A 57,671-nucleotide genomic window follows, 5' to 3' on the forward strand; every position below is an offset into this window, starting at 1 on the left:
GACCCTTTTAGGGTTGCCGGAAAAGTAGTGCGGTTGGCGAACCTTTCAGTGCCCTTTGAAGGGCTGGCCAGTAACAGAGGCTTTCAGCCGCAGAGCAAACCACCCGTTTTCACGGGTGGTTTTGATTAATGGTTATTTATACTTAATTTAGGTTCAGGATAATTATTTTAATAAATATATTAATAAATAGTAGTCTTTGTGAATTTAAAAATCAGTGATGAGCATAAATTTTCGAATGAACTAAAGCATCTAAAATCTGATAATTGGCTTGTTCATTTTTATGAATAATAGATTGGTTCTTTGGATTAAAGGCATCCACGGGTGACACAGGCCATTCCCCGCAAATATCAATACCGGCGACATGTTTAAAAGCGGCGACTGAAGTGATGATTCGAATCAAATCCTTCAGAGTCATATGTCCTTGATCCCAGTTAGTTTCAGCATAGGCTGAATCGAGTACGTCTTTATCAATGCTGATATAAACAGTATCTGTTTGAATGAGTGAGAGAATGGTTTGCAGCTCGGTTAGCGGTAAATGTTCACTTGAAAAAATATGAATCTTATGCCGGAGTTGAGTTGGCAGATGACTGGGAAAGGAGGTATTTGGACCAATAATAATAGCTTTTTCCAGCAAGGGAAGGTTTAAAGCGGCATGATAGACCCATGAACCGCATGATAACAGCGAAGGTGCTGATCCCTCCATTAAGTCGGTGTGATGGTCAAGAAGTATTAACGTGAAAGGTTCCTGGATTTCTGATAGTAAGGCATAAGAGACATAATGGTAATTTCCGTTGCCTATCAGAGTAATCCCTTTTTCAGTGCGATCCTTTATGGCGTTTGTAATTTGATTTAATGAATCTGGTTCACAATAAAGGTTAGTATGTTTAATGTCATATAAGTCAATCCAGTTATGAGGAAAGTCTTGACACAACTGATTTTGAACAACATAACTGCCATCAAAATTTAAGAATGTAATGTCATGATGCAATAACCCCATAACACACTCACTTCCTTTCAAAAAAGTAGAATGCAAGGAATGCTTTATTAATACTATTTTAAATCTATTCACAAGAGATGCAAATATTTTGACTTATTAACATTATCCATGTTATCCACAAGTTCAAGGGGTCTGACCCCTTTACTTGAAAAGAGCGGGCTTATGTGTTACTTTTAATCTGAAAATAATTAAATATATGATAGCACTGGGGGAGCTGGATAAGGCCGGCTGAGAGTAAGACCTGCAAAGTCTTAGACCCTTGAAACCTGATCTGGATCATGCCAGCGTAGGGAAGTCGCGGTTCTTTGTATGTATATTAAAAGGCGCAAATCCTATTCTGGGAGTTGTGCCTTTTTTACATAGCTTCGGAATACACTTCGATCTTTTCACCTGATTAGTTCCTCTAGTGCGTTAAGAAGGAGGCAGTCGCCGGTGTCTGCTCGTAAATTAACGTTTTCAGCACTGTTTATTGCCATCGGAACATTGACAAGCAATATGATCTTTATTCCGATCGGCATGTCTAAAATAACGCCCATCCAACACATTATTAATGTCTTATCAGCGGTTGTTCTTGGTCCCGGTTATGCGGTTGTCAATGCCTTTATGATTTCTTTATTAAGAAATTTACTCGGAACGGGCTCATTGTTAGCCTTTCCTGGCAGTATGATCGGTGCGTGTCTGGCCGGTGTATTGTATGTCATAACAAAAAGGAAAATATTTGCTGTTTTTGGTGAAGTCTTAGGAACGGGTATCATTGGAGCAATAGCTTCTTTTCCAATAGCCAAGTTTCTTCTCGGGCAAAATGTGGCAGCTTTCTTTTTCGTCGTACCGTTTTTAATGAGCACTGTTTGCGGCAGCTTGATTGCCTGGGTTGTGCTCACCGCTTTAGAGAAAAATCGTTCAATATCAAAATACTTTCCAATGAGGTGAAAATGATGAAAACAGTTTTAACAATAGCAGGTTCGGATTCCAGCGGCGGCGCCGGCATCCAAGCTGATTTAAAAACTTTTTCAGCACACGGCGTTTATGGAATGAGCGTGATTGCCGCAGTAACAGCGCAAAATACACAGGGTGTGCTGGCTGTTGAAGATATTTCTCCAGATATGATAGGTAAACAAATTGATGCAATTTTTACCGATATCCCGGTCCATGCCGTGAAAATTGGCATGGTATCAGACAATGCATCTATTAAAATCATTGCCGATAAACTTAAAATCTATCAGCCGGAATATATCGTTCTTGATCCGGTCATGGTTTCTAAAAGCGGTTATGATTTATTGAAGCCGGAAGCAAAACAAGCGCTAATAGAAGAATTACTGCCTTTAGCGACAGTGATTACACCGAATTTAAAAGAAGCAGGTGTCCTGATAGATCAATCTATTACCGACCTGCAAGAAATGGAACAAGCAGCGGAAAAAATTTATAACTTTGGACCTAAGGCAGTCCTTATTAAAGGCGGACATTTAGAAGGCGAGCCGGTGGATGTTCTTTATGACGGGAACTCGTGGAAGCATTTTAACGGCAAAAGAATTAACAAAAATAATACTCACGGAACCGGATGCACGCTGTCTTCAGCCATCGCCGGCAACCTCGCAAACGGACATACACTGGAAGAGGCTGTTTTAAAAGCCAAGACTTATATAGAAGGCGCAATTGACCATGGATTAGCCATCGGCAAAGGCGTTGGACCGACGAATCATTTATATCAATGGTTTCCGGAGACAAGCGTTATTGACTAAAGAGAGGGGCTTCTGTTATGGATCAAATCTATGAACTTTTTAATAAAATAAAAGATAAACAACCGCTCGTCCACCATATTACTAATAGTGTAACAATTAATGACTGCGCAAATGCTACCTTGGCTTTAGGAGGGCGCCCGGTCATGGCGGACAGCTCGAACGAAGCGGCTGAGATGGCGGCGCAATCATCTTCTCTTGTCATAAATATAGGCACTTTGGCGGAAGAAACTGTCGAATCGATGTTAAAGGCAGGAAAGGCAGCTAATGAAAAAGGGATTCCTGTCATCTTTGACCCTGTTGGTGTTGGAGCAACCGCTTTTCGCAGCGACTCAGCGAAGAAAATTCTTGCTAATGTTGATTGCTCTATTATTTGCGGGAATATGTCTGAGATTAGAACGTTAGCCGGATTGCCTTCAAGCGGACAAGGGGTTGATTCAGGCGACAGCATGGAAGGGGCTGAAGCTTTAGCCAAGAAACTTGCCAGCGAGCTAAAAGCGACAATTGCTATTACAGGGGCGATTGATGTCGTATCAGACGGTGAGCATACTGTTCGTATTCAAAACGGCCATCCAATGCTTGCAAAGCTTACAGGAACCGGGTGTATGACGAATTCATTGATCGGGGTTTATGCAGGAACGGATAATAAACCGTTCGAAGCCGCTGCGGCAGGTATTTTAACCATGGGACTTGCCGGTGAAACGGCTCATCAAAACTTAAGAGCAAATGAAGGTACGGGGATGTTCAGAGTCCGTTTGTTTGATGCGTTCTCAACCTTGACTGTTGAAGATCTTAAGAAAGGGGCACGTATCAATGGCTAATCAAAATGTAGACTACCGTGTGTATTTAGTAACGGAAAACTATGATTCCGGGCACCACAATCAGTATATGAAAAAGATAAAAGAAGCCCTTGACGGCGGGATTAGCCTATTGCAGCTAAGGGCAAAGCATGAATCATCTAAAGTGTTTTACGAGCTCGCAAAAGAACTCAGGGACACGGCGGCTTCTTACCATGTTCCATTGATTATTAATGATCGTGTTGATATCGCTCTTGCTCTTGATGCTGACGGTATTCATGTGGGGCAGGATGATCTTCCGGCAAGTATTGTCAGGGAAATTATCGGACCGGATAAAATTTTAGGCGTTTCCTGTTCAACTGTTGAAGAAGCGGTAAAAGCAGAACAAGATGGTGCAGATTATCTTGGTGTCGGTTCAGTCTTTCGAACAAAAACAAAAGGCGATGCGACGCTGATTGAACTTGATGAACTCACTCGTATCAAAGAAAAAGTATCAATTCCGGTTGTCGCTATCGGCGGGATTACACAAGATAATGTAAAAGAACTCCTTGATCGCAATGTCGATGGTGTTGCTGTAGTTTCAGCCATTCTTTCGCAAACGGATGTTAAAAAAGCAGCAGAAAAATTGAATGATAAAATGAAAAAGGCAGGAAGTCTATTATGATGACTTCCTGCCTTTTTCTTATCTCAATTTTACTTCTTATTGATAGTTTACAACAGCTGGTGATGGATCCAGCCGTAAAACCTGTTTCGGAGAAAGAAGCGGCTGATCTTCATGATAGAAGAGCTTAAATCCTCCGTACTGGTTCGTTTGTTCTGTAACCAGCTGATGGTATTTATATTTCTTATCTTTGGCTCTCCCGAAACCATCTGAGTTCTGAACGACTTCAACATGTTTAGTCGGTTTTATAAGCGATTTATTTTTGATGATGCCTTTTTGAAATTCGTGTACCATGACAATCTTATCCGGCAAGTTATCCTTTTTTACAAGATTGTTTATGTATTTAATAGCTTTTTGTATGTTTGCGCCATTCACATGTCCGAGGTCCTCGCCCGGTACCTGCCCTTTTCCGACGTGAAATTCGGTATCTATGGCTAAATGGACATTCGGCATCTTAAGATAAGGTTCAAGTTCCTTGACTTCGTTCATAATCGAGTCTCGGCCAAGCTGAACGTCAAGGATTAATAATGCCTTGTTATCTTTAGCAAGTTTGGCGTAACGCTCAATGATTTCTTTTGAGGTATGAGAGATATAAAGTTTCTTTGGTCCTGGATCCCGCTGTGCAACTGAAGCGATCAGCTCAATTGTCGGAACAGCCGGCCGGGATGGATCAGCATTAGAATAGGCTTGAGCCTGTTTTTTAAGTTTCTTCATCATCTCTTCTGGAGAACTTTCACCTAGGACACCCATTTTATTAGAGATAGGCGTGCCATAAAAGGAAACAAGCCTGTATTTCTTAAGAGGGCCGTTGGATAAGTCCTTTTTACCTGCCATCAGCGTTTGTCCTAAAGGTACTTTTCTTTTGTGATTGGAATTTTGATCTTTTGATGATGCTTTTCCTTTCTTAGAGTCTGCAGAGAAATCCTTTAGAGGCTTTGCATCTTTTGACGGAGGAACAGGGGCATAAGGTGTTTCGGGTTCCTTATTCTCATTAAGTGCAGATGCTTCTTTGACTGTTTCTTTCTTTTTATTTCCGCCATTTGCACTGCCGTTTACATCCTCCGTTTGTCCACACCCTACCAATGCAAAAATTAATAAAGTGATTGGGATCAGCGAGACATATTTTTTCACAGCTCACACTCCCTTTCAGAAAAAATAGTCTTTAAGTCAATAAGGTAAGTGAAATGATTATTCCTTAACTAAGGCGGGTGAATAGTTATTGACTGTATGTCCATTATGTAAGAAAACATCAAATTCTGTCAATCATTGTAGAAAAAACTAAAGGTTTTCAAGTGAAAGAATAATTTATAATAAATGGTACGCCAATGCCGGCGGTTTACTCAAAAGAAGCATTGCCGCCTCTTGTCGCAGCTTGCAGCAGATCTAGAAGCAATGCTTGGCTCCTGCGCAAAGGTTTCCAAAAGGGCTCTAACAAAGTTTGTCATAAAGCTGGGAAGGGATGTAATCATGTTGTTGTTTTGTTGACATTTTAAATCGAAGATAAGAAACTATGCCTAAAGGGGATGATCGAATGACAGCTATTTCGGAAAAAATCCATGTTGTTCAAGGGGATATTACCAGGGTAACCGTCGATGCCATTGTCAATGCGGCAAATAATGGATTACTTGGCGGCGGGGGCGTCGATGGGGCGATACACCGGGCAGGAGGCAGTGAGATTCTGGAAGAATGCAAGAAGATTAGGGAAAAGCAAGGCGGCTGTCCAACGGGCGAAGCTGTTATTACAACAGCGGGACGTCTTAATGCAAAATATGTCATTCATACTGTCGGACCCGTTTGGCAAGGCGGAAAACACCAAGAGGCGCAGTTACTTAGAAACTGTTATCAAAATGTTTTGCAGCTTGCTGATCAATATCATGTTGAAACAATTGCATTCCCAAATATCAGTACAGGTGTTTATCATTTTCCGAAACCGTTAGCGGCAGATATTTCTGCAGAAGAAGTGTCATCCTACTTAAATGAACATAAGCAAAGCAAGATTAATAAGGTTCTTTTTGTTTGCTTTGATGAAGAAAATTATCGTTTGTTGCTTGAAAAAACTAATTAGTTGTTTAATAGTTGGCCGCCAAACTGCATGATTGAGTTATGGCGGCTAAATCTTATTCATTTAGCCGCATGATGAATCTCAAACGCAGTCCGGATGCCGGATTCTATTGCGCCTTCGATCCAATTAGGATCTGATGATGTTTGTTCGCCGGCAAAGTGAATTCTTCCTTCCGGTATTGTCATATAAGGCAGTAATTCTGTTTGTTGTTCCGGCTTGAAAAAAGTAAAACCGCCGCAAGAATTTTTATCCAGAAGCCAGCTCTTTGATATACCAGTGACAAATTCTTTATAGACGACATTCCCGTGAATAGAAGCTAAATTGTTTAAAGCGTGATAAACACGTTCTTCATTTGAAAATGCTATCCATGGTGATGCATCATCACCCCATGTATAACTGGCAATAATGACGGCTGGACCGGAACTTCCAATCCCGTTACTTGGATAATAGACAAAGCGTATTGGCAAATCAGTGACTGTCTTCCCGCCGTATAAGCCTTCTTTTTCCCAGAACCTGCTTTTAAATTCAATCGCAACCTTGGAAGCATTCATATAATGAAGTTCTCTTATAGCCCTTCGCTTTATATGTGATATAGAATGATAAGGTTGAATATCAATGAAGCGCAAAGCTGGAAAGGGAATCGTAACAATGCACCTGTCCCCTGTAAAGCTTTTATTTTCAGAACCTTGCTTTGAATTGACAGTAACACCGTCATGTTGCTGGGTAATGTTAACAACGCGATGATTAAATAAAACGTTGTCTTTTAACTCAGGGAGAAATGCCTTTGGAAGCAAATCATTGCCTCCGGTAATTTCAAAAAAGCGCTCTATTGGCAGAATCGTTTGATATAAACGCGATGAAGGACTTAAAAAAATCATCACATCTCTCATTGAATGGATAAAAGCTTGTTCGAGTAATCCTTCTAGGTCCAAAAGGACACCAATCATCTCTATAGCGCCTTGTGAAAAGCTTATTCCGGGAGGATGAGGCGCATATTTTAAAAAAGATTGCATCGAATATTTATCAAAATGCTTAAGAATAATAGGCCAATTTCGGTTAGGATTTTTGTTAATAAAATCTGTAATAGGTTTTAAGGCTTCGTATATCAATAAGTCAGCGGTTTTGCCCTTTTCATGAGGAGATACTGGATATTGAAGAATATCGGGATTTTGTTCATATTGTTTTACCCGTGTTTTTATACCGTTTACATAAATAAGATCTTCAGGTGTCGCATTAATAAATAAATTGGTTGGTAAATGAAACCTTTTAATATATTCTAAAACTAATACATGTGATTCCGGTATTCTTAAAGCGCCCATGTTGGGATAATGTCCGCGGCTGAATGGTGATCGATAAGTCATAACCCGCCCGCCGATTCGATCGGTGGATTCTAAGATTTTAACGCTGTGGCCGGCCTCTTTAAGTAAAGAAGCGGCTACCAGTCCCGATATACCGGCGCCGATAATGACGACTTTCTTCGGTGAAACTGTTTGATTTAAACCGTGTCGAATAATGGAAAGCATTTGCTCAAGGGACAGTTGAACTTGATGTTTGTGAACCATGCCTTACTCATTCCTTTCCATTCTAGATATTGGAGGTTGAAGCTTGAAGGCAGGGTGCGGAGACTTTATATTCTGATATTTAAGCATTTATGGCCAATCGAAAACATACGTTCAAGGGAACTAATGACATATTATTCTCCTCTAATGTGAACTATGCTTTTATAATGTGATCGATATATTGAAATAATAGGTTTTTGAAGGGTAAAAGGAGTGTGCTTATGTTAAAAATTATGATCGTTGAGGATGATGAAACGATTAGAGATATTGTTTATGAGAACATGAAGCGGTGGGGATTTGATGCTTTTTATGTTGAACAATTTGAAGACGTTTTGTCATTATTTATTGAAAATAAGCCGGAACTTGTCCTTTTGGATATCAACTTGCCTGCATTTGACGGTTTTCACTGGTGCCAGAAGATTAGAGAAGTGTCCAATGTGCCGATTATTTTCTTGTCATCCCGGGATACCGGTATGGATATAATTATGGCCATGAATATGGGCGGGGACGATTACATTCAAAAGCCTTTTGATATGGATGTTCTTATGGCCAAAATTAATGCAATTCTCAGAAGGACTTATTCTTATACAAATACAGATACTATGTTATTGAGCATGATGGTCTCGTTCTTAATCTTAAGGACAGTCATATTCTTTTTCAGGATAAAAAAGCTGAGCTTACGAAAAATGAGCAAAAAATTATTTATATATTGATGAAGAATCAAGGCAATGTTGTTTCAAGAGAAAAAATCATGAGGAGCCTTTGGGAAGATGAAAGTTTCGTTGACGATAATACATTAACCGTTAATGTTGTCAGGCTGAGAAAAAAATTAGCCGGACTCGGCAAAACGGATTTTATTAAAACAAAGAAAGGCCAAGGGTATATCATTACATGAGATTGATCGATTATATAAAAGACAAACGGTTTCTCATTTTGTTTTATATCATACTGATGGTATTTATTTCTGTATTCGTATTTTTAAGCAATACTCAAAGAATGTCTAAAGGTAATATTCTATATATTAACATTGTTGCTTTTATCTTTTTTGCTATTTATATAGCGGGGGATTATTTTGTTCGAAAAAAGTATTATGTTGAAGTAAAAGAGACAATTGAAGGCAGTGAACAAAATAATCTGGATATCGTTTTACCCGAACCGCAAACAAAAGAGCAAGAAATTTATTACCGGTTGATCAGTCATATCCAGAAAACACAGCTTAAGCGAATTGAAAAGCTTTATGATGAAAAACGGGAGAACCAGGATTTTATGATGTCTTGGGTTCATGAAATTAAAACCCCGATTGCCGCAAGCAAACTGACGATTCATAACAGTGAAAGCAAAACTAAGGAAGATATTCTTAACAAGCTTGAGGATGAATTGGTTAAGATTGATAATTTTGTTGAGCAGGCGCTTTATTATTCAAGAATTGATGCCTTTAATCAAGACTATTTTATTAAAGATGTTAAATTAAAATCCATTGTTGTGGATAGTATTAAAAAGCACTCCAAATGGTTTATTAATAAAAAAATCAGTGTGGAAATGGATAACCTTGACAAAGATGTTCTTAGCGATAAAAAGTGGCTGACATTTATGATAGATCAAATGTTATCCAATGCGATAAAATACACAGAAAGCAAGGGACGTATACGTTTTATTGGCGATGAAAGTGACACTGAAACAACCTTGATGATTGAGGATAACGGCATTGGCATTTCTTCAAGGGATATCGATAGAGTGTTTGAGAAAGGATTTACGGGGAAGACTGGACGCAAGAATACTAACGCAACAGGAATGGGGCTGTATCTTTCAAAAAAACTTGCTGAAAAGCTTGGCCATAAAATATCGATTCAGTCAAAGGAAGGGACAGGAACACAGGTTATCATTCACTTTCCTAAAGTTTTGGACTTTTATCAAGTTGCAAAAAAATAGATACAGGCCGGGGACCGAAGTTTATACACTGGTCCCCGGCCTTTGTTGTACATTGGGAATATAATGTCACCCGGCATCAGAGACTTATACAGGAGGTGTGTCCTCCTGCGGTGAAGACCAAGTGTTGCCGCGTCTCGCCCGCAAAGCTGCAAAGAAGGATTTCAGGCGAGGCTTTACTAACCCTACAAAAATGTAAGGTTACCGACCCTGATTGTAAGGAAAAGAAATGGTTCCAATGTATCCCTTGAATTAGAATAAATATCGTAGTGATTGACCGTTAAGATTTGAGAAACTGATTAGAAGATATTCAGCTGCGATAATCTTTTTAAATTAAAGGATTCAGGAGGAAGGAAAATAATGAAAGCTATGCTGGAAGCAGGAAACGTAAAAAAAGTTTACGGCCAAAAAGGAAATATCGTTACAGCGTTAAAAGATATAAATTTGCAAATTAAAGAAGGGGAATTTGTCGGAATAATGGGTCCGTCCGGATCTGGCAAAACAACTTTGTTAAATATTTTATCGACAATTGATCAGGCAACTTCGGGTGAGATTCTCATCGATGGCAACGATATTGTCAAAATGAAAGAGGAACAGTTAACATCCTTTAGAAGAGAAAAATTGGGTTTTATTTTTCAAGATTACAATTTACTAGATACATTGACAATAGAGGAAAATATTGTATTGCCCTTGGCGCTTTCAAAAGTCAAAGCCAAAGAAATAGATAAGCGGGTGAAAGAGATCGCCGCCAAGTTTGGTATTGAAGAAATTTTAAATAAATTTCCATACCAGGTGTCTGGAGGGCAAAAGCAAAGAGCGGCTGCTTCCCGGGCGATTATCGCAAATCCAAGCTTGATATTTGCCGATGAACCGACGGGAGCATTGGACTCAAAATCAGCTACCGCCTTATTGCAAAGCCTTGCACAGTTAAATGAAAAAGATAAAGCTACCATTATGATGGTTACTCACGATGCATTTGCCGCAAGCTTTTGCAGAAGGGTGTTATTTATTAAAGACGGCGTCATTTTTACAGAGCTCGTGAAAGGTGAGACTTCACGCAAAGACTACTTCCAAAAAATCTTGGATATTTTGTCCGCCTTGGGAGGTGGAAAAGGTGACCTTATTTAGCATTGCCAGGAAAAATATTAAAAGAAATTTTTATAACTACTTTCTATACTTTGTGTCTATGATCTTCAGTATTGTGATCTTTTTCACCTTTGTTTCTTTGCAATACAACGATCAAGTCGTCAAAGCAACAACGCTGAAAGTTGACGGAGCTTTTAAGGCTGCATCTGTCGCACTGATCATTTTTGTTGCTATTTTTATCTGGTATTCCAACGCCTTTTTTACACGAAAACGTAAAAAGGAAGTCGGGTTATACTCGCTGCTTGGTGTAAGAAAGAGACAGATTGGCTTAATGCTTTTTTATGAGAATTTCGTAATGGGTATTTTAGCGCTTATCATCGGAGTTGCACTCGGCGCGCTGCTTTCAAAGTTCTTTGTCATGCTGCTTATGAAGCTGATGGGGGCAACGATTGACGTTTACTTTATGATTTCTGGAAAGGCGATTATTGAGACGGTTATTGTCTTTGCCATTATTATTTTCATTACTTCCATGGAAGGTTATCGTTTAATATACCGATTTAAATTGATTGATCTTTTCCAGGCGGAGAAAAAAGGAGAGTCGGCGCCAAAAGCTTCGCTCATTGCAGCAGTGCTGGCGATTGTGTTGATCGGGTTTGGGTACTGGTTAGCTTTGCAGAGTATGACTTCGAGTTTTTGGAGTAACTTTTTTCTCGGTGTATTTCTCATTTTGATAACTGTCATTATTGGTACATTCTTATTTTTCCGTTCATTGACTATTTATTTGCTTAAATTATCAAAGAAAAATAAGAACCATTATTATAATGGGATTAATATTATCGGAACGTCCCAGCTTTTATATAGAATTAAAGGGAATGCCCGTGTACTAACAGTTATTGCGATTTTGAGTGCAATTACACTTTGCGCCTTTGGAACAAGCTACAGTACGTATTATGGTAATCAAAAAAGACTTAATACATTATATCCGTTTAGCTACGCTTATCTCTCACAAGGTGCTCATTTGGATCAAAAAGTTAACAATGTATTAGCTCAATCCAAGGATCATAAGGCAATTGATCGGGTTACGGTTCCTGTACTAAAGCTCAAAGCAGGTTTGCCTAAAATGAAAAATCCTCCTTCTCAATACTTTATGGATCAGGAGCGGCTGACATTAATATCGCAAACTGATTTTAATAAGCTGGCCGGTATGCTAGGAAAAGAAGACGGCATTCATCTAGTGAAAAATGAAGCTATTGCATTGGATAATCAATATAACCCAAGCTTATCACCTAAATATCAAGGTGAAAATGCCATCCTCAATTCAAAACCAAAAAAAGAGACGATAAGATTTATTGGATTTAAAAAGTATAATGTATTAAATTATGAGGTTGGGGGTTTAACCGTTGTTGTTAACGATCAATTGTTCAATCTGTTATCTAAAGCTAATCATGTAGAAAACATTAAAGAAATAAATGTCAGCGACGCAGCGCATGCAAGTCAATTGTCAAAGAAACTAGCAAGTATTTTACCTGAAAAAGCCATGTTTAGTGATTTTTATAAGCAATTTGAGATGACAATGTCCGCTTCGGGGATGATGATTTTCATGGGGGCATTCTTGGGGCTTGTATTCTTATTGGCAACCGGAAGCATTATCTATTTCAAACAATTGACCGAAGCAACGGCCGATAAAGAGCGTTACAATATCTTAAGGAAAATCGGCGTCTCTAATAAAGAAATAAAAGGCTCTATTGCAAAACAAATGTTATTTATTTTTGCATTGCCTTTAGTCATTGGCATACTCCACAGTGCTTTTGCATTAACGGCATTATCTAAATTGATGGGGCAAAATATTATAGTGCCGGTCATTGTAAGTATGGGTGTTTATACAGTCATTTACATCTTGTACTATTTTCTGACGGTTAATTCTTATTATAAAATCGTTAACGCTAAGAAAAGGGTTTAAAAATTATCCGCATGACTATTTAACAATAGGACATGCGGTTTTTAATTTGAAAAAGTAACTTTTGCAAATTTTGTGAACTCCCTTGGCAAAGTAAGCAATCTCTTAAAACGACGTCAATAAGAAAGGCGGCTTCAATGGACTATTAAAGGAGCCGATGGAGATATGTCTGAACCAGAAAGGTTAGAAAATTAATTTACTGATAAAATTAGTCTAATCAGTTAGAATGGTATTAATGAATGTATTTTCCTCACCTGATGTCTTTTTAAAGGTCCATGGGGAAATTGAAATACTTACTTTGGAGGAGAAATCTACAAATGACGAATACCCAGGCAGCATCGGGGAACGTTCGCGTCGCCCCGATTTTTAGTGTAATGATTGCCGGTGCATTCATAGCGTTTTTAAATCAGACGCTCGTTAATGTTGCACTTCCGCAAATGATGGATCATCTTCATATTTCAGCAACAACCGCGGACTGGATGACCACCATTTACATGTTGGTCAATGGCGTTGTGATTCCGATTACCGCATTTTTGATGGATCGGTTCACCACACGGCAACTTTATATTACATCAATGGGACTTTTCACAATAGGGACACTCATTTGCGGTATCGGGCCAAACTTTACCATCATTTTAATTGGGCGAGTGGTACAGGCTGCAGGTGCCGGTATTCTGATGCCTTTGGTGACCAATATCATTTTTACATTATTCCCCATCAATAAGCGAGGAATGGCGATGGGGATATTCGGAATTGCTCTAAACTTTGCTCCGGCTATCGGTCCCACCTTATCTGGATGGATTGTTCAAACATATTCTTGGAGAGTACTATTTTTCATTATCTTACCAATTGCGATTATCGATGTTATCGTTGCTATCTTCGTATTGAAAAATGTGACTAAAACCAAGCGTCCGAAACTGGACATGTTGGGTGTCATTCTTTCCACTGTAGGCTTTGGCGGCGTGTTATATGGATTTAGCATTGCGGGCTCCAAAGGATGGGGAAGCACTTACGTCATCTCTATGTTGACCATCGGAGGCATTTGTCTAGGATTGTTTGTTTGGCGGCAATTGGCTGTTCCGCATGCTATATTGGAATTTCGTATTTTCCGTTACCCAATGTTTACATTGACAACTATTATCAATGTCATCGTCACAATGGCTCTATACGCAGGCATGATTTTGACCCCAATCTTTATACAGAACATCCTAATGATTTCGCCATTTATGTCAGGATTAATGTATTTACCGGGCGGTATTCTAATGGCAATTATGTCGCCAATCACTGGTAAACTATTTGATAAAATTGGCGCACGATGGCTCTCTGTAGCCGGTTTGGCCATTATGGTTTTCACCACTTTTGAATTATCAAGGCTTCATACGGATACAAGTTATATGTACGTGTTGATAGTTTACACGGTTCGTTCTTTCGGTATGGCAATCATGATGATGCCGATCATGACCGCCGGTTTGAATGAGTTGCCAATGAGCCTAAATCGATACGGCACCGCAATGCTCAACACTTTCCGCATGATTGCGGGTGCTGTCGGCATGGCGCTTTTAGTAACGGTCATGTCAACAAGGACGGCAACCCACATGCATCAGATTGTAACAGACAAACACATTCTTCCGACTGCAAAGGTACAGATGGCCGCAGCGATGAAAAAGGCAACTGTCATGGGAATTAACGATGCTTTTCTGATTGCCGCTTTCTTGGCAGCCATTGCCTTAATTCTTTCCTTTTTCATTCGCAAAACAAGGCCATCAGAGGATACCGTGCAAGAGGTTGTTTTAGCACCGCAGACGGTAGACGGTAAGGAGATAACAAACGAACTGAATCAGCAACCGGCTTTTATTTTTAAAAATGACGCTTTGGTTTCACAGCAAATGAGCGAGCCTATAATGAGAGATGCAGATTACCGGCAGGCCCTCATCGAATTTCAAACAAAGCGTCAAGAGCATGACGATCATCAACTAATGAGAGACAAGGATTATCGACGGGCTCTTATAGAGTTTCAAAGGGAACACCAAAGGTTGGATAGAAATCAATCTATCAGTGATTCAGAAATTCACAGGGATCCTGCTGTAATACCTGATAGTCAAGATTCGGACCACGCGGAATTTCTAAATGCGTTTCGTACAATGATGAAGCAATCGGCGTTCTCCGATCAGAACAAAGGATTAGAGAAAGTTAAATAACTCTTTATTTAGCTTGTCTCTTATTTATAGTTTCCCGTTATATAAATTATGTTTCTTTATCAATTATTAATTTTTTTGAAGAATAGTTATAAGTCCAATAAATTAAACGCAGAACCGCCTTTTCATATGAATGATTATACTAATCTATGAAAAAGGTAACTCTGCGTTTTGTTATTGCCTAAGGTGATGAGTAAGACTTAATTGGCGGTGCGCTTTTTTGGTTAATATATGATGTAACCCTTATAATATAAATAATTTTAAGTCGAATACGGGTTATTTAAGTCTTTATCGACTTATTTTCTCTGGCTCTTACCTTTTAAATAAAGCATTTTCATCCTTTTAGATTTTGGCATGTGATTTGCATGTTTAAAAAGTGAACAACAAATGCTGTCGAAAGGGTGGTATAAATGAAGAAATTTGCTGATGTTAAAACTAATTTGCCTGGAGAAAAAGCAAAGGCATTACTTGATAAAAGAAAACGTTTTGTTCCTAAAGGGGTAAGCAACGGAGTGCCGACTTTTGCGGATACTGCGGAAGGCGCGCTGGTTAAAGATGTAGATGGGAATACATTTATAGATTTTGCCGGTGCTATCGGAACAATTAATGTCGGTCACTCTCATCCAAAGGTGACAAAAGCCTTAAAAGAACAAGTTGACCGCTTCATTCACACAGGATTCAATGTCATGATGTATGAAGGTTATATCAAACTAGCTGAAAAGTTAGCAAAACTTGCGCCTGGAGATCATGATAAGCAGGTTCTATTTTTAAACAGCGGTGCGGAAGCCGTTGAAAATGCAGTTAAGATTGCCAGAAAATACACAAAAAGACAAGCGATTGTCTCGTTTAAAAGAGGCTATCACGGCCGGACATTGATGACAATGACTATGACAAGTAAAGTAAAGCCTTATAAATATGAATTTGGACCGTTTGCGCCGGAAATTTATAAAGCGCCGTATCCATACTACTACCGCCGTCCAGAAGGTTTCTCAGAAGCTGATTATGATGAACAAGTTTTACAGGAATTTAAAGATTTCTTAGTTGGCGATGTGGCGCCGGAAACAATTGCCGCAGTCATTATGGAGCCTGTTCAAGGTGAAGGCGGCTTTATCGTTCCAAGCAAAAAGTTTGTTCAAGGCATTTATGAATTATGTAAGCAGCATGGGATTTTATTTGTCTCCGATGAAATCCAAACAGGCTTCACGAGAACAGGACGCTATTTTGCCATTGAACATTTTGACGTTGTCCCTGATTTAATCACCGTTTCCAAATCAATGGGGGCAGGCGTGCCGATTAGCGGTGTGATTGGCCGCAGTGAAATTATGGATAAATCAGAACCGGGCGAGTTAGGCGGCACTTACAGCGGCAGTCCTTTAGGATGCAGCGCAGCTTTGGCAGTCCTCGATGTGATTGAAGAAGAGAATCTTAATCAACGCGCTGAAAAAATCGGTGAAAGAGTATTAAACAAATTTAATGAGCTTGCTGAAAAATATGATTGTATCGGTGAAGCCAGAGGACTGGGCGCTATGTGCGCTATCGAAATGGTAACGGATAAGAATTCCAAAGAACCAAATAAAGCTTTGACAAACGCTATTATCCAAGAAGCAAGCAACCGCGGATTGCTGCTGTTAAGTGCCGGGATGTATGGCAATGTCATTAGAGTGTTAATGCCAATCGTTATTACAGATGAACAGCTTGAAGAAGGACTTGATATCCTTGAAGAGTCGATAAAAGCGGCTGTAAGTAAGCAATCTGAAGCTTCTTTAGTATAAAAGTTTCAATATAATTGTTATTTTCCATTTAATGTCTAACTTATTCTCGGCAGATTTCCAAAAATGTTTGATAAAATAGTATTAAGGAAATCAAACTTTTTGGGAGACATGAGCGATGGTAAAAAATCAACATGAGTCAGATCTCATTAACGCCGAGTTAAATGATATTTTCGAGGCTTCTTTTGATGAAATATTCGTCACTGATCAGCATGGTGTCGTCATTAGAGTTAATGCTATGTGTAAAAAGAATTACCGTTTGCCGGCTCATGAGATTGTCGGAAAGCATGTCCAAGAACTGGAGGCAAAAGGTGTCTTTTATCCATCGGCATCACTTGAGGTCATTAGGACGAAAAAGCCTTTAGAACTTTTTCAGAACACTGCCTATGGAAGATACTTGCATGTCCAGGCGCGTCCAGTATTTGATAGGAACGGGGATTTAAAGCGAGTTGTCAGTTATTCCCGGGATCTTACAGAACTCATTCAATTAAAGAAAAAAATAGAGGACATGGAAGAACGGCTGGAAAACTATAAAAAAGAAATAAATGATTCCGCGGAGTTTGAAGGGTTAATAGCTAAAAGCAGCAGTATGAAAAAAATCCTTGCTCTTGTTCAAAAAGTGGCTAAAGCAGACAGTACGGTTTTATTATTAGGGGAAACTGGCGTCGGAAAAGGCGAGATAGTGAAAAGAATTCATCATCACAGCAACCGGCGCCAGCAAACCTTATATGAAGTCAATTGCGCCGCTTTGCCTGAACATTTAGTGGAGGCCGAATTATTCGGATATGAACCCGGGTCATTTACCGGTGCTTTAAGAGAAGGCAAAAAAGGGTTATTCGAGTTAGCTAATAAGAGTACGCTTTTCTTAGATGAAGTCGCCGAGCTTCCCCTTCATATTCAAAGCAAACTGTTACAAGCACTCCAGGAAAAAAAGATCAGGCGAATTGGAGGGAAAGAGGCAATCCCTGTTGATGTTAGGGTAATAGCCGCTACAAACAGCGATCTTGAAGAAATGATTAAGAAAGGGACATTTAGAAAGGATCTTTATTATCGTTTAAATGTCATCCCTATTTATATTCCGCCGCTTAGGGAAAGAAAAGAAGATATTTTACCTCTTGTTTACCATTTTATTGAATATTTTAATTTTAAATACAATTGCAGCGTTCAGTTGTCCCCAAAAGCTTTGGAAGCGCTTCTAGATTATAAATGGGAAGGGAATATACGGGAACTGGAAAATATGGTTGAGCGGCTGGTCGTTACAGCCGATGGCATTGTAACCGTAAAGGATCTTCCGGCCCCTGTTAAAGCCAAAAGTGAGGATATGTCCGGCAAGACGCTTAATAATATCTTGGAAGAAGTTGAAAAGTCAATCATATTGGATGCCTATGATAAGTACGGATCGACTTATAAAGTTGCTCAAGAATTAGGGATCAGCCAATCTCAAGCTTCCCGTAAAGTAAAGAAATATCTAAATCAATAGCTGGACTGGAGGCATTTTATGGTAAAAATTTATTTGGCACAAATGCAGCCTATTCTATGTGAAAAGGATAAGAATATAGAGAAAATCATAGGTTTTATAAAAGAAGCTTCGATACAAAAAGCGGATCTTATTTTATTCCCTGAATTAGCTTTAACCGGATATTTTACAAGAAACAGAACGGAAGAAATGGCAGAAACATTAGAAGGACCGAGCATTAACAAGATTCGAATGGCCGCCGAAGAATATCGCATTAAAGTTATTTTAGGTTATCCTGAACGGCATGACCGTAAAATTTATAATTCTGCTTGTTTCATTAATCATGACGGGTCTATTATCGGAAACTATCAAAAAGTCCATTTATGGGATGAAGAAACGAAGTATTTCTCCCCTGGAAATGGCTTTAATGTTTGGGAAACAGATATCGGAAGGATTGGTATCATGATTTGTTATGATACAGAATTTCCGGAAACAGCAAGAACATTAGCTTTAAAAGGTGCGCAAATGATTCTGGCGCCGACTGCGAATATGCTCCCGTATGACAAAAGACAAACGATTCAAATACAAAGCAGGGCAGTGGACAATCAAGTGTTTGTTGCAACGACCAATCAGGTCGGCGTAGAAGAAGACACCTGCTTTTTTGGAGGAAGTGCTGCAGCTAATCCTTTTGGAGAATTGTTAGCATTATGCGGACAGTCTGAATCAGGGATTATTGTAAATCTAAATCTTGACGAAATCGGACAGTCAAGGAACGCTCAGTGTTATTTAAAAGATAGACAACCGGAATTATACAAAGACTTATGTAAATAGTCCGAATACGAGGGGGAGTAGATATGGGCAACCACGAAGTTTCACTAAAAAGAACACTTACTCTTTATCAAGTCGTCTTATTTGGACTGGCTTATATGGCGCCTATGATTGTTTTTGGCACCTTTGGCGTTATTGCTGTAAAAACTCATGGGATGATGGCGAGCGCTTACCTCGTCTCAATGATAGCGATGTTATTTACGGCATATAGTTACGGGCAGATGGTAAAGGCTTATCCGGTTTCCGGCTCCGCTTATACGTACACCCGGAAATCAATCAACTCACATTTAGGTTTTATGGTAGGATGGGCTGTTTTACTGGATTATTTCTTTATACCAATGGTTATTTGGCTGATCGGCAGTGTTTATTTAAGCTCAGCGTTTCCCGCAATACCTTCATGGGTATGGATTATAGCCTTTATTATCGTTACGACGTTTATTAATATCATTGGCATTAAAATGAGTACAAATGTTAACTTCATCATGATGGCTTTTCAATTTTTGGTTATTGCATTATTTATCATACTGTCGATTATCGATATTTTGAATGAAAAAGGATCAGGCAGCCTTTTGTCAATAACACCATTTATAAATCAGGGCGCGCCTTTTTCCGGAGTTCTATCAGGTGCAGCTATTGCCTGTTATTCATTTTTAGGTTTTGACGCGGTATCGACCCTTTCAGAGGAAACCATTCAACCCAAAAAGACGATTCCAAAAGCTATTTTTCTTATAATCATCATTGGCGGTATTCTCTTTGTTGGTTCAGCTTACTTTACACAATTAGTCACCGGGAATACACATTTTGTGAACTCTGATTCAGCAGGTCTTGAGATTGCCAAGCATATTGGCGGAAATCTGTTCAGTGCGTTTTTCTTGGCCGGTTTGATTGTCGCGCAGTTTGGGTCGGGACTCTCTGCACAAAACAGCGCGGCCAGACTTCTCTATGCGATGGGGCGCGACTCAGTGCTTCCGAAGAAACTTTTCGGATATCTTCATCCAAAATTAAAAACGCCTGTGTTTAATCTAATGCTTGTAGGTATTCTTGCACTCCTTGCACTGACATTAAGTGTTTCGACTTCAACCTCTTTTATAAATTTTGGCGCATTTGCGACTTTTACTTTAGTGAATATTTCGGTCATTGCTCATTACTATATTAAGGGCAAAAGGCGTTCTCCGAAGGACACCTTTTTATATCTTATTTTACCGGTGATAGGTGCATGCTTCGATATTTGGCTATGGGTTAACCTGGATAAAGATGCGTTAATTCTGGGATGTATTTGGGCGGTTATTGGATTTATTTATTTGATGTTTCTTACAAAGATGTTTAGAAAGCAGCCGCCTGAGATTGATTTTAATAGTGAAGAATCCTATGATTCAAATAATGAGAAGATGCATGCTTAACTAAATCTTTTTAAAAGAATATGTATGATATTTAATTACTATATTGTTATTAATCCGGGATTCACCAGTATGGTGTATCCCGGATTCTTTTGATTCTAAGGTGGATTATGGAACCTGCATCTTCCTTTATGTCATAGTGTACAGTGTTTTGCTTGAAATCTTTAAAACAGTTTCAAGCCCTTCAGCAGTAGCTTCTTCAATTGTACGGGGCGTTTACCGAATGTAAGTTTGAACGCTATTATCTTAACTAAGAATACGAACTAGATCATAATTGCGGTATTTTTCTCTTAGTGTGTCTATCAGTAAATAGGAGGCCTTTTTCTATTAAGTATTGCATTTTGTAGAAAAGTCAAAGCCTCATTTCCAAAATGAGGAAATGAGGCTTCATACACTTTTTAAAGTTTAAAAGCTATGCTCGTTTTTTACTCTTCATAATAAAGTAAGCAATCACTAAAATAGCAAACCATACCGGCGTAACAAATAGAGAAATTCTAGTCACAAAATCGAAGCCGAGAATAATGATAACGGCAACGAAAAAGACGAGTACAATCCAGTTCATTGCTGGCGTTAACGGCATTTTAAAGTGAATCTTACGGGCTTCATCAGGCAATTTGCGCCGGAACAGCAAGTGTGAAATAAGAATGATGCTCCACGCCCAAATAAAACAAATGGTGGCGACGCTTGTTACAATTGTAAAGACCATATCCGGCAATAAATAGTTTAATAAAACACCGACTAAAAGAGCGAGTGTCGATACAATTAATGCAATGGCCGGGACTTTACGATCGCTGAGTTTGCCAAAAGACTTAGGTGCCTGGCCGTTTTGCGCCAATGAATAAAGCATCCGGCTTGTACTGAAAAGACCGCTGTTACATGAAGATGCAGCAGATGTTAATACGACAAAATTAATGATTCCGGCTGCGGCAGGTATACCAATTTGCGCAAATACTGTAACAAACGGGCTGCTGTTAGGGCTGACTTTGTCCCAAGGGAAAATAGACATGATAATGAGCAAAGCGCCAATGTAAAAAATAAGAATCCGGATAAGAATATTATTAACGGCTTTCGGTATTGTCTTATTAGGATTTTCGGCTTCACCGGCAGTAACGCCGACGAGCTCAACGCCGACAAACGAGAATACAGCCATTTGGAAAGCTAGCAAGAAACCTGATATCCCATGCGGGAAGAAGCCGTGATGTTTATATAGATTTGAGAAGCCGGTTGCATGGCCGTGATTTCCAAACCCTGTAAAGATAATAATTAATCCTAAAATGATGAGTGCTACAATAGCTATAACTTTGATTATAGCAAACCAGAATTCCATTTCGCCGAAGGCTTTTACCGTAGCTACATTAATCAAGAATAAGACAATAACGCAGGCTAAGGCCGGAATCCATTGCGGAATGTCAGGGACCCAAAACTTAACATAAATCCCGACGGCAGTAATTTCAGCTATGCCGGTAGCAATCCATGTAAACCAATAAGTCCAGCCTGTAATAAAGCCTGCCCAGGGACCGATAAGTTCTTCAGCATAATCACTAAAGGAACCTGATGTAGGCTTATACAGGATCAGTTCGCCAAGCGCCCTCATGACAAAAAATAGCGCTACGCCAACAATCAAATAGGTCAGCATTAAGGAAGGGCCGGCGAGCTGAATAGACTTCCCGGCACCTAAAAAGAGACCAGTGCCAATTGCACCGCCAATTGCAATTAATTGGATATGCCGGTTTTTAAGCCCCCTTTGTAAATTTTCTTCATTACTGCGGGATTGGTTGATAGATTGATTACTCAATTGATTACACCACCTTAATGGTTGATTTAGTAGTATAATAAGTTGAAATATGATGTTGTTTTAAAATGTTTGGAAAATTTTGCGCAAACTGACAATGGTAATTAGGAACTATGTAATTTTCATTATAGCAGTTTTTCTACAAAAAAACATAAATTTTTTATATTGCAGATAAATTCAATCTCTTCGTTGGCTAATAGGTCAAACCAAGTTTTGCAACTTGGTTTGGCCTTCTATTTAACATGTACTCGTAACCCTTTAGGATAAAAGTTTTTTAAAGTTCCTTTGACTTCTTTCCCCCAACCAAGCGGGAAGCCATTAATAGTTACGATACACCATCCGCGGTCACCGCCGGTTGGCAGCGTTTCACCGCGAAGATACTTTTTCCAGCTATCATCAGTTAGACTTAGATCAACCTTATGTTTATAAGCATCGATTGGGAGACCGTGAGCCAGAGCATGATTTGGTTCAAAACGGTTTTTCTTCAGTTCTCCGAGATGCAGACCCGGGCGAACGGCTTTGATGCCTGTTAAGTCCGGACAGCTGTCCGGGAGAGCATAAAGTTGGTTGTTTTTAAGGTGTAACGTTTGTTGAATATTAATATCAAGGGTCTGCTTTTCGAATGTACGGTAATCATTTATGTTAGTTTTTTTGGAAGTATCTTTAGCTATATGGATTGGTCTTTCTATTGTTTCACCATTTTTTTGAAGCTTAGCTATAAAGTGCCCTTCGCCTTTTAAGAGGTGAGGCCATAGACGGGCTGTTAAGCTCAGGGTGTCTGAATTGGAACCGCTCCATTCAGACTTTCCGTTGCTGATGCCGTGCATCTTGGCAATTGGCAAAAGACTCATATCATTATGTTTTAGAATAAACTTTTCTATCGTTTGTTCATTCTCTTCTGGTGCAAATGTGCACGTAGAGTAGACGAGTATCCCGCCTGATTTTAACATTAAATAAGCAGATTCCAGGATGTCTTTTTGCAAAGAAGCACAATGGTTAACATGCTCTTGACTCCAATACTGTACGGCTTCCGGATCTTTCCGGAACATGCCTTCACCAGAGCAGGGCGCATCGACGACAATTTTGTCGAAATACCCTTGAAAATGTTTGGCGAGTTTATCCGGAGATTCATTCGTGACAATAGCATTGGAAACCCCAAGACGCTCGATATTTTCTGATAACGCTTTGACACGTTTTGGATGGATTTCATTCGTTACGAGCAGACCTTGGTTTTTCATTGCACCTGCGATTTGTGTCGATTTTCCGCCCGGTGCCGCACATAAATCAAGGATACGCTCCCCTGGTTCAGCATTCACGACTTCAGCGACAAACATCGCGCTTGGCTCTTGTATGTAATAGAGACCGGCCTGGTGATATGGATGTTTGCCTGGTTCGTCAGCTGGATTATAGTAGAAACCGGTTGAACAAAAAGGGATGTTCTCTATCGGAAATGGCGATATATTTTTGAAAGACTCAGCGCTTATTTTTAATGGGTTAATACGCAGTCCTGTTGCTTTGTCGTCTTGATATGCAGCAAAAAAAGCTTCAGCTTCGTCTTGAAGCATATTTTTCATACGGTTTATAAAATCCTCGGGTAACTGCACTTTTGCAACTCCTTTCACCATTTCATTATAAAAAAGCTTAATATAAAAGTAAAAGAGCACTAGATTTGAAATTTTCACAATGGACTATTTAAAATTTTACAAAAATTATTCTTTACAAATCTTATAAAACGGTTATAATTAAGAAAAAAAGAGGTGATATCCTTGTTTATGAAGGACGAACTTGTCATCTATCAAGGAGAACAATACACTATTTTGTGGGTATACGAAAATCAACAGTGCGAATTACAAAAGGTGGATGATTGTCACACGGTAGTATTGTCGCATCTCTCTGAAGTGGAATTTGTTGAACTGGCCGCAATATAAGACATTGGCATATAAATATATAGATATAGAATAGAAAAGTGGCGTACATACCTTGGCTTATGCCGGGTTTTTTTGTGCTTTTCATAGATGATTCCTTTGTTAAAAAAACAATATTCGACAAATTAACAAAACAATTAAATAAATTTATTAAAGAGACGGCAGGAAAATAAACAGTAAAGTTCGAATTTATAAAAAAGTACTAAGACTATTGGATGGGAGGTGTTAATGTTAAGATGAGGAGAAAAAGTATAACCGCTCTGCCCCCGCTTTACAGATATTTCAATTCTTATACCTAGAATGACCAAATTAAATCATTTATAAAAAAACATGCCGATTGGCAAGTATTGAAAGATGTATGACTTAACTTATAAAAAGTTCTTTTTAATAGCATCGTATTATTTTAAAAAAATGACTTCAAAGTGGATATAGGAGGACATATGAACTTATTTCGTAAAAAATCTATCGGACATAAGGATTCAGAAAGTTCACTTAAGAAAGTGTTAGGTGCATTTGATTTAACTATGCTCGGAGTTGGGGCAATTATTGGAACAGGAATTTTTGTTCTGACGGGAGTGGCTGCAGCAAAATATGCCGGTCCAGCCCTGATATTGTCTTTTATTATTGCTGGCATAGCCTGTGCATTTGCTGCGTTATGTTATTCAGAATTTGCATCTATGATGCCCGAATCTGGAAGCGCTTACACATACAGCTATGTTGCTTTTGGAGAATTAATTGCCTGGGTTTTAGGATGGGACCTGATACTGGAGTACGGTCTGGCTTCTTCAGCAGTAGCAAGTGGATGGTCAGGTTATTTTCAAGGATTATTATCAGGATTTGGGATTCACCTTCCAACCGCGCTAACGAGTGCGTTTGATCCCGCGAAGGGTACTGTCATTGATTTACCTGCTGTTATTATTGTTTTATTAATTGCTTTCCTTCTTTCCAGAGGGGTTAAGGAATCGGCTAAATTTAATGCCGTAATGGTATTTATTAAAATTGCGGTGGTTCTTCTCTTTATTGTAGTAGGTGTATGGTATGTTAAACCAGCAAACTGGGCGCCGTTTACGCCGTTTGGATTTTCAGGAATAACGACAGGTGCTGCAGTGGTTGTATTTGCATATTTTGGTTTTGATGCGGTTTCTACAGCTGCAGAAGAAGTGAAGAACCCGCAGCGTAATTTACCGATCGGAATTATTTCGGCATTAACGATTTGTACATTTTTATATATCATTGTTTCTTCGATTCTAACTGGGATTGTTCCATTTGATAAACTTGGGGTGAAAGACCCTGTAGCGTTTGCCCTACGATTTATTAATCAGGATTGGGCAGCAGGATTAATTTCAGTCGGAGCAATTGTAGGCATTACAACTGTTCTTATCGTTATGATGTTCGGACAAACACGTCTCTTCTACTCTATCAGCAGGGATGGACTGCTTCCAAAATCATTGTCTAAAGTCAATCAGAAAAGAAAAGTGCCATTGATCAGTACGTGGGTAACAGGTGTATTAGTTGCATTATTTGCCGGTCTCATTCCGCTTGATAAATTAGCTGAATTAACGAACATCGGAACACTATTTGCTTTTTCATCAGTTTCTCTTGGTGTGGCAGTGCTCAGGAAGACACGCCCGGATTTAAAGCGAGGATTCAAAACGCCGTGGGTACCGGTTATTCCGGGTTTAGCTGTTATAATCTGTGTCTATTTAATGTTTCAGCTTAAGGCATTTACCTGGAAGGGATTCTTGATATGGTTAGGACTTGGACTCATTATTTACTTTACGTACGGCTATAGACATAGCCGGTTAAATGAAACGAAACAAAAAGAAAATATGAGTTTGGAAAAGAAAAGTGGAATGCGTTAAATAAACCAATGCAAATTTTGAACCATTTACCATAACCGCTTAAGATTAGTCTAAAATAAGGCAGACCAAGTTCTATATTAGAACTTGGTCTGCTATTTGTTGTTTCATTTCTGTGTTAACAATCACATGTGATAACGACAAATTCACCAGGTGATAAAGTCCGGGTTTCTGCTGGGAACCTATCAACTTGTCTTCCGCAAGAAACATTAAGGGTGTTAAGACCGCAACGTATTCTGGCAAATTGGCCCCGCATGAGGTTAATATCTCTTAATCTTCTAGTAGGTCTTCCAATGATTGGTGTGCAAAAAATAACCGCAATTTCGCCTTCTCTTAATTGAACGGGTGTAGAAGCATTACTTGCCATTTGATCATTGCAATTTAAAACTTCCCCATTGCTATTTAAAATCATACAACCTTGATTTTGATTATTACGGTTGCTCATTAATTCTATCTCTCCTTTCTATTCTTATTAATTAGTAGATGAAAGGGAGAAAGAGATTGCTTGTATAAGTGTTCTTGTGAAAAAGTCCTTTTTTTATACTATCATAAAGTATATCTTGGCAACATTGATACAGGTTCGGCGTAGCTTCCAAGATAAGGTAGATAGTATAAGTGCAACTAGGCAGTTGCCTGCGCCAAAAGGCTTGGTACCAGCCAAGTTTTCTTTAAAGAAAGGCTCATTGTTGATTACCGCTCAATTGAACAACTCCCACCTAGCGGAGCTTGAGGTGGGAGATTCTAGTTAAAGAAACTTAGAATCCCCTCCGTTCAACAAGAGGGTTCAACCATACCTATTATCGGACGTATTCCTTGCGAACGACGCGAACGACCAACTTGAGTCTCCTGTCTAAGCAAGCACAAGAAGGTTCACCATCTTCAAATAAGCATAGAGGTTTAAATCAGCACTCATTATAATGCACCCAGCTCCTAGAATAGCCATCTGCTCCGGTGACTAGAGTAAAAGACTGGTACAATGGTGCTTTGATTGATTTAATCATAAGTTGATATTAAGCCAATGATTTAAATAACTTTTTTCGTTCATTTTCTGTGAGATGATGATCATGTAAGTTGATACTTTGATGAGGGGTATTGACATTGAAAAGTGTGTAAAAAANCCTTCCTATAGTGAATGCGGCGGCTTGATGAATAGATATACCAAATTTGCGCATGTATTTCAGTTTTCCGGCGACGGACGTATATTTCGGATTAACTTGAATCACATCGATGCCCATTTTTTCTGCGCGGCTCGTGACCGCAGTGATCATCTTTTTATAGGCAAATAGGCTCTTTAAACGGTTCGCTTTCTTATTGGCATATCTATTACCCGTTTTTGATAGCGTTGTATCCAGATTTTCGAGAACAATGGGCTTGTTTTTTTGAACCGCTTTATCGACTAAATCGATGGCTTGGGCTTCTATGATTTTTGTAATTTGACCGCTTGTTTTACCTTCGATAGAAAACTTTAATTTTCCGCTTTCTAGGTAATTGCCGTCATTTGTAAGGTCAGCCCAAGCAAAGTGGTCAACATTACAATCCACGCCAATAACGCCATCAGAGGTACTGAAATTAACATATGGGTTTGGCGTAACCTCTGCTAAACATTTGATAATATAGTATTCTCTGTGATCCTCAATTGACCAGGAGATCGGTTTGCCATCGGCTTTTTTGTTTTTACAGGTTTGTTGGGTTAAAATCACGTTGTTGACAATCTCTTGTCCATACGGGAACAAAACGAACGGGATAGTAAAAGCTTTACCTCTAATAGAGGTGAAGTGCAATGCCTGATTCTCTATATTGTACTGGAAAACAAAATTTCCGGATTTAGCATCCTTCCGGCCAGAAATCATCATTTGTTTCGTCCGTGCTTGATGATAGACTTCTTGCCATTTTTCGTGGTTGTGTTGATACTCTTCTTTAGTAAATTGTGACTTAAACAACTTTTTACCGCCAAATACGCAACTGGGTATATGAGTTTTATATGTTTGTTTCTTTTCTTCCAGACGGTAGAGACGAAAGACTAACCGTCCGATCTGCGACTTTGTATGCTTAATTTGAACATCAAGATACTGGTGTTCAAACAAATAATCATTTAACCAAATCCGGGTTTCATTTTTTAAAGGAAGGGCAATCAAGTTGTTTATCTTCAAAAAAGGGCTGTTTCTAGGCAGATGAAGTTTTCCTTTGATTAAACTGTCCTTGACTTTAAGAAGCTTTGTCAGTTTTGTACGTTCTTTTTTTAATTTTTTCTTTAGATCTTTTAATTTTTCATCCGTTTGTTTGATATATAATTTTTGTAACTCCGTTAAAGCCGAAAAGAGGGCTGCAGCCTCTTGCCGGGCACTGTTGGCATAGTAATCATTAAGGCCAAATTTTTTCTTTAACACTTGATGCAGACTTTCTTTATTTTGACAGCCCCAACGTTTTTCCCGAACCAAAGTATGGAACGCATAACGCTTGGCCAAGTTGAATGTTTGCAGGACACCATTTAATTCATGAATAAGGTAGCAAGACAGCTCGTTTTTATAGATTCTTTTCGAAAAATAAGCCTTTTTCATTTTTGTCTCCAAAGGGAACGTATGTTCTAAACCTTGACATTATTATAGATGATACAGAAAACAAAGGCAAGCTACGAAATGTTAAAAGCCCAAAAGCATCCGATTTATCCCCCACCTAGCAAAGCTTGAGGAGGGGGTCTTCTCGGTTAAATGATAAATTTTCACTTGATAAGTTTATTTGTCCAAAAACTAAAATAGTTAACAAAAAGCCTAATAAGGTTAATACAGTTTTTACGATGATTAAGCCGGTTGAAGTTTTATATCTTGTCAGATAGAAGTTATTAAAAGAAGCCTTTGCCCGGAAGTTAGAGCAAAGGCTTCTTATTAATTTTCAGTAAGGGATAAAAATTCATCAACGTCTTTAACACAATAATTTAAAGCGGAGCGCCAGAAATCAGGCTGTGTTAAATCAACATCTAAATGTTTTTTGGCAAGATCTTCGACTTTCATGCGGCCGGTATCTCTTAACAGAGCATCGTATTTATCGGCAAAGGCAGGGCCTTCTTCTAGTGCTTTAACGTAAATGCCTGTGCTGAAAAGATAACCGAAAGTGTACGGAAAGTTATAAAAAGGGACATCGGTAATGTAAAAGTGCAGCTTAGATTGCCAAAAAGCCGGGTGATAGACATCAAGCGCATCACAATAGGCTTCTTTTTGCGATTCAAGCATCAGTTCATTTAATCTTTCTGTACTGATCAGACCGTTTTTTCGTTCATTGTAAAATTTCGTTTCAAATAAAAAGCGTGCATGGATATTCATGAGCAGAGCAACACTGCGGGAAATCTTTTCATCTAAAAACGAAAGTTGTTCTTGCTTTGTTTGAGCTGATTGTTTGGCTGCGTCTGAGACAATCATTTCCGCAAAAGTTGATGCCGTTTCCGCAACATTCATCGCATATTGCCCTGCAAAATGCGGCAGATCGTTCATCACATGCTGGTGATATGCATGGCCAAGTTCATGAGCGATTGTTGAAACGTTATCAGCAGAACCGCTGTAGGTAAGGAATATCCGGGATTCCTTTGTGATCGGGAAGCTGGTGCAGAATCCCCCGGGTGCCTTTCCAGGGCGGTCTTCGGCCTCAATCCAACGATTTTCAATCGCCTGTTCCGCGAATTCAGCCATTTTTGGGTTGAATTTATGAAAATGTTTAACGATAAACTCGGCAGCGTCTTCATAACTGATTTTTTTGTCTGATGTAAAGAGCGGGGCTTCAACATCAAACCAGGATAGTTTTTCTAAACCAAGATATTGTGCTTTACGATTAAGAAATTTGGCGAAAACCGGTTTAACACTGTTTATGGCTTCCCACATCACCGTAAGCGTTTCAGCCGACATTCTATTGCAGTCCAGAGGTTCTTTTAAAACATCATGCCATCCGCGTTGTTCATATAAATTAAGACGGAAGCCGGCTAAATGGTTTAATGTATTGGCACTGAGATCTGCTTGCTCATCCCACGCCTTCTCCCATGCTTTAAAGGCCTCTTTCCGTATGTCCCGGTTTGGGTCTGACATTAAGTTGCTCATTTGTCCGACAGAAAGCTTTATGGAACCTTTTTCAGGATGATCAAAAGGAATTGCCATGTTGCCGACAATTGTGTCATACATTTCACTCCAGCCATGGTAACCGTCAATTGCCAAAGCGTTGACAAGCTGTTCCTCTTTACTTGAAAGTTTTTCCTTTGCGCTTTGTCTCCGCTCATTTAACAAGAAAGCAATCTCATTAAGTTCATCTTCTTTTAGTAAGTCATTCCAGACTTCATCAGGAATATCATTCATTTGGTTATCGATTAATGTATTGCATGATTCGAATTGGGCATATAACGATGTTACGGCACTATTTAATATTTTTGCCTGTTGGTCTTTAACATCTTGAGCCGTTAGACATTCAATAAAGGCACTGGATTCTATGATACGCTCTGAAATACTTTGTAAAATATAAAGATATTCTTTCCAATTTTTTGCTTGTTCAATGGTTTGCGGACCGGAGGTTTTATCTAACTGGGTTTTTAATGCATGTAAATCGCTTTTAAGTTCATCCATGAAATGATCCAAACGTTCGGAATGGCTGCCGCCTTGGAAAATGGCGTCTAAATCCCATGTTTGATTTAAGGTCTTTTCCACATCCAATCCCCCTATTTAAAATTTTCAAATTTCTCTTGTTGCAAGCGTTGAAGTTTGCGGAGTATTCCTTATCCCGCCGCAAAACTTCAAGAGGCTTAATATAGTCGTTGAGTTACCCTTTTATCATATCATTGATTGGGGATATTAGAAGAGAATGTTCAAAAAGTCCGGGAAAAATAGCTGTCGAGACTACGGGGTTGAGATTGGTGCTCCTGCGCCGCAGCATATTCACGGAAGTAACGCCAACTTCTCGTCGCAGCTCGTAGCAGTTCGTGAAGCTTTGCTCGGTGCTCCTCCGCTCCTCACGTATTAAAGGCATACACTCCGGTGCTCGGAGGCTGCGCTTCCTTGAACTTCTCGGCTCTTTTTGTCCTCCTTCTTGAACACGTATTAGAAGGAAAAATCTTAGTTCACTTTGAAGTTGATTCTGGTATTAGGCTGGTCTTCATTAGCTGTCAGCCAAAAAATAATTGTATATTGTCCCGGCTTTAAGTCGGATACTTCAGTCTTAAAATCCTTTGTTTCTGATTGTTTTAAGGTAAGCGTTCCTGTGACTTGACCAAAAAAGCGCCCTTCAGAAAAATGTTTAATAACTTTGCCGTCCTCATCTTTAATTTTGTAGTCAAACCTTTGTGTCGTCGGAAAATGATAGGTCACTTTATGATTCGTTTGGTTTTTGACTTGAAAATTAAAACTGACATCATTTCCTTTTTGTTCATAGGCGAGTCGGGCTTCAACCCTCCCACCGGAAGCATTGCCATTAACAGGGGTTTCACTTTCTTCATGTTGTTTGGCGTTTTGGCATCCTGCTGTTATGATAGAAAAGAGACATAATAATAGTAAAAAGACAAACTTTTTCATAATGAAAGCTCCTTTCAAATTTGTTCAATAAAATGAGGTGATATGATGTTTCAAACTTTCCAATTAAGAACGCATCATAGAGATGAAATGATTGATATTACAGATAACCTGGCGACTTATTTAAAAGATCAAGGTGTTGAGGATGGTGTCATGTTTGTCCAGTCTTTGCACACTACAGCTGGAATAACGGTTAATGAAAATGCCGACCCGGACGTTAAGCACGATATGTTAATGCGTTTGGATGAAGTGTATCCTTGGGAACATTCTAAATACCGCCATGGTGAAGGCAATTCAGCCTCGCATTTAAAAACAAGCACAGTCGGAACAACTCAAGCCATACTCATTCATCATGGTGAATTGGTTTTAGGAACTTGGCAAGGCGTGCATTTCTGTGAATTTGACGGCCCAAGAAACCGCAAGTACAGCGTGACAATTATTAAAAATGGATAATGAAAGATATTTATCCCGGTGCAACCGTCCGTAAAACCCCCACTGATGGAAGTTTCACTTTATAGGGTAACCATTTATTTAAAGAAAAATTTGGTTATTATAGAATTTTTATTTTACTTTTGAGTTTAGAGGGTCTTTGAATAAAATAAAAGATATATAAATAAAGTTAGTTCATTTGTCCTATCTTTAAAATTTAAATACAGACAGGAAGGAAAAGCAGATGATAAAAGTTTTATTTGTTTGTCTTGGAAACATATGCCGTTCTCCTATGGCGGAAGCAATTTTTAGGGATAAAGTAGAGAAAGCGGGTTTAACAGATAAAATTACTGTTGACTCAGCCGGGACAGGGGGATGGCATATTGGTGAGCCGCCGCATAAAGGTACAAGAAAAAAGCTTCAAGAATTAGGGATTTCATCTCAAGGACTTAAAGGACGCCAAATGACATCTCAAGATTTGGATCAGTTTGATTATATTATTGGTATGGATGAAAGTAATATCGAAAATATTAACAAACTTGCTGAACAGGCGCCTAAAGCAAATGTTAGACGATTAATGGACTATATTAATGATATGCCGGTCAGAGATATACCTGATCCGTTTTTTACCGGAAACTTTGATGAAGTTCATGAAATGATTGATAAGGGAACTGATTCTCTTCTGGAGGAAATTTGCAGAGAAAAAAATATCAATTAATTTTATAAGAGGTGAGCTGAGTGAAACTTCAAGGTATCGAACCAACACCGAGTCCCCATACAATGAAGCTTATTTTAGATGAAACACTGCCAAGCGGGAAAAGCCATAATTACAGGCAGGATAATAAAAACGATGCCCCGGAACTAATCCAGGAGCTGCTTGATATAGAAGGCGTTAAAGGTGTTTATCATGTTGCCGATTTTATGGCATTAGAACGCTTTCCTAAGGCTGATTGGGGAGAAATTTTATCAAAGGTAAGAACAGTCCTTGGTGAAGATGAAGGCTCATCCCATGAATCGTCAGAAAAGTCATCTGTGCAGCCAAAAGAAAACTTTGGGGAAATTCGTGTTTTCTATCAAATGTTCAGGCAAATCCCAATGCAAGTTAAGCTGGATATTGATGGGGAAGAGAAGCGTGTCGGTCTGCCAAAACGATTTATGGACGCTATTATGGAGGCACAAGGGTCTTCAGATAATATGATTATGGAAAGGCAATGGGTTGAGCAGTCACCTAGATACGGCGATCCTGAAGAGATTGAAAAGGATATTGTTGAAGAATTGTCGGCAGCTTATGACCATGAACGGTTGAACGAACTTGTTAAGCGGGCCTATTCTCAAGACAGCAATAACGAAAAACATGCGCCGTTTAAAAAGGTAACTTTAGAAATGCTTGATGACCCTGATTGGCATAAGCGCTATGCGGCGCTGGACCGGATGGATCCATCACTTGAAGACTTGCCGGTATTGGAAAAGGCATTGCACGATGAAAAGGTTTCTATCCGCAGATTAGCGGTTGTTTATTTAGGAATGCTTGAGGATTCTAAGGTACTGCCGTATCTATATGAAGGACTTCACGATAAAACAGTAACGGTACGCCGGACAGCCGGGGATTGCTTATCTGACATGGGGGACCCAAGTGCCATACCGGAAATGGCAAAAGCCCTTAAAGATCCAAGCCGGATAGTAAGATGGAGGGCAGCGATGTTTCTATATGAAGTTGGTGACGAATCAGCGCTACCGGCATTAAAAGAGGCGGCAGGTGATCCAGAGTTTGAAGTGGACATGCAAATCAAAATGGCAATCAGCCGTATTGAGGGCGGGGAAGATGCTAAAGGCTCTGTATGGCAGCAAATGACCCGAACCTTTTCGAAAAATAAAAAATAAAATCAACAAAGAACCCAAGCACCGTGTGCTTGGGTTCTTTGTTGCATTATTTCTCAATAATAACTTTTAATTGTTTTTTGCCGAAGTCTTGGGCATCCTTTAAATTGTTCATATAGATATCAAGTCTGCCTTCTTTAATCGCACCGCCGCGATCCTGGCATGTGTACGTATGATGTAAAGAAGGAATATATATTTTTGTTCCAAATGGGATAGACTTAGGACAAGCAACCGTTGTACCTTGTTGTACGTGAGAGCCGGATGCTGTTACGCCATACCCTGAATCTCCAGGATTTTTACCAGTGGATTCATTTCCAGAAGTATAAGCTGTTACAGTGAACGTTTCGCTTTTTCCTGCTGGTTCAGATGCAGTTGTTTGATTCTCACTTGGTTTTGCTGATAGATCCTCTATATTTGGTGTTGATTTTTGACTAGGTTTTGCTGATAGATCCTTTATATTTGATGTTGATTGTTTTTCACCAGGTTTTGTTGATGAAGTTTCTCCCGGCAGATTGATAGTTTGACCAATCAAGATTAGATTTTTATCTTTAATCAAAGGATTCGATTCAAGAACATTTTTTAAACTTACATTATTGGAACGGGCGATCTCGGAAAGAGTATCCCCTTTTTTCACAGTATAAGCGCTTTTGGCTGATGCCATATTAGCTGAAATAAATAGACCGACAATTAGTGCAGTTGCTAGAGTGAAATATTTGATAATAAAACCTCCCTATGAATGCTATGATCTTAATTTCACTGCTCACAGAATATCATAGAAAATAGGACTTTTTACATTAAAGCTATGTTACAAACTTTACAAGTTTTATAGTTCAAAAGTCATAGTTCGAGAGTGTTTTATACCAAATCGCTTGCCAGGCCTAGTGTTATCCCTGTAATAGCTCCATTGAAATGTTTGTAAAGAGTTGGGAATAACAAACCCCAAATCCACTTTTTACTAGCATAAATAATGTTATAAATCTAAAAATAATGTCACTTAATGTGAGTAATGGAAAGAATAAAAAACAAAAAACAGCCCAAGAACGGACTGTTATGTTTTATACCCGGCGGATTTTTTGCAATACCCATATGTTAAGAGTAAAAAATAACAGGCAAAATACGATAAGAGCTGCAATGTTTAAGAAAAATCCGGATAAAATATATCCATGAAGAAACATGGATGTTACACTGTCCACACTATAATTAACAGGAATAATGATAGAAATGACCGGAAGCCAGCCGGCCGTTTGCCCCCAATTAATGATTTGCAGAATAATGATTACAGTCATGTATAAGAAAATTTTAAGCGGGTTTTTTGCACATGCGGCAATAAACAGGCCGATTTCAATAGCTGTTATTGACTCAATTAACAGCAGAATGTACAACAATATGAAAGTCCAGGAAAAGGACCAATGAAAAATAAATATTGAAAAAAGTAAAAGGATTAAAGTTTGCGCAGCAAAAATAATCCCAATCCCGATTAAATATCCGAGGATCACTTGTCCTCTTGTCACAGGGGCCATAAGCGTCAGCTCTAAAGTCCCTAATTTTTTATCACGCAGCATGGCTATAGCTGCTGTTAAACATGGAAAAATAAAGGACAATACACATAAAAGCGAGCCGCTTTGAAAAAACCATTGAGCGGTATGGGGCTTTATATGATTTAAATAAAAAACGTTTGAAAAGAATATAACTAAGAGCGGTGCTATAATTAATAAAATTAATGTCCAAATATCATGTGTTATTTGTATAAGTTGTCTCTTCAGAATTGCTTTCGTTGCCATCTTCATTGCTCCCCAGAAAAATAAGTGATTCTTTAAGTGAATTCATACCTGTCATTTCTATAAAATCTGATTCAGTTCCCTGAATCATGACTTTTCCATTGTTTAAATATAATAATTGATCGCAATAACCGGCTTCCTCAAGTTCATTTGTTACAATGATCAATGAAGCGCCTATACTTGCTAATTTCCTGAATTCCTTCCAAATGATCTCTTTCAGTGAAATATCCAGTCCAGTTGTCGGATTATCTAAAATAGCCAACGACGGCGTATGGAATAAAGCAAGTATAAGTGACAGCCGCCTTTTCATGTCTTCTGAGTATGTATATACCGGTTGATGAATAACATCTGATAAATGAACCATTTCAAATAAATCATTTGTACGTTTAAGAAATTTATTTCGTGGTAATTTATATAAACCGGCAAAATATTTAATATGCTGGTCGGCGCTAAGATCCGGGAAAAGAGCAAAAGTTTGCGGCATATATCCGATTCTTTTAAGAACTTTTCTATTTGGAAGCGCTGTATCCTCAAGATCGATGGTTCCTTTTGTATAATGTTCGATGCCGGCAATAGCCTTTACTAACGTTGACTTTCCGGAACCGGAGGGACCTGTCAATCCATTAAGTGTCCCTTTTTCAATTGAAAATGAGACACTGTCAAGCAATAATTTATTTTTAACATATTTAGTGACCTGGTTAACATTCAAGTATGCCATTGCCTCACATCCTTTATGTTAAAGTTTTTACAAAAATTTTGAACATCCTTAATAGCATTTTAACACTATTTAGTAAAAGCGTGTATGACCAGTCTTAACATATTCACGTGTTTTCTGAACAAACTATGATTGTAATCCATGTGATTACAGACTGATCAAAGGAGGGCAACCACATGGGTTCTTACAGAAACAGCAAGCTGGGCAGGTTTGTTCTGATTGGCGGCATTGTCGGCGCCGGTATTTCTCTGTTGGACAGGGGAACCAGGCAATGCTTAAGGGATGATATTAGAACGGCTAAAGACAACAGCGTGAAATTTTTTAATACAGCTCGACAAAATCCCGAGCAAGTGACAAATTATTTTCAGCAAACGGCTAACAACATTAAAATGACAGCCCAAGAAGTCTCGCAGGATATTGAGGAGTTTGCCACCAAGGTTAAAAATGCAAAAGACAGTTCGTCGCAAGCTTATCGGTATGCTGTTGAAGCCGGTGATGAAATTTCACAAATCGCCCATAAAATCCGGAACACCGGCGAGAATGTTATGATGATTGATTCTTCATCAACAACTGTTATACCTGCAAGCACGCAAACTTCAGGAACAAATCAAAATCAATCTGCAAATATGTACCTGCACCAATCAAACCAGAACAAAACTGCAACAACAAATGTTAAAAAGTCGACAAAAATGGACACGAACAAATAAAGATAACCGGGGGGATTAATAATGGGGAAACGGAACCGGTGGGAAATCTTTAAGATTTTTACCAAACAGGTAATCAAACGATTCAATGATGATGGAGCGATAGATATAGCGGCAACCTTGGCTTATTTTTTCTTGTTGTCGCTATTTCCTCTCCTCATCTTTTTCTTTACAATTCTTCCTTATTTAGGGTTAAGCCAGGATCAGGTTTTGCCTTTCTTGGCGCAGTATGTACCTGATGATGCTATGAGAATTATTAAGGCTAATACCATTCATGTTTTTAATAAAAACGGCGGTTTATTATCGTTCAGTATTATTGCCACGATATGGTCAGCGTCAAATGCTGTAAATGCTATTATTCGGGCAATGAACAAAGCCTATGAAGTTGAGGAAAACCGTTCTTTTGTAGTTGCGCGGGGATTAGCTATTATCCTGACGATTGCGATGATTATTGTCATCGTTATGGCCTTAGCGATTAACGTATTTGGTCCAACTGTTACTAAATATATTTTTCATTATTTTGGTATATCCGACCCTTTTCTTAGAATTTGGAGTATGATCAGTTTTCTTATCAGTTTTGTTATTATTATTATGGTTTTTGCTTGTTTATATTACTTTGGACCCAATATGCGCCAAAAGTTTAGTGAAGTCATTCTTGGGGCTGTTATTTCAGCTGTCGGGTGGCAAGTTGCATCTTATGCTTTTTCTTTTTATGTTAATCGTTTCGGGCAATTTTCCGCTACATACGGAACACTTGGCGGAATTATCGTTCTGATGCTATGGTTTTATATTACAGCACTTATTATTATTTTAGGCGGAGAAATTAATGCTTCTTATGCTTACATCAGAAAAAATAAGAAATAACTGGTATTGTTTAAGATTATAAATTTGAGGTGCTTATGAATCGTTTGTTTTATCGTATAAAAAAATTAAAGCAAAAGTTAATTGACCGTCCGTTGCCAGAGGACACTTGGATATCTGACAGGTATCATATTAAACGGGTAATAGGCTTGGGGAGTTTTGGCATTACATATCTTTGCCGTGATCAGGAGACTAGGAAGCTTTGTGTTGTGAAGCAAGTGAAACCGAGCAGACGAAAAGACAAGGCAAGCATTGAAATGTACGAAAATGAAGTATCTATAATGAAAGTCTTAAATCACCCGGCTATTCCAAAGTTTATAAGCAGTTTTCAATATAAGGGACATCTATTTTTTGCAATGGATTATGTTAATGGGGAAAATATCGAGGATGCTATATTTGCAAAAGGTGATCGTTACAGAGAAAAAGAGGCTTTATTGTTTATGGAAGAACTTTTGGATATTGTTGAATACATCCACTCACAAGGAATCATTCACCGGGATATTCGGCTGCCTAATGTTATAAAGGCAGATGGAAATTTATTTTTAATCGATTTCGGCTTAGCACGTTTTTTACATGATCAAATTCATTCAGACTTTGAGAACTTAGAAAATTACCCTGTAGAAAAAAGGCTGCGCAGGCAAAACAATGTAAGCAGTGATTTTTATGCTTTGGGTCATTTTTTACTTTATTTACTCTATTCATCATTTGAATCAGACAGTAAGGATGAGCAGCCTTGGGAACAAGAACTGAATATCACTAACTTAACAAAACAAATGATTAAACGCATGCTGCAAAGTGAAGATGCCTATCATGATATACATGAATTACGCAATGATTTGAAGCATTCCCTGTCTAACATATCTAGCTGATCCCGTTCCATAATTAAGAGAGCCGATGATGTCGCCACCGGCTCTTTCGTCACGTTTAGAACTCTGCCTTTTACAAAGATTAATCTTTCCTTGGAGCGCCATTGTTTAATTTGAGAGGCAACGGCAGCATAGGTTACTCATTTAACTGCTGCTGCTTCCTCCTTTACGCTTATAGTAATGACTTCCGTAATGAGAGTGATGGCCATGATGTCTTCTATGACCGCCGCTGTCACTATAACGTCTGTGATGATGATCGCTGTCACTGTATCGCCTGTAGCGGTGATCACTGTCACTGTAGCTTTTATAGTAACGGTCGCTGTCACTATAACGTCTGTAATGCCTGTCACTGTGGTGTCTGAAATGACGGTCGCTGTCACTGTATCGTCTGTAATGTCTGTCACTGTGACTCGATTCTGAAATCGAACGTTTTATTTCCCTAAGGAATTTCTTAAACATTCAAGACCCTCCATTACATTATTAGTTATTAAATATACTATAGTACGTTCTCTTTTAAAAGAGGTTTCAATTTTAGGTTTGATTGTACAAATATAATAACAATAATGCATGAGTTTGATGCAAATAATAAATTGGATTTATATAAAATTGAAGAATACTATAAAGGCGTGAATGATTTATTTGTTGTTGTTTTAAAATTCGATTAGAGGTGAGTTTTTTGTTTGATTTTCACTAGTGAGGGGTATAGCTAATGATATATGGAAAAAAGAAAGGTAAGCAGGGTATTCCTGTTTTTTATCCTCAAGTATTAACCCTCTAGAACCGAAAGGAGCAGGCTAAATGCGAGCAGCAGATTTGTTAATAAGATGTTTAGAAAATGAAGGGGTTAAGTACATGTTTGGCGTTCCCGGGGAAGAGAATCTTGATGTAATGGACGCCCTACTGTCATCAAATATTGAATTTATTACAACAAGGCATGAAACAGGTGCTGCTTTTATGGCAGGAATTATGGGAAGGTTAACTGGCAAACCTGGCGTTTGTTTGTCTACCTTGGGCCCGGGTGCAACGAATATGCTGACAGGTGTTGCTGATGGAAATATGGACCGGACGCCTCTTGTCGCTATCACCGGTCAAGCTGGTTTGGACCGCTTGCATAAAGAATCTCACCAAGCTTATGATCTAATATCAATGTACCGGCCGGTGACAAAATGGAATGCGACGGTTTCAACACCAGACACGATTCCGGAAATTGTACGAAAGGCTTTTATGATTTCCGCGACCGCGAAACCGGGGGCAACGCACATTGATCTTCCCGAAGATGTGGCAGGAAAAGAAGTTGAAGGGTTAAGTCCTCTTAAAATTACGGAATTAAAAAATGGGGAAGCTTCTGAAACAAATCTTAATGAAGGCGCTGCAATTATAAATAAAGCAAAACGTCCATTAATATTAGTTGGAAATGGCGTTACCAGAACGAATTCTTCCGAAGAATTGGCGGCGTTTGCCGAAAAAATTCAAACACCTGTAACAGCAACATTTATGGGTAAAGGAGCCTTCCCTGCTTCTCATCCGCTTAGTATTGATTCGGTTGGGATTTCCGGAAAAGATTATATTAATTGTGCGTTAGAGAAAACTGACCTGATCATTGCAGTCGGTTATGATATGACAGAAATACCACCGACAAGATTTAATCCTGAAGGGAAAATTCCAGTTCTTCATATAGATACATTAAATGCTGAAGTTGATGCGCATTATCCGGTAGTTTGCAATATTGTCGGAGATATTGCTACGAATCTTAAAGCATTAATGGAGAAAATTGAAAAAAGAAATGAACCTGTTGAATTTACTGAAGAAATTCGCAAAGAAGTTTTAGAAGAATTTAATCAATTTGAATCTGATAATCATTTTCCATTAAAACCGCAAAAAATTATTTATGACCTTCGCAAAGTAATGGGCGAAGAAGATATTGTCATTTCTGATGTTGGCGCGCATAAAATGTGGATTGCAAGAATGTATCCGACTTATAAACCAAATACGTGTTTGATTTCTAATGGTCTGGCTTCAATGGGGATTTCTGTACCGGGAGCCATTGCAGCTAAGCTGGTGCACCCGGAAAGGAACGTTGTCGCGGTAATTGGCGATGGTGCGTTTCTTATGCAAGGCTGTGCGGAACTTGAAACTGCAGTTCGATTAAAATTGCCGATTGTTATCCTGCTTTGGAGAGATAATGGATACGGGTTAATTGAATGGAAACAAGAGAATCAATTTCATCGGCCGTCACATATTAAATTTGGCAATCCTGATTTTGTTCAGCTGGCTGAATCTTTTGGTGCCAAGGGCATGCGTGTTAATAAAGCCGAAGAGCTTGAAAGCACAATTGAAGAAGCTCTTAAACAGAACGTTCCGGTTGTTATTGACTGCCCAGTTGATTACAGTGAAAATGTGAAATTGACAGAGAGATTAAATAATTTAAAGTGTGATTGATTTTAAAAGAAAGACATGATTTGAATCAGAGGGGAGAAATCGGCAATGAGTACAGCATCTTGGTTGTTAGTTGTATTGTTGGTGATTGTTGTATTACTTATAGTAGTACCGTTAGCTATTTGCATTTATCTTTATATTTTTGATGAAAAACAGGATCAGCACGCTATTTTGCGTAATTTTCCTATATTAGGAAAAGTGCGCTACTTTTTTGAAATGATTGGTCCGGAAATGAGACAGTATTTGTTTGATCATGACAACAGCGGGAAACCATTTTCAAGAGAAGATTACAAGCACGTGATTTTGCCTGCAAAATATAAAAGCAGCACAATGAGCTTTGGATCAAAGAGAGATTTTGATGCTCAAGGTTATTATATCAGGAATGCAATGTTTCCGACGCAAAGGGATGATATCCGTGTCGATAACAGCGATCTTGTAGACACCAAAGTTTATAAAATCAAAGAGGAAAACCTTTTTTCAAGAAAAGAAAAAATACATGAAGATAAATCAAAACCATGGTTATTAGCCGATGAAGATGCCGTTGTCATTGGCGAAAATTGCAAACATCCTTTTAAAGTTAAAGGGCTTATCGGCATGTCGGCAATGAGTTACGGAGCTCTTGGCGACCATGCTATTGAAACATTGTCTACAGGATTGGCAATGGCCAAAGGAACCTGGATGAATACAGGTGAAGGCGGCTTATCACCTCATCATCTTAAGGGCGGTGCAGATATCATCCTGCAAATCGGCCCCGGGTTGTTTGGCGTCAGAACGAAGGACGGACATTTTGACTGGAACGAATTGAAAAGAAAATCTGAGCTGGATCAAATTAAGGCCATAGAATTAAAACTTGCACAAGGTGCAAAAGCCCGGGGCGGTCATCTGGAGGGCAGCAAAGTCACCCCTGAAATTGCTGAAATCAGAGGACTGGAACCATACAAAACCGTTGATAGTCCCAACCGTTTCAATGAATTTCATGATGTGCCTTCCTTGATAGATTTTGTAGAAAAAATCCGTAATCATACCGGTCTTCCAGTAGGAATCAAAATTGTTGTCGGCTCTGCAGAAGATGTGGAGAGCTTAGCTAAGTTTATGAAGGAAACTGGTAAAGGACCCGACTTCATTACCGTTGACGGCGGTGAAGGCGGTACGGGTGCGACATTCCAACCGCTGGCAGACGGCGTTGGCTTGCCGATTCGATCAGCCATCATGATTATTAATCAAACTTTTAAGCATTATGGTGTCAGGGATAGAGTTAAAATTATCGCTTCAGGAAAATTGTTTACCCCGGACAGGGTTGCAGTACTTCTTGGAATGGGTGCTGATCTTGTCAATATCGCCAGAGCTTTTATGATGACAGTCGGCTGTATTATGGCGCAAAGATGCCATACGAACACGTGCCCTGTTGGAGTCGCAACAACCGATCCTAAACTGCAAAAAGCCTTAGTTATTAATGAGAAGAAATACCGTGTGGCAAATTTTGTCCTATCAATGCGTGAGGAACTCTTCAACTTGGCGGCAGCGGCCGGACTTAAATCGCCAGCAGAATTTGAAGAAAAACATATCGCATTTAAAGATGATAAGGCACGAACATATAGTCTTGGAGAACTAACACGTGAACAGGTGAAACAAACGTCCTAAACAGAAGTTAAAAATTGAATGATAGAAGTGTTTTCTTCATAGAGGGAATAACTAAGAAGCAGGCTTATCATTTTGATAAGCCTGCTTTTTTAGGAGTATATTGGAAATCAACAAATGGATTTAAAGAATTGTTATTTACCCCTTCAATAATCTCAATCCATTTAAAATAACAAGTATAGTGCTGCCCTCATGTCCGATAACACCAATAGGCATGGATAAGATTTGAGAAAAGTTGCTGATAATCAAAACGATAATCATGGCAAGAGCAAATACAATGTTTTGTTTAATAATCCGGTCCATTTTTTTCGAAAGACGGACGATGTCAACGATACGCAGCAAGTCATTTTTCACTAATACAATATCTGATGTTTCTAATGCGACATCCGTACCGCCGCCCATAGCAATGCCGACAGAAGAGGCTGCCATTGCAGGCGTGTCATTAATACCATCGCCAACCATTGCAACATTTGTAAACCGTTTTTGTAACTGCTTTAATTCGTTTACTTTATTTTCCGGTAAACAGTTGGCAACGAATTGCGACACACCGGCTTCCTTTGCCAAGGCTTCAGCAGTTTCCTTGTTATCTCCGGTTAACATAATTGTTTCAATACCAAGTCGTTGAAGCTGCTTAATAGCTGATTGGCTTGTATTGCGTATTTTATCTTTTAAGAAGAACATACCTATAACTCTATCGTTATATTCCACGAATACATGGGTTTGCCCATTTAAGATATCGATCTGCTGGTCTTTAATAAATTCTTTTGCCGCCTTTTCGTTAACGTACCCGGACTTACCAATAATAAATTTTTTATTGTTAACAACGCCTTCAACCCCTAACCCTGGTTTTGTTTCAACGTTATTGGCTTCTGGTCTGGGATCTTGAGTTTTTTCGTTAACAAAACGGACAATTGCTTCACTCAGAGGATGCGTTGCTTCGTATTCGATAGCGGCAACAGCAAGTAAGAATTCATTATCTTCTAAAGAACTGCTATGGACAAAATTGATAACCTCCGGACGTCCATTTGTCAGTGTTCCGGTTTTATCAAAAGCGATCGCCTTAATCCGGCTCAACTGTTCTAAATGGACACCCCCTTTAATAAGAATCCCTTTCTTAGCTCCATATGCAATAGATGACAGCACCGCCGGCATTGTCGATGCGACAAGTGCACAAGGAGATGCGACAACAAGTAAAACCATTGCCCGGTATATCGTATTGCTCCAAGTCCAGTTGAATATAAAAGGGGGCAGGATAATCATTAAAGCAACACAAACTAAAACAATTTTGACATAATGCCGCTCAAATTTCTCTATAAATACTTGTGAGGGAGCTTTTTCACTTTGGGCATTTTGAACGAGCGATAAAATTTTATGGAACAGGGTTTCATCATTCTTTTTTGTTACTTTGACAGTGACAGCGCTGCTAAGATTTACAGTTCCAGCCATAACCTCGTCGTTTTCAGATTTAAAAAGCGGAATAGATTCACCAGTCATAGCAGATTCGTCAAGCGAAGTGCTGCCAATAATAATACTGCCATCAGCCGGTACCCGTTCACCGGGCTTGATTCGAATCATATCTCCGGGATTAAGGCGCTCTACGGGGACGATTTGCTCATTGCCGTGAGAAACCAGCCTTGCCGTTTCAGGCTGAAGCGACATAAGTGATGATAGAGCCTTAGAGCTTCGGTCCGTTGCGTAAGTTTCAAGGGCGCCGCTTAATGAAAAGATAAAGATCAATACAGCGCCTTCTAACCAATGGTTAATACAGGCAGCGCCGACAGCGGCTAAAATCATTAACAATTCTACATTTAACTCATGATTTCTAATTGTGTCGTAAAATCCTTCTTTTGCCTTGGCATAACCGCCGATGATATAGGCAATCAGGAATAAATACCAAGGTGTCGTATGAAAATAAAGGCTTGTCATCCAGCCAATTAAGATCAGAAGCCCTGAAAAAAGCGCCGCAATTAATTCCCAGTGTTTTTTCATTGTTTGGAAATAAGGTTGCTGAGCGGGAGTCTGCGGCTTGGAAGAAAGACTCAGTTGACTCATAATTGAAACACCCCTTTTTTAAATGAGAATGAAATTCAACGTCAATACCCTTAAAAACAGCGAATGCTGCCGCTTAATATGCGACAGCAAAACAAATTCAAATTTTAATTATAATAATTATTATATTGTATTAAATACATTATATCATGTGCAATAAAATTGTAAAGGAAAAAAGTAAAACTGGGATGGATTATAGTGACATGCATCAATTATAATGAAGATACAATTTTAAATATGAAGGTGTTCTATATGCCTGAAATTGTTCGCAAACGTGTTAAAAGGTTTTGTCTGCCTATATTTATCACTTACTTAACGATTCTCTTTTATGTAACACTCTTTACATTTAATTATTATACTTATGGAAAATCATTTAATTTGGAGCTTTTCGACAGTATTAAACTGATGTTTAACAGCGGCAATCCATGGTTGTTTGCAAAAAATGTATTAGGCAATGTCGGTTTATTTTTACCATTTGGTTTTTTTCTTCCATTAATTTATCGTAAGTTAAGAACCTTTAAGACGAATCTTTTCCTTTCATTTTTTATGAGTCTTATTATTGAAACGTGCCAATTTTTATTTGCAAAACGAATTTTTGATGTCGATGATATTTTTCTTAATACAATCGGAGCCGTTTTTGGATGGGTATTATTTAAATGTTTATACAGTATCGTTACATATATTTTCAAAAGAAGCTGGAAATAGAAAACTCCGCATCCTTTAAGGGTACGGAGTTTTTAAATACAATTTAACAGTCTATTTGTTTTTTCCGAGAACGCGGTCGACGCGTTTGGTGAGCATTTTCATACCGCCGCCGCCAGCTTGGAAGTGGCGAAGTTTTCCTTCTTCATCGAAAACGTAGTAGGCTGGAACGTATTCATTTTCAAATGCATCAGTTAATTTGTGTTCATTATCAACAAAGATTGGCTGGGTTATCCCGTGTTCAGCCGCTACTTCTTTGACTTGATCAATGTCCAAGTCCTTTTCAGATCTCGGCATGTGTACGGCTACGACATTCAGCTCATCTTTATATTCATCACGAAATTCATTAACCTTTGGCATGGCTTCTTTACAAAGATGGCAGCTGACAGACCAAAAATGAATGAGTGTTGGTTTATTTCCAATAAGGTCGCTTTTTGTAACTTCGCCGTTAAGCCAAGTTGTAGCACCTTCGAGTTCTGGCATTTCATCACGTAAACGCATCAATGTCACTCCTTAAATTATAATAATTATCATCTGATTAATATTATAATGGGCATGGCAGCATGAAGTCAATGATATTACATTTTAGAAGACTGCTGCTTTTCCCTTAAATAGCTGAAGTTATGAATCAAACAGGCAAGGAACACGATGAACATGACTCCTGCTATACCAAAAAAGAAACCGCCGCCCGGCGTTTTAATCAATGAGCCTCCGATCAAAGGGCCGAACATACTGCCAATCCCATAGGCAACGCTGGCTAAAATATTTCCAAGCGGAATCAGGACTTTCGGCAAAAGATCGCTAATAAAAGTCATTCCTAATGAAAATAATGAACCAATAAACATGCCGGTAATCGCAAAAATAACCATTAAACCTCCGAAGGAATGATAAATAAATCCGGCTGTCAGGAAAGAGAATGATCCGAAAAAGGAAATAATCAGGATGAGCCGTCCTCTGCCAAGTCGATCACCCAAACTGCCTAAAGGCATTTGTGTAATCAGGCCGCCTGCAACAAAACAAGGTAATAATGTTGATATATCTTCTATATTTAATCCATGTCTCAGTGCAAATACCGGAAAGTTACCGTTTAATGAAGACTCAAAAAAGCCAAAGCCAAATGTCGTGATAAGACCTGCCCATCCTAATAGGATAACCTTTTTATACCGTTTCATTACGCCAAAATCCTGCGGTTGATCATGGAAATGGGCATCAGGGTAATCATTTTTCAAAAATAACATTAAAATGAGAATAGCCAAGCATATTAAGCTTACAATGAAAAAAGGATAATAAATGCTGAATTTTAATAGACGCGGCATTAAAGGGCCAACCGCAAAGCCTAATCCAAATGAAAAGCCGTATATGGCGATGTCGCGGCCTTTTTTCTCAGGCTTACTCGTCTCCATGATCCATACTTGAGCTGCGAAGTGCAGCATATTGTCGCCAAAACCTATTATCAGCCTTAATAAAAACCAAAACCAAAAGTTTTGCCAGAATGGAAATAGAAAAATGGAGATCATATCTACCATAAGCCCTATAATAAGCATTGGTTTATAACCGAACCGGAATGTTGGCTTTTCCATAAATGGTGAAGCAATCAGGATGCCAATGTACAAAGCCGCAGCATTTAAACCATTAAGGGTGGATGACGTTCCGCTGTCTTCCAATAATATAGAAAGAAGGGGCATTAACATCCCTTGGGAAACGCCTGAAACAAATACTGTTGCGACTAAAAGGTAAAAGCGAAAGTTTGCATAAGTAATAATAACCACCCCCAAAGGCCATTATACTAGAGGAATTTCAAATTGTCTGAGAAAAATTTTAACCGTTTGAATGGAGATACAATCAAACTGACAAATTTTCACGAATTCGTTATGATGAAATTAAACATTTTGAAAGGATGACGGTTATGGAATTTAAAATGACAGAACATGGCATTCAAACGGATACCGGCTTCGGAGCATTGGATATATCGGCAGATGAGGAAAAGGGGTTTCGGCCTTACCAGCTCATGGTCGCTTCACTTGCCGGCTGCAGTGTATCTGTGATGAGAAAAATTTTAAAGAAAAAACGCTTGGAAGTTGAAGATATTCAAGTTACAGCTGAAGTTACACGCAACCCTGATAAAGCAGACCGTATTGAAAAAGTGCACCTTCACTTTAGAATTAAAGGCAAAGGGTTAGAAGATAAAATGGATAAAATTATGGAGCTTACAACGAAAAATTGTTCTATGGTTCAATCCGTAATCGGCAGTATCGAGGTCACAGAAACGTATGAATTAGTTTAAAAACTGCTGGAGCATCTTTTAAAGGTGCTTCTTTTTTACACTTTGAGAAATCGGCAGCACAGATTTAATTCGACGCAGGGACAATTTTAAGGTATAAAGTGTAAGTTCAATGAAGTGAGACTTGTGCTCTGGAGTACTAAAAGGCCTCAGGCTGCGCTTAACGGCTTGCCAATCGGCAAGTTTTCTTTATAAAAAACGTTGGCATCCGCGCCAAATTGGTCATAAACTTTCTTTCCTATTCTTCGTCTTTATCATGGATAATTTTACTCATAAGCGAAGAAAATAGGGAAGAAAGGAGGAGCAATTGTGAAAAAAGTCATTCTTGCTGTTTTTCTTGGATTGTTAATCAGTGTTCCGGCGTATGCCAAAGAGCAGCCGAAAGTCCCTGAAAATAAGATGAATGCTGTTCAGGTACCAAAATCTGTTGTAGACATTTCTAAACAAAATACTTATCCTAATCCATCCCATGATGTACCTCAGCTTCAACCAAGCCAATTAACGAAAACATTGCTCAAAACGGCAAAACTGAAAATTGAGAATCCAACTTTAGTCAAGGTTTTAAATGAATCGAATATCCATCCTTCTAAGTTGTCAATTGGTTATCATGCCCGTATTTTTTTAGGTAAATGGCCGCTGAGCTATGAGTCAAATAAAACGACAGTTAACTGGGAATATAAGAAAATTAATGATGAGAAAATTGACAACCTTGGCGGTAATGAAACGAAGAAGTTTAATTACAATCAGGATAAGGAAATGAAGGTTAACGGCGGTTTAACAGCCCGAGTCCCCAATCAAAAAGAAGTAAAGAAAATGGTGCTTATGAAAGCCGCGGAAAAAACGAACCTGCCAATTTCGTTCTCAACAATTGTCGGAAAAGGAACGAAAATTGACAGAGTGTATCATGTTGAACCGAAAATTGTCGGTCACATATATGGTTACGTTCCGGCTGTAAACGAGAAAGGGAAAATTACTTACGGAGAAGTTTACCTCGTACTGGACGGCGGTAAAAAATATTTAGAAGTTAAAAACATCGTTCAGCAGGGAATCGGTGCATGGATTCCTGTTCAGGATCATCTTTCCTTAAGATATTTTGGTACTAAATATTAACCAGTGCTTTTTTGCGCTGGTTTTAGATTTTTCTTAGAACAGTTATGATAAGAGGAAAAGAATAGAAGAGGTGAATGCAATGGGGAGAGCAGCTCAAACAAAAGAACAACAACTCATTTATTTAAAGCTACGGACGAAGCTATTGGCTCAAGTTGTTGAAACGATGGATAGTGAAACGGCCGAACCAAGTGACTTGGATAACGTTTTGAAGATGCTGAATGACCTTAAAATAAAGGTGCAAAGGTTTCATGATGATTGGATTTAAGAATTAAGTTAAATGAAAAAGGCATTACATATTTTACTTGTACGCGGTCATCCTAAAGGTTAAGGAGGCCGATGCTTATGAAAAAAAGGTTAATGTTAATCCTGGCATTAATGCTTCTTTTTATGGTTCATCCGTCTTTTGCTAAAGCTGAAGATTGGTACTTCAAACCGAGTAAAAATAACCAGCCCGCAACGACAGAACCAGAATATGAAGCTCTCTTAAAGAAATACAACGGGGTATATATAGGAGATACAAGTAAAAAGATTATTTACTTAACATTTGATAACGGCTATGAAGCGGGTTATACAGATAAAATTCTTGATATACTTAAAGAAAAACATGTACCTGCTGCCTTTTTCATTACTGGTCATTATATTGAGGATCAACCGAAGATTGTCGAAAGAATGTACAAAGAAGGTCATATTATTGGCAACCACTCATGGGGCCATCCGGATCTTTCAAAAATAAGCGATAAAAAATATAAAAAAGAGCTGGATAAATTAGAGAAAGCTTATGTAAAACTCACTGGTGATAAAGGCATGATCTATTTACGGCCGCCGCGCGGAACGTTCAGTGAAAGATCATTAAAGCTTGCGGATGAAATGGGTTACACGAGCGTCTTTTGGTCCTTTGCCTATAAAGATTGGGTAAGGGATGAGCAAAAAGGCGGGGATTATGCCTATAAAAGTATTATGAAACGCGTACATCCCGGAGCGATATTATTATTGCATACAGTGTCAAAGGATAATGCTGATGCACTGGGCAGAGTCATAGACGATTTAAAGAAACAAGGTTACACATTCCAAAGCCTTGATTACCTTATGGCTCATAAAACAATGCCGTCATATATTTGGTAAGCCTTATCATAATATTGGTAAGGCTTTTTCTTTTTTGATTTATCGTTTGCTTGTTATTCTATAAGTAAAATATAAAGGAGATGATACATATGGGTAAGCAATTACAAGGAAAGAAAATTGTTGTTTTAGGCGGAAGCTCGGGAATGGGACTTGCAACAGCGCAGGCAGCGGCAGAAGAAGGCGGCCAAGTCATTATTGCCAGCCGATCAAAAGATAAATTAGCACAAGCAAAAGATAGAGCTGGGGGAAATTTAGAAACCTATTCCCTTGATGTGACTGATGAAAAAGCGATGCAGCAATTTTTCGAATCAATAGGGCAGTTTGATCATCTTGTTTCAACAGCAGCGGGCGGACCAACCGGGAAATTTTTGGATTTAGATACTTCTGAAGCTAAAAAAACATTTGCTGCAAAATACTGGGGACAATATTTTGCGGCCAAGTACGGTGCGCCGTATATTAGAGAAAATGGATCGATTACCTTTTGTACGGGAATTTTATCACAAAAACCGGCTGCGGGGACATCTATCCTCTCAACAATTAACGGCGGTATCGAATCATTAATGAAAGCCTTGGCCATAGAATTAAGTCCTATCCGTGTAAATACCGTCTCACCTGGGATTATCGATACACCCCTATACAGCAAAATGTCTGATAAAGAAAGGGAACAATATTTTAACTCAGTCGCAAATGCAACGCCGGTTCATAGAATAGGGAAACCTGAAGATATTGCACAAGCCTTTTTATTTTTAATGACGAATGAATTTACAACAGGGACTGTTTTAAAAGTTGACGGCGGTTATACGTTAGCTGATTTATAAAGTTAAAAATACAGGGATCTGTGAAACCGATGTAGAAAAGTATTGGGAGCTTTACCATTTGTCACGGTTAAAAGCTCCCAACCAGAAGAAAGGAAGTGACGCCATGCAGCCTCGGCTTGTCATCGCGGGCACTGGCAGCGGTGTCGGGAAAACAACCATAACAATCGGCATAATGGCTGCCCTGAAAAAAAGGGGATTAGACATTCAAGGGTTCAAATGCGGCCCCGATTACATTGATCCCAGCTATCACACAGCTGTGACGGGCAGGGTATCCCGGAATTTAGACAGCTGGATGGTCGAAAAAGACATCGTAAAGGAAATTTTTGTACGGGGCAGTGCAGGTGCAGATCTTTCGGTGATTGAGGGCGTTATGGGATTTTATGACGGGAGGAGTCCGGAGAATAATATTGGCAGCACAGCGGAAATAAGTACATTGCTTGCAGCGCCGGTTATTTTAATTGTTGATATTTCCAGTATGGCCAGAAGCGTCGCCGCTATCGTTAAAGGATTCCAATCTCTTGATCCGAATGTCCATATTGCCGGTGTGATTTTAAATTATGCGGGAAGTCCAGGTCATGCAAAACTGGCACAGACAGCGATTGAACAAGAATGCGGTATACAAGTTTTAGGGCATTTACTTACAAATGACAGCCCGAGTATTCCCGAGCGTCACTTAGGATTAATTCCTGCTGTTGAACGGGGAGAATTAGACGGCTTTTTCAATCAATTAGGTCAAATTGTTGAGGAAAAAATCAACCTGGATAGATTGATGACACTTGCTGAAAACACACCGCCTGTCCAATCGGAAGAAAAGCTGTTTTCAAAGAGAAAAGATACGAGGCCTGAAAAAGTACGGATTGCGGTTGCAAAGGATGCGGCCTTTAATTTTTATTATCAGGAAAATTTGGATCTGCTTGAAAAGGAAGGGGCAGAAATCGTCTATTTCAGTCCGCTTTCGGGTGAGAAGCTGCCAGAAGCTATTGACGGTCTATATCTTGGCGGCGGCTTTCCTGAAGAATTCGCCGCTGAACTTTCTAAGCGATCACATTTAATGGAAAAGATTAAAAATAAGATCGCATCCGGCTTACCAACGCTCGCAGAATGCGGGGGCTATATGTTCCTGGCTGAATCAATAACAACAACAGCCGGTAAAACTTATCCTATGACGGGGGTCATTCCGGGAGATATAAAGATGCAAGACCGCCTGACAGCAATCGGTTATCGCGATGTAACGGCTTTAAAATCTACGATTCTTTTAGAAAAGGGAGAAACGGCGCGCGGTCATGAATTTCATTATTCGAGTTTTTATCAAAATGGCGATATGCAGCATGTCTACGAGATTAAAGGCATAGGAGGCGTAAAAGAAGAAGGCTGCTATTTTCCGAATGTTGTTGCGGGATATACACATCTTCACTTCGCTTCAAACCCGAATATGCCGAAACGGTGGGTTGAGGCATGTGCCGAATATTCTAAAAAAGTTAGATTGAAGCATTGAAATAAAGGAGGCGACCTCATGTGGAAAAAATCATCAATATTGAAGGACCATATGATTTTGACAGGGCATTAAGGCGTTTAGCCTTTGACCCATTAATCCATATTGAATTAAACAAACGTTTAATTAAAATACCGTTATGGATTGAAGGAGAACCGCAAGTTGCAACCGTACAAGCTATAGGAACAACTGAACAGCCTGCCTTTAAAGTATCGGCCCAAAGTCAAGATGAAACAGTAATTGAGCAAATGACAGGTATATTTAAATGGGATAGATCCTTACATGATATTACCGATCATTTTTCTAAAACAGACCTGGCCCCTTTATTTTTAGAATTTAAAGGCATGCCATTGATCAAAGACTTTAGTATTTATCAGTCGCTTGTCAAATGTATTATTCATCAACAGTTAAATTTAGTTTTCTCTTATCAATTAACGGAGCGGTTTGTGAAGCAATTTGGTTTTTCTATTGATGATGTCTGGTTTTATCCCCGTCCGGAAACAGTTGCTGACATTCCTTATGAGTCATTACAAGAACTGCAATTTAGCCGCAGAAAAGCAGAATATCTTGTAGATACATCCCGGCTGATAGCTGAAAAGTCCTTATCCTTAGATGAGCTTAAACAATTGAACAATGGTGAAGTCATTAAAAGATTGGTCAAAATAAGAGGAATTGGCCCCTGGACAGCGCAAAATGTTTTATTATTCGGCATGGGAAGAGAGGACTTAATGCCTGCTGGAGATATTGGCATTCAAAACGGTATTAAAAAGTTTTATCAATTGGAACAAAAGCCTACTTTAGATTTTATAGAAAATAAGGCGAAGAGCTGGTCGCCATTTAATAGTTATGCCGCTATCTATTTATGGGAATATCTTGGTAATCATAGTGTGAAGAATCCTTCGCAGTGAATTGCGAAGGGTTTTTTTAAAATAGTTCCTCATTACTAAATCGCTAAAAAAAATTGATGTTTTTATTTTCAGATTATACACAGTTTCCACAGGTTTATCCACAAATATATAGGCTAATCTAGGGGTATTCCACATATTTACCCACAATATCCACAGGATTTTTAATTTTTATCCCCAATTATTACTCACAAATTCATTTCACTGTCCATCGAATTTTTTAGAGGTTATCCACTTATCCACAAAAATATTGACAAAAGACTGTTTCGTATGTCTCAAAACGGCTTGCTATGAAATTGACACAAAATAAATTTTATATGCGTCTTTTGTCACGCACTGGGCGAATGTGCATATGATGTGGTTACTAGAGGTGAGCAACGATGGCAACCAAAATGGAAGAGGTTTATATGGAAAACTCAATTGCCGTGGAAAAACAAATGTGGAAGAAAGGCCGGCGCAGGCAAAAGGTGAAACATTTGCTCACGGTAGCATCTCCAGTTTGTTTGCTTATTTTATGGGAAGTTTTATCACGGACACATATCATTGATGCACGTTTTTTTCCTCCGCCTACTGAAATCATCGGTACCTTTTTTAAAATGGCAGCCAGCGGTGATTTATTCGATAATTTGGGCATCAGTTTATATAGGATTATAGGCGGCTTTCTGTTAGGTGTGATTCCGGCGATTTTACTGGGACTGTTAATGGGAATGTACCGGCCATTCAGGTATTTTTTTCAACCGTTAGTCATGGCGCTTATGCCAATTCCTACACTTGCTTTGATGCCGATAATTTTAATTATCTTTGGTATTAGTGACTTTTCAAAAATGATTACAATTGCAGGAAGCGTGTTCTTCCCTGTTGTTATTAATACCGCTGCCGGTGTCGCCAATATTGATCAAATTTATTTAGATGTCGCTAAAAACTACGGGGCAAAATCAAAAGACTTTTTCTTTAAGATTGCTTTACCCGGTGCTCTTCCTGTGATGTTAGAGGGTATTCAAATGGGGCAGGCAATCGCATTATTAACCATTGTTGCAGCGGAAATGATGGGTGCGCATTCCGGGATCGGCTATCTTATCTGGACATCGTATAAAGCTTTCTTACTGCAACAAATGTATGTGGGTTTAATCCTTATTTCTTTCTTTGGCTATTTCTTCTCTCTGTTATTGCGAATGCTGCAAAAGGTGCTTATTCCATGGAAAAAGTAGTTTTTTGTAAAGGAGGGGGAGTATGTCCGTAACGCCGAAAATTCAAATCAATCATTTAACAAAGATTTTCTTTAAAAAGCAAACGGCTGTTACTGCAATAAAAGACATAAATTTAAGCATTAATGATGGAGAATTTGTTTGTTTGCTCGGACCAAGCGGCTGCGGAAAAACAACACTATTAAGGATTTTGGCGGGACTTGAGAAACCGAGTACAGGGGATTTTAAAATTACGCGCTCAAGCCAAGACCGGCCGCTGCAATCAATGATTTTTCAAGAAAAAGGCGTTATTCCCTGGCTGACCGTCGAAGACAATGTGGCTTTTGGATTAAAAATGCGTCATCTGCCAAAAAGCAAGATCAAACAGCAAACAGACTATTATCTTGAAAAAGTCGGACTCAAGGACTTCAGAAAGCTTTATCCTTCTGAAATATCCGGTGGAATGAAACAAAGGGTCAGTATTGCCCGGGCATTTGCCAATGATCCGGAAATCCTGTTAATGGATGAACCGTTTGCGGCTCTTGATGAGCAAAACAAATTTATTTTACAAGAGGAATTACTTAATATTTGGTCAGAAACAAAGAAAACAGTCTTGTTTATTACACATAGTATTGATGAAGCATTGCTGTTGAGCGACCGTATTTTATTAATGAGTACACAGCCCGGGCAGATTATTCGCGAGAAAATGATTGACGTACCGAGACCGAGAAAAGTAGAAACGATCCGTTCTAATCCAGAGATGTCGAAAGAGTTCGTTGATATTTGGGAGCATTTGCAAACCGCAGTGGAAAAAGCACGCCAATCTTAACTTTATAAATGTGAGTTCAAAAAGGGGGAACGAGCAAAGCTTCTCGAAATACTACGAGTTGCGACGAGAAGTTGGCGATACCTCTGTGAATAATCTGCGGCGCAGGAGCACGGTCTACTAGAATATTCATCTTTGAACACTGCGACGAGCTATGAATAGCTTCATCGATAATCCTCGCGCAGGAGCACGGTCTACTAGAATATTCATCTTTGAATACTGCGACGAGCTATGAATAGCTTCATCGATAATCCTCGCGCAGAGCACGGTCTACTAGAATATTCATCTTTGAACACTGCGACGAGCTATGAATAGCTTCATCGTTAATCCTCGCGCAGGAGCACAGAGACATCTTAGTATTTGCCCCATGTTTCCGGGACTTTTTGAACATCATCTAGAGGAGGCATGTAAGGTGTGGAAGAAATTCCTTGCCGCTTTATTAGTGATTCCGTTGTTTGTTTTGATTATAAGTGGCTGCCAGGGGGGAGATTCGTCAAAAGAAAAACAATCTAATGTTGTGGATACTAAGGCTAAACCGGTGGATGGCAATTTAAAACCATTAAAGAAGCCGACCACCGTGGTCATTGCGGAGGATGATTCCGCATCTGCTGCGGGATTTTATATTGCTAATGCTAAAGGATATTTCAAAGATTACAATATTAAAATCAAATTTGCTAAGTTCTCTAACAGTGATGATATGCTGCCGGCGCTCGCTTCCGGTAAAGTTGATATTGCAGGCGGTATTTCTTCCGCATCCTTCTTTAATTCGATGGCACAGGGAATAGATGTCAAAATGATTGCCGACAAAGGACATAATTTGAAAGGCCAATCCTACTTTTCCTTCGTGGTAAGTAAAAAGATGAAAAACAAAATAAAATCGTATAAAGATTTTAAAGGCAAAAAAATTGCTGTTTCTACAAAAAATGGGGTCGATGATTATATTTTTTCAAAAATGTTGAAGCATGCGGGACTTTCAAGAAAAGATGTTCATTTTGTTCTAATGCCTGATTTCGGCAATATGGTATCGGCAATCAGTAACGGTACAATTGATGCTGCTTTGCAAATCGAACCAATGATTACACAAGGCGAAGCGGAAGGTATCCATTATCGTTTCGGGGACACAACAGATTATGCACCAAAAGCTCAAATTGCCATGGTACTTGGATCGCCGAAGTTTGTTGATGATGAGCATGCTGTTGCACTAAGGTTTATGGTAGCTTACTTAAAAGGCGTCAGGGATTATAATGATGCATTCGTTAAGGGAAAAGGAAATAAAAAAGAAATCATAGACATCATGACGAAGAATACATCACTTAAAGATCCAAAAATATGGAACAAAGTCAGCGTGATAGGCCTAGACCCGAATGGTAAAATGTTTGTTAATAATATTAAAGATCAATATAAATGGTATAAATCACGCGGAGGCATTGACGGAAACGTAAATGTTAACAAAGCCGTTGATACCTCGTTGGCTAAAGAGGCAGTGAAAGTATTAGGGCCCTATAAATAATGAAATGACTCCTTAGGCGTTAAATACGGGGATAATTGTAATGACTTTAAGGAATATCCAATGACTGCCCTAAAAAATTGATCTTTAGAATCTATGAATTTATGTTAATATTATAATAACTGGATAAGTATTTAAACACTAGGGGAGCCAACAGGCTGAGATCAAACTTAAGTTTGAGACCCTTCGAACCTGACCTGGATAATACCTGCGTAGGGAAGTGGAAGCTTGCCATTTAGGCTTGATCAATGTATTTAAACCACTCTTTATGCTAAAAAGAGTGGTTTTTTGCGTTATAAATTGGCAAGTTTACTTTAACAGATATGTGCGCGGCCGCAAGTCCTCGTTCTCATAAACTTTGTCAGGAGGGGATATTATTATGACAACATTAACAGAACAAATTGAAATAAAATTAGAGGAAACTCAAGATGAATTATTACAATTGTTAGAGGAATTAGTCCGTTTTCCAACGGTTAGTCCGCCGGCAAGAAATACAACAGAAGCTCAATTATTTATCCAAAATTACTTGGAACACCTAAATTTCAAAACAGAAAAATGGGATGTGTTCCCCGGTGATCCAAATGTTGTTGGTATTAGAAAAGGAACAGATTCAGACCGTTATAATAGTCTAATTCTTAATGGCCATATAGATGTAGCCGAGGTCGGAGATGATTCAAATTGGACAAGTTCACCCTTTCAATTAAGAAAAGAAAATAAATATGTATACGGACGGGGTGCAGCGGATATGAAGGGAGGACTTGCTTGCGCTTTGTTTTCGATTAAGCTTTTAACGGAACTTGGTATAGAGCTAAAAGGAGACTTGCAATTTCA

Annotated in this window: 51 protein-coding genes, 1 pseudogene and 2 riboswitches (1 of these 54 running past the window's edge); of the genes and pseudogenes, 36 read left to right on the top strand and 16 right to left on the bottom strand. The window is 38.9% G+C overall.

All coding sequences use genetic code 11. From position 1 onward, the window contains the following. Positions 1-211 precede the first annotated feature (211 nt). Positions 212-997, bottom strand: a complete 786-nt coding sequence (locus ACFQRG_RS13090; protein WP_380966682.1) for an arginase family protein — start codon at positions 995-997, stop codon at positions 212-214. Positions 998-1,194: 197 nt separating this feature from the next. Next, a riboswitch (TPP riboswitch) is annotated at positions 1,195-1,308 on the top strand. A 121-nt stretch (positions 1,309-1,429) separates the two neighbouring features. Between ACFQRG_RS13090 and thiW the strand changes: the two genes are divergently transcribed. Genes thiW through thiE form a run of 4 tightly spaced genes read left to right on the top strand, consistent with a single transcriptional unit; the run spans position 1,430 to position 4,194 of the window. Then, complete coding sequence (gene thiW, locus ACFQRG_RS13095; RefSeq protein WP_380966684.1) at positions 1,430-1,927, top strand: energy coupling factor transporter S component ThiW; 498 nt, start codon at positions 1,430-1,432, stop codon at positions 1,925-1,927. A 2-nt stretch (positions 1,928-1,929) separates the two neighbouring features. Beyond that, the gene (gene thiD, locus ACFQRG_RS13100; RefSeq protein ID WP_465270221.1) at positions 1,930-2,736 is read left to right on the top strand and encodes a bifunctional hydroxymethylpyrimidine kinase/phosphomethylpyrimidine kinase; all 807 of its coding nucleotides are present in this window, start codon (positions 1,930-1,932) and stop codon (positions 2,734-2,736) included. Between the two features lie 17 nt (positions 2,737-2,753). Further along, positions 2,754-3,554, top strand: coding sequence for a hydroxyethylthiazole kinase (gene thiM / locus ACFQRG_RS13105; protein WP_380966686.1), 801 nt, complete (start codon positions 2,754-2,756; stop codon positions 3,552-3,554). Then, positions 3,547-4,194 (top strand): thiamine phosphate synthase, encoded by a 648-nt coding sequence (gene thiE / locus ACFQRG_RS13110; protein WP_380966689.1) that lies wholly within the window; start codon positions 3,547-3,549, stop codon positions 4,192-4,194. The genes thiM and thiE overlap by 8 nt, the downstream gene beginning before the upstream one ends. Before the next feature lie 36 nt (positions 4,195-4,230). Here the strand turns inward: thiE and ACFQRG_RS13115 are convergent, their stop codons facing one another. Next, positions 4,231-5,322, bottom strand: a complete 1,092-nt coding sequence (locus ACFQRG_RS13115) for a hypothetical protein (RefSeq protein WP_380966691.1) — start codon at positions 5,320-5,322, stop codon at positions 4,231-4,233. A 400-nt stretch (positions 5,323-5,722) separates the two neighbouring features. On the opposite strand from ACFQRG_RS13115, the gene ACFQRG_RS13120 reads away from it, so the two are divergent. After that, positions 5,723-6,256: an O-acetyl-ADP-ribose deacetylase gene (locus tag ACFQRG_RS13120; protein WP_380966693.1), complete on the top strand. Its 534-nt coding sequence runs from the start codon at positions 5,723-5,725 to the stop codon at positions 6,254-6,256. Positions 6,257-6,312: 56 nt separating this feature from the next. On the opposite strand, the gene ACFQRG_RS13125 is transcribed toward ACFQRG_RS13120, so the two are convergent. Continuing rightward, positions 6,313-7,815 carry a flavin monoamine oxidase family protein gene (locus ACFQRG_RS13125; RefSeq protein WP_380966695.1) on the bottom strand — a complete coding sequence of 501 codons (1,503 nt, stop codon included), beginning with the start codon at positions 7,813-7,815 and terminating at the stop codon, positions 6,313-6,315. A gap of 218 nt (positions 7,816-8,033) precedes the next feature. Between ACFQRG_RS13125 and ACFQRG_RS13130 the strand changes: the two are divergent. The 9 genes and pseudogenes from ACFQRG_RS13130 (at position 8,034) to ACFQRG_RS13170 (ending at position 20,429) form a co-directional block, all read left to right on the top strand. Further along, positions 8,034-8,707: pseudogene (locus ACFQRG_RS13130) on the top strand (response regulator transcription factor). Further along, entirely contained in the window at positions 8,704-9,741 is a 1,038-nt protein-coding gene (locus ACFQRG_RS13135) for a sensor histidine kinase (RefSeq protein ID WP_380966697.1), read from the top strand. Before ACFQRG_RS13130 ends, ACFQRG_RS13135 begins: the two are co-directional and overlap by 4 nt. Before the next feature lie 357 nt (positions 9,742-10,098). Next, positions 10,099-10,866 (top strand): ABC transporter ATP-binding protein, encoded by a 768-nt coding sequence (locus ACFQRG_RS13140; RefSeq protein ID WP_380966700.1) that lies wholly within the window; start codon positions 10,099-10,101, stop codon positions 10,864-10,866. Then, entirely contained in the window at positions 10,853-12,784 is a 1,932-nt protein-coding gene (locus ACFQRG_RS13145; protein WP_380966702.1) for an FtsX-like permease family protein, read from the top strand. The genes ACFQRG_RS13140 and ACFQRG_RS13145 overlap by 14 nt, the downstream gene beginning before the upstream one ends. Positions 12,785-13,098: 314 nt before the next feature. Further along, complete coding sequence (locus tag ACFQRG_RS13150) at positions 13,099-14,979, top strand: DHA2 family efflux MFS transporter permease subunit (RefSeq protein ID WP_380966704.1); 1,881 nt, start codon at positions 13,099-13,101, stop codon at positions 14,977-14,979. Between the two features lie 407 nt (positions 14,980-15,386). Further along, positions 15,387-16,748 carry a 4-aminobutyrate--2-oxoglutarate transaminase gene (gabT, locus tag ACFQRG_RS13155; protein ID WP_380966706.1) on the top strand — a complete coding sequence of 454 codons (1,362 nt, stop codon included), beginning with the start codon at positions 15,387-15,389 and terminating at the stop codon, positions 16,746-16,748. A 115-nt stretch (positions 16,749-16,863) separates the two neighbouring features. Beyond that, positions 16,864-18,225 carry a sigma-54 interaction domain-containing protein gene (locus ACFQRG_RS13160; protein WP_380966708.1) on the top strand — a complete coding sequence of 454 codons (1,362 nt, stop codon included), beginning with the start codon at positions 16,864-16,866 and terminating at the stop codon, positions 18,223-18,225. An 18-nt stretch (positions 18,226-18,243) separates the two neighbouring features. Then, positions 18,244-19,032 carry a carbon-nitrogen hydrolase family protein gene (locus tag ACFQRG_RS13165; protein ID WP_380966710.1) on the top strand — a complete coding sequence of 263 codons (789 nt, stop codon included), beginning with the start codon at positions 18,244-18,246 and terminating at the stop codon, positions 19,030-19,032. Between the two features lie 23 nt (positions 19,033-19,055). After that, a complete protein-coding gene (locus ACFQRG_RS13170) occupies positions 19,056-20,429 on the top strand; it encodes an APC family permease (RefSeq protein ID WP_380966712.1) in 1,374 nt (457 codons plus the stop codon). A gap of 409 nt (positions 20,430-20,838) precedes the next feature. Here ACFQRG_RS13170 and ACFQRG_RS13175 read toward each other — a convergent pair whose 3' ends face one another. Together ACFQRG_RS13175 and ACFQRG_RS13180 are read right to left on the bottom strand one after the other, a co-directional pair. Further along, positions 20,839-22,206, bottom strand: a complete 1,368-nt coding sequence (locus ACFQRG_RS13175) for an amino acid permease (RefSeq protein ID WP_380967029.1) — start codon at positions 22,204-22,206, stop codon at positions 20,839-20,841. Positions 22,207-22,451: 245 nt separating this feature from the next. After that, a complete protein-coding gene (locus tag ACFQRG_RS13180; protein ID WP_380966714.1) occupies positions 22,452-23,822 on the bottom strand; it encodes an RsmF rRNA methyltransferase first C-terminal domain-containing protein in 1,371 nt (456 codons plus the stop codon). 162 nt (positions 23,823-23,984) lie between these two features. Between ACFQRG_RS13180 and ACFQRG_RS13185 the strand changes: the two genes are divergently transcribed. Further along, on the top strand, positions 23,985-24,146 hold the full coding sequence (locus tag ACFQRG_RS13185) for a hypothetical protein (protein WP_380966717.1): 162 nt from the start codon (positions 23,985-23,987) through the stop codon (positions 24,144-24,146). Between the two features lie 437 nt (positions 24,147-24,583). Then, positions 24,584-26,005 carry an amino acid permease gene (locus tag ACFQRG_RS13190; RefSeq protein ID WP_380966718.1) on the top strand — a complete coding sequence of 474 codons (1,422 nt, stop codon included), beginning with the start codon at positions 24,584-24,586 and terminating at the stop codon, positions 26,003-26,005. 115 nt (positions 26,006-26,120) lie between these two features. Here the strand turns inward: ACFQRG_RS13190 and ACFQRG_RS13195 are convergent, their stop codons facing one another. The 4 genes from ACFQRG_RS13195 to ACFQRG_RS13210 form a co-directional block, all read right to left on the bottom strand. Continuing rightward, entirely contained in the window at positions 26,121-26,447 is a 327-nt protein-coding gene (locus ACFQRG_RS13195) for a hypothetical protein (protein ID WP_380966720.1), read from the bottom strand. Between the two features lie 565 nt (positions 26,448-27,012). Continuing rightward, positions 27,013-28,560 carry an IS200/IS605 family accessory protein TnpB-related protein gene (locus ACFQRG_RS13200; protein WP_380966722.1) on the bottom strand — a complete coding sequence of 516 codons (1,548 nt, stop codon included), beginning with the start codon at positions 28,558-28,560 and terminating at the stop codon, positions 27,013-27,015. A 324-nt stretch (positions 28,561-28,884) separates the two neighbouring features. Next, positions 28,885-30,681, bottom strand: a complete 1,797-nt coding sequence (locus tag ACFQRG_RS13205) for a M3 family oligoendopeptidase (RefSeq protein ID WP_380966724.1) — start codon at positions 30,679-30,681, stop codon at positions 28,885-28,887. A 405-nt stretch (positions 30,682-31,086) separates the two neighbouring features. Further along, positions 31,087-31,542, bottom strand: a complete 456-nt coding sequence (locus tag ACFQRG_RS13210; protein WP_380966726.1) for a BsuPI-related putative proteinase inhibitor — start codon at positions 31,540-31,542, stop codon at positions 31,087-31,089. A 45-nt stretch (positions 31,543-31,587) separates the two neighbouring features. Between ACFQRG_RS13210 and ACFQRG_RS13215 the strand changes: the two genes are divergently transcribed. The 3 genes from ACFQRG_RS13215 to ACFQRG_RS13225 all read left to right on the top strand — a co-directional run bounded on the left by ACFQRG_RS13215 (position 31,588) and on the right by ACFQRG_RS13225 (position 33,849). After that, positions 31,588-31,992 (top strand): secondary thiamine-phosphate synthase enzyme YjbQ, encoded by a 405-nt coding sequence (locus tag ACFQRG_RS13215; protein ID WP_380967032.1) that lies wholly within the window; start codon positions 31,588-31,590, stop codon positions 31,990-31,992. Positions 31,993-32,212: 220 nt separating this feature from the next. After that, positions 32,213-32,686, top strand: a complete 474-nt coding sequence (locus tag ACFQRG_RS13220) for a low molecular weight protein-tyrosine-phosphatase (RefSeq protein WP_380966728.1) — start codon at positions 32,213-32,215, stop codon at positions 32,684-32,686. Positions 32,687-32,706: 20 nt separating this feature from the next. After that, complete coding sequence (locus tag ACFQRG_RS13225) at positions 32,707-33,849, top strand: conserved virulence factor C family protein (RefSeq protein WP_380966730.1); 1,143 nt, start codon at positions 32,707-32,709, stop codon at positions 33,847-33,849. A 46-nt stretch (positions 33,850-33,895) separates the two neighbouring features. Here ACFQRG_RS13225 and ACFQRG_RS13230 read toward each other — a convergent pair whose 3' ends face one another. The 3 genes from ACFQRG_RS13230 to ACFQRG_RS13240 all read right to left on the bottom strand — a co-directional run bounded on the left by ACFQRG_RS13230 (position 33,896) and on the right by ACFQRG_RS13240 (position 36,342). Continuing rightward, a complete protein-coding gene (locus ACFQRG_RS13230) occupies positions 33,896-34,480 on the bottom strand; it encodes a 3D domain-containing protein (RefSeq protein WP_380966732.1) in 585 nt (194 codons plus the stop codon). 421 nt (positions 34,481-34,901) lie between these two features. Continuing rightward, positions 34,902-35,627 (bottom strand): ABC transporter permease, encoded by a 726-nt coding sequence (locus tag ACFQRG_RS13235; protein WP_380966734.1) that lies wholly within the window; start codon positions 35,625-35,627, stop codon positions 34,902-34,904. Beyond that, a complete protein-coding gene (locus ACFQRG_RS13240) occupies positions 35,578-36,342 on the bottom strand; it encodes an ABC transporter ATP-binding protein (RefSeq protein ID WP_380966736.1) in 765 nt (254 codons plus the stop codon). The genes ACFQRG_RS13235 and ACFQRG_RS13240 overlap by 50 nt, the downstream gene beginning before the upstream one ends. 173 nt (positions 36,343-36,515) lie before the next feature. Here ACFQRG_RS13240 and ACFQRG_RS13245 point away from each other — a divergent pair, with 173 nt between their 5' ends. The 3 genes from ACFQRG_RS13245 to ACFQRG_RS13255 are packed head-to-tail and all read left to right on the top strand — an operon-like array spanning position 36,516 to position 38,773. Continuing rightward, a complete protein-coding gene (locus tag ACFQRG_RS13245; protein ID WP_380966738.1) occupies positions 36,516-37,046 on the top strand; it encodes a YtxH domain-containing protein in 531 nt (176 codons plus the stop codon). A 21-nt stretch (positions 37,047-37,067) separates the two neighbouring features. Then, positions 37,068-37,907: a YihY/virulence factor BrkB family protein gene (locus ACFQRG_RS13250; RefSeq protein WP_380966740.1), complete on the top strand. Its 840-nt coding sequence runs from the start codon at positions 37,068-37,070 to the stop codon at positions 37,905-37,907. Positions 37,908-37,942: 35 nt separating this feature from the next. Next, the gene (locus ACFQRG_RS13255) at positions 37,943-38,773 is read left to right on the top strand and encodes a serine/threonine protein kinase (RefSeq protein WP_380966742.1); all 831 of its coding nucleotides are present in this window, start codon (positions 37,943-37,945) and stop codon (positions 38,771-38,773) included. 141 nt (positions 38,774-38,914) lie between these two features. Here ACFQRG_RS13255 and ACFQRG_RS13260 read toward each other — a convergent pair whose 3' ends face one another. Beyond that, complete coding sequence (locus ACFQRG_RS13260; RefSeq protein ID WP_380966744.1) at positions 38,915-39,229, bottom strand: hypothetical protein; 315 nt, start codon at positions 39,227-39,229, stop codon at positions 38,915-38,917. A 339-nt stretch (positions 39,230-39,568) separates the two neighbouring features. On the opposite strand from ACFQRG_RS13260, the gene ACFQRG_RS13265 reads away from it, so the two are divergent. Both ACFQRG_RS13265 and ACFQRG_RS13270 read left to right on the top strand, forming a co-directional pair. Then, positions 39,569-41,209, top strand: a complete 1,641-nt coding sequence (locus ACFQRG_RS13265) for an acetolactate synthase large subunit (protein ID WP_380966746.1) — start codon at positions 39,569-39,571, stop codon at positions 41,207-41,209. 45 nt (positions 41,210-41,254) lie between these two features. After that, a complete protein-coding gene (locus ACFQRG_RS13270) occupies positions 41,255-42,847 on the top strand; it encodes an FMN-binding glutamate synthase family protein (protein ID WP_380966748.1) in 1,593 nt (530 codons plus the stop codon). Positions 42,848-42,982: 135 nt separating this feature from the next. On the opposite strand, the gene ACFQRG_RS13275 is transcribed toward ACFQRG_RS13270, so the two are convergent. Continuing rightward, positions 42,983-44,896, bottom strand: coding sequence for a heavy metal translocating P-type ATPase (locus ACFQRG_RS13275; RefSeq protein ID WP_380966750.1), 1,914 nt, complete (start codon positions 44,894-44,896; stop codon positions 42,983-42,985). 195 nt (positions 44,897-45,091) lie between these two features. Between ACFQRG_RS13275 and ACFQRG_RS13280 the strand changes: the two genes are divergently transcribed. Then, a complete protein-coding gene (locus ACFQRG_RS13280) occupies positions 45,092-45,598 on the top strand; it encodes a VanZ family protein (protein WP_380966752.1) in 507 nt (168 codons plus the stop codon). A gap of 51 nt (positions 45,599-45,649) precedes the next feature. Here ACFQRG_RS13280 and ACFQRG_RS13285 read toward each other — a convergent pair whose 3' ends face one another. Further along, a complete protein-coding gene (locus ACFQRG_RS13285) occupies positions 45,650-46,096 on the bottom strand; it encodes a TlpA family protein disulfide reductase (RefSeq protein WP_380966755.1) in 447 nt (148 codons plus the stop codon). Positions 46,097-46,173: 77 nt separating this feature from the next. After that, entirely contained in the window at positions 46,174-47,364 is a 1,191-nt protein-coding gene (locus ACFQRG_RS13290) for an MFS transporter (protein WP_380966757.1), read from the bottom strand. 137 nt (positions 47,365-47,501) lie between these two features. On the opposite strand from ACFQRG_RS13290, the gene ACFQRG_RS13295 reads away from it, so the two are divergent. From ACFQRG_RS13295 to ACFQRG_RS13345, 11 genes are all read left to right on the top strand, one after another. Next, entirely contained in the window at positions 47,502-47,879 is a 378-nt protein-coding gene (locus ACFQRG_RS13295) for an OsmC family protein (RefSeq protein ID WP_380966759.1), read from the top strand. A 306-nt stretch (positions 47,880-48,185) separates the two neighbouring features. Further along, a complete protein-coding gene (locus ACFQRG_RS13300; RefSeq protein ID WP_380966761.1) occupies positions 48,186-48,986 on the top strand; it encodes a YfkD family protein in 801 nt (266 codons plus the stop codon). A 79-nt stretch (positions 48,987-49,065) separates the two neighbouring features. After that, positions 49,066-49,251, top strand: coding sequence for an SE1561 family protein (locus ACFQRG_RS13305; RefSeq protein WP_380966762.1), 186 nt, complete (start codon positions 49,066-49,068; stop codon positions 49,249-49,251). A gap of 77 nt (positions 49,252-49,328) precedes the next feature. Continuing rightward, positions 49,329-50,108 carry a delta-lactam-biosynthetic de-N-acetylase gene (pdaA, locus tag ACFQRG_RS13310; RefSeq protein ID WP_380966764.1) on the top strand — a complete coding sequence of 260 codons (780 nt, stop codon included), beginning with the start codon at positions 49,329-49,331 and terminating at the stop codon, positions 50,106-50,108. Positions 50,109-50,197: 89 nt separating this feature from the next. After that, positions 50,198-50,926, top strand: coding sequence for an SDR family oxidoreductase (locus tag ACFQRG_RS13315; RefSeq protein WP_380966766.1), 729 nt, complete (start codon positions 50,198-50,200; stop codon positions 50,924-50,926). Between the two features lie 103 nt (positions 50,927-51,029). Next, positions 51,030-52,421, top strand: a complete 1,392-nt coding sequence (locus ACFQRG_RS13320; protein ID WP_380967034.1) for a cobyrinate a,c-diamide synthase — start codon at positions 51,030-51,032, stop codon at positions 52,419-52,421. 20 nt (positions 52,422-52,441) lie between these two features. Beyond that, positions 52,442-53,326, top strand: coding sequence for a DNA-3-methyladenine glycosylase family protein (locus tag ACFQRG_RS13325; protein WP_380966769.1), 885 nt, complete (start codon positions 52,442-52,444; stop codon positions 53,324-53,326). Positions 53,327-53,703: 377 nt separating this feature from the next. Next, positions 53,704-54,531, top strand: a complete 828-nt coding sequence (locus ACFQRG_RS13330) for an ABC transporter permease (RefSeq protein WP_380966772.1) — start codon at positions 53,704-53,706, stop codon at positions 54,529-54,531. Positions 54,532-54,553: 22 nt separating this feature from the next. Further along, positions 54,554-55,336, top strand: a complete 783-nt coding sequence (locus ACFQRG_RS13335) for an ABC transporter ATP-binding protein (protein WP_380966774.1) — start codon at positions 54,554-54,556, stop codon at positions 55,334-55,336. A 364-nt stretch (positions 55,337-55,700) separates the two neighbouring features. Then, entirely contained in the window at positions 55,701-56,843 is a 1,143-nt protein-coding gene (locus tag ACFQRG_RS13340) for an ABC transporter substrate-binding protein (RefSeq protein WP_380966776.1), read from the top strand. A 130-nt stretch (positions 56,844-56,973) separates the two neighbouring features. Beyond that, positions 56,974-57,076, top strand: a riboswitch (TPP riboswitch). Between the two features lie 143 nt (positions 57,077-57,219). After that, positions 57,220-57,671, top strand: the 5' end (the start) of a protein-coding gene (locus ACFQRG_RS13345) for an acetylornithine deacetylase (RefSeq protein ID WP_380966778.1). Its footprint extends 832 nt past the window's final position; 452 of the gene's 1,284 nt are visible here — the first part of the coding sequence; it begins with the start codon at positions 57,220-57,222; its stop codon lies off the right edge, out of view.

The organism is Scopulibacillus cellulosilyticus (genome assembly GCF_042665295.1).
GTDB classification, from domain to species: Bacteria; Bacillota; Bacilli; order Bacillales; family Sporolactobacillaceae; genus Scopulibacillus_A; species Scopulibacillus_A cellulosilyticus.

What these genes read in the sequence shown, in the direction of transcription:
- ACFQRG_RS13090 (WP_380966682.1), bottom strand. Translation starts at nt 997, where the DNA reads ATGGGGTTATTGCATCATGACATTACATTCTTAAATTTTGATGGCAGT.
- thiD (WP_465270221.1), top strand. Translation starts at nt 1,930, where the DNA reads ATGATGAAAACAGTTTTAACAATAGCAGGTTCGGATTCCAGCGGCGGC.
- thiM (WP_380966686.1), top strand. Translation starts at nt 2,754, where the DNA reads ATGGATCAAATCTATGAACTTTTTAATAAAATAAAAGATAAACAACCG.
- thiE (WP_380966689.1), top strand. Translation starts at nt 3,547, where the DNA reads ATGGCTAATCAAAATGTAGACTACCGTGTGTATTTAGTAACGGAAAAC.
- ACFQRG_RS13120 (WP_380966693.1), top strand. Translation starts at nt 5,723, where the DNA reads ATGACAGCTATTTCGGAAAAAATCCATGTTGTTCAAGGGGATATTACC.
- ACFQRG_RS13125 (WP_380966695.1), bottom strand. Translation starts at nt 7,815, where the DNA reads ATGGTTCACAAACATCAAGTTCAACTGTCCCTTGAGCAAATGCTTTCC.
- ACFQRG_RS13135 (WP_380966697.1), top strand. Translation starts at nt 8,704, where the DNA reads ATGAGATTGATCGATTATATAAAAGACAAACGGTTTCTCATTTTGTTT.
- ACFQRG_RS13140 (WP_380966700.1), top strand. Translation starts at nt 10,099, where the DNA reads ATGAAAGCTATGCTGGAAGCAGGAAACGTAAAAAAAGTTTACGGCCAA.
- ACFQRG_RS13150 (WP_380966704.1), top strand. Translation starts at nt 13,099, where the DNA reads ATGACGAATACCCAGGCAGCATCGGGGAACGTTCGCGTCGCCCCGATT.
- gabT (WP_380966706.1), top strand. Translation starts at nt 15,387, where the DNA reads ATGAAGAAATTTGCTGATGTTAAAACTAATTTGCCTGGAGAAAAAGCA.
- ACFQRG_RS13160 (WP_380966708.1), top strand. Translation starts at nt 16,864, where the DNA reads ATGGTAAAAAATCAACATGAGTCAGATCTCATTAACGCCGAGTTAAAT.
- ACFQRG_RS13165 (WP_380966710.1), top strand. Translation starts at nt 18,244, where the DNA reads ATGGTAAAAATTTATTTGGCACAAATGCAGCCTATTCTATGTGAAAAG.
- ACFQRG_RS13170 (WP_380966712.1), top strand. Translation starts at nt 19,056, where the DNA reads ATGGGCAACCACGAAGTTTCACTAAAAAGAACACTTACTCTTTATCAA.
- ACFQRG_RS13190 (WP_380966718.1), top strand. Translation starts at nt 24,584, where the DNA reads ATGAACTTATTTCGTAAAAAATCTATCGGACATAAGGATTCAGAAAGT.
- ACFQRG_RS13195 (WP_380966720.1), bottom strand. Translation starts at nt 26,447, where the DNA reads ATGAGCAACCGTAATAATCAAAATCAAGGTTGTATGATTTTAAATAGC.
- ACFQRG_RS13210 (WP_380966726.1), bottom strand. Translation starts at nt 31,542, where the DNA reads ATGAAAAAGTTTGTCTTTTTACTATTATTATGTCTCTTTTCTATCATA.
- ACFQRG_RS13215 (WP_380967032.1), top strand. Translation starts at nt 31,588, where the DNA reads ATGTTTCAAACTTTCCAATTAAGAACGCATCATAGAGATGAAATGATT.
- ACFQRG_RS13220 (WP_380966728.1), top strand. Translation starts at nt 32,213, where the DNA reads ATGATAAAAGTTTTATTTGTTTGTCTTGGAAACATATGCCGTTCTCCT.
- ACFQRG_RS13235 (WP_380966734.1), bottom strand. Translation starts at nt 35,627, where the DNA reads ATGGCAACGAAAGCAATTCTGAAGAGACAACTTATACAAATAACACAT.
- ACFQRG_RS13240 (WP_380966736.1), bottom strand. Translation starts at nt 36,342, where the DNA reads ATGGCATACTTGAATGTTAACCAGGTCACTAAATATGTTAAAAATAAA.
- ACFQRG_RS13245 (WP_380966738.1), top strand. Translation starts at nt 36,516, where the DNA reads ATGGGTTCTTACAGAAACAGCAAGCTGGGCAGGTTTGTTCTGATTGGC.
- ACFQRG_RS13250 (WP_380966740.1), top strand. Translation starts at nt 37,068, where the DNA reads ATGGGGAAACGGAACCGGTGGGAAATCTTTAAGATTTTTACCAAACAG.
- ACFQRG_RS13255 (WP_380966742.1), top strand. Translation starts at nt 37,943, where the DNA reads ATGAATCGTTTGTTTTATCGTATAAAAAAATTAAAGCAAAAGTTAATT.
- ACFQRG_RS13260 (WP_380966744.1), bottom strand. Translation starts at nt 39,229, where the DNA reads ATGTTTAAGAAATTCCTTAGGGAAATAAAACGTTCGATTTCAGAATCG.
- ACFQRG_RS13265 (WP_380966746.1), top strand. Translation starts at nt 39,569, where the DNA reads ATGCGAGCAGCAGATTTGTTAATAAGATGTTTAGAAAATGAAGGGGTT.
- ACFQRG_RS13270 (WP_380966748.1), top strand. Translation starts at nt 41,255, where the DNA reads ATGAGTACAGCATCTTGGTTGTTAGTTGTATTGTTGGTGATTGTTGTA.
- ACFQRG_RS13275 (WP_380966750.1), bottom strand. Translation starts at nt 44,896, where the DNA reads ATGAGTCAACTGAGTCTTTCTTCCAAGCCGCAGACTCCCGCTCAGCAA.
- ACFQRG_RS13285 (WP_380966755.1), bottom strand. Translation starts at nt 46,096, where the DNA reads ATGCGTTTACGTGATGAAATGCCAGAACTCGAAGGTGCTACAACTTGG.
- ACFQRG_RS13295 (WP_380966759.1), top strand. Translation starts at nt 47,502, where the DNA reads ATGGAATTTAAAATGACAGAACATGGCATTCAAACGGATACCGGCTTC.
- ACFQRG_RS13305 (WP_380966762.1), top strand. Translation starts at nt 49,066, where the DNA reads ATGGGGAGAGCAGCTCAAACAAAAGAACAACAACTCATTTATTTAAAG.
- pdaA (WP_380966764.1), top strand. Translation starts at nt 49,329, where the DNA reads ATGAAAAAAAGGTTAATGTTAATCCTGGCATTAATGCTTCTTTTTATG.
- ACFQRG_RS13315 (WP_380966766.1), top strand. Translation starts at nt 50,198, where the DNA reads ATGGGTAAGCAATTACAAGGAAAGAAAATTGTTGTTTTAGGCGGAAGC.
- ACFQRG_RS13320 (WP_380967034.1), top strand. Translation starts at nt 51,030, where the DNA reads ATGCAGCCTCGGCTTGTCATCGCGGGCACTGGCAGCGGTGTCGGGAAA.
- ACFQRG_RS13330 (WP_380966772.1), top strand. Translation starts at nt 53,704, where the DNA reads ATGGCAACCAAAATGGAAGAGGTTTATATGGAAAACTCAATTGCCGTG.
- ACFQRG_RS13335 (WP_380966774.1), top strand. Translation starts at nt 54,554, where the DNA reads ATGTCCGTAACGCCGAAAATTCAAATCAATCATTTAACAAAGATTTTC.
- ACFQRG_RS13340 (WP_380966776.1), top strand. Translation starts at nt 55,701, where the DNA reads ATGTTTCCGGGACTTTTTGAACATCATCTAGAGGAGGCATGTAAGGTG.